The organism is Isoptericola cucumis (assembly GCF_014635665.1).
Classification (GTDB): Bacteria; Actinomycetota; Actinomycetes; order Actinomycetales; family Cellulomonadaceae; genus Isoptericola; species Isoptericola cucumis.
Genome location: NZ_BMDG01000005.1, coordinates 1 through 56061, shown reverse-complemented (window position 1 = coordinate 56061; position 56061 = coordinate 1). Strand labels below are relative to the sequence as shown.

Annotated in this window: 52 protein-coding genes and 4 tRNA genes (1 of these 56 only partly in view); 31 read left to right on the top strand and 25 right to left on the bottom strand. The window is 73.6% G+C overall.

Annotation, left to right across the window (positions count from 1 at the left end):
• Positions 1-508, top strand: the 3' portion of a protein-coding gene (locus IEW03_RS08465) for an AMP-dependent synthetase/ligase (RefSeq protein ID WP_188523236.1). 1286 nt of this gene lie to the left of the window's left edge; only the last 508 of its 1794 coding nucleotides appear in the window; its start codon lies beyond the left edge, outside the window; it ends in the stop codon at positions 506-508.
• Positions 509-563: 55 nt separating this feature from the next.
• Here IEW03_RS08465 and clpX read toward each other — a convergent pair whose 3' ends face one another.
• From clpX to IEW03_RS08445, 4 genes are all read right to left on the bottom strand, one after another.
• Complete coding sequence (gene clpX, locus IEW03_RS08460) at positions 564-1847, bottom strand: ATP-dependent Clp protease ATP-binding subunit ClpX (RefSeq protein WP_188523235.1); 1284 nt, start codon at positions 1845-1847, stop codon at positions 564-566.
• Between the two features lie 165 nt (positions 1848-2012).
• The gene (locus IEW03_RS08455; protein ID WP_229737882.1) at positions 2013-2699 is read right to left on the bottom strand and encodes an ATP-dependent Clp protease proteolytic subunit; all 687 of its coding nucleotides are present in this window, start codon (positions 2697-2699) and stop codon (positions 2013-2015) included.
• Positions 2700-2786: 87 nt separating this feature from the next.
• Entirely contained in the window at positions 2787-3407 is a 621-nt protein-coding gene (locus tag IEW03_RS08450) for an ATP-dependent Clp protease proteolytic subunit (protein WP_188523468.1), read from the bottom strand.
• A gap of 133 nt (positions 3408-3540) precedes the next feature.
• Positions 3541-4134: a TetR/AcrR family transcriptional regulator gene (locus IEW03_RS08445; protein ID WP_188523234.1), complete on the bottom strand. Its 594-nt coding sequence runs from the start codon at positions 4132-4134 to the stop codon at positions 3541-3543.
• 32 nt (positions 4135-4166) lie between these two features.
• On the opposite strand from IEW03_RS08445, the gene IEW03_RS08440 reads away from it, so the two are divergent.
• The gene (locus IEW03_RS08440) at positions 4167-5144 is read left to right on the top strand and encodes a DMT family transporter (protein WP_188523233.1); all 978 of its coding nucleotides are present in this window, start codon (positions 4167-4169) and stop codon (positions 5142-5144) included.
• A 97-nt stretch (positions 5145-5241) separates the two neighbouring features.
• On the opposite strand, the gene tig is transcribed toward IEW03_RS08440, so the two are convergent.
• The gene (tig, locus tag IEW03_RS08435) at positions 5242-6618 is read right to left on the bottom strand and encodes a trigger factor (protein ID WP_188523232.1); all 1377 of its coding nucleotides are present in this window, start codon (positions 6616-6618) and stop codon (positions 5242-5244) included.
• A gap of 931 nt (positions 6619-7549) precedes the next feature.
• Here tig and IEW03_RS08430 point away from each other — a divergent pair.
• From IEW03_RS08430 to IEW03_RS08420, 3 genes are all read left to right on the top strand, one after another.
• Positions 7550-8359 carry a hypothetical protein gene (locus tag IEW03_RS08430; RefSeq protein WP_188523231.1) on the top strand — a complete coding sequence of 270 codons (810 nt, stop codon included), beginning with the start codon at positions 7550-7552 and terminating at the stop codon, positions 8357-8359.
• Positions 8360-8673: 314 nt separating this feature from the next.
• Positions 8674-9108 carry a hypothetical protein gene (locus IEW03_RS08425; protein ID WP_188523230.1) on the top strand — a complete coding sequence of 145 codons (435 nt, stop codon included), beginning with the start codon at positions 8674-8676 and terminating at the stop codon, positions 9106-9108.
• Between the two features lie 440 nt (positions 9109-9548).
• Complete coding sequence (locus IEW03_RS08420; protein ID WP_229737844.1) at positions 9549-10022, top strand: NUDIX hydrolase; 474 nt, start codon at positions 9549-9551, stop codon at positions 10020-10022.
• On the opposite strand, the gene IEW03_RS08415 is transcribed toward IEW03_RS08420, so the two are convergent.
• Positions 9990-11132, bottom strand: coding sequence for an NsdA family TPR-like regulatory protein (locus IEW03_RS08415; protein ID WP_188523229.1), 1143 nt, complete (start codon positions 11130-11132; stop codon positions 9990-9992). The two genes, IEW03_RS08420 and IEW03_RS08415, sit on opposite strands and share 33 nt — an antisense overlap.
• A gap of 122 nt (positions 11133-11254) precedes the next feature.
• Between IEW03_RS08415 and IEW03_RS08410 the strand changes: the two genes are divergently transcribed.
• The 6 genes from IEW03_RS08410 to IEW03_RS08385 are packed head-to-tail and all read left to right on the top strand — an operon-like array spanning position 11255 to position 16527.
• Positions 11255-11701, top strand: a complete 447-nt coding sequence (locus tag IEW03_RS08410; RefSeq protein WP_188523228.1) for a plasmid replication, integration and excision activator — start codon at positions 11255-11257, stop codon at positions 11699-11701.
• A complete protein-coding gene (locus IEW03_RS08405) occupies positions 11701-12069 on the top strand; it encodes a hypothetical protein (protein ID WP_188523227.1) in 369 nt (122 codons plus the stop codon). The genes IEW03_RS08410 and IEW03_RS08405 overlap by 1 nt, the downstream gene beginning before the upstream one ends.
• Entirely contained in the window at positions 12069-13571 is a 1503-nt protein-coding gene (locus tag IEW03_RS08400; RefSeq protein WP_188523226.1) for an FtsK/SpoIIIE domain-containing protein, read from the top strand. The genes IEW03_RS08405 and IEW03_RS08400 overlap by 1 nt, the downstream gene beginning before the upstream one ends.
• Complete coding sequence (locus tag IEW03_RS08395; protein WP_188523225.1) at positions 13571-15106, top strand: replication initiator; 1536 nt, start codon at positions 13571-13573, stop codon at positions 15104-15106. Before IEW03_RS08400 ends, IEW03_RS08395 begins: the two co-directional genes overlap by 1 nt.
• A 30-nt stretch (positions 15107-15136) precedes the next feature.
• Positions 15137-15346, top strand: a complete 210-nt coding sequence (locus tag IEW03_RS08390) for a helix-turn-helix domain-containing protein (RefSeq protein ID WP_188523224.1) — start codon at positions 15137-15139, stop codon at positions 15344-15346.
• Positions 15343-16527, top strand: coding sequence for a site-specific integrase (locus IEW03_RS08385; RefSeq protein ID WP_188523223.1), 1185 nt, complete (start codon positions 15343-15345; stop codon positions 16525-16527). Before IEW03_RS08390 ends, IEW03_RS08385 begins: the two co-directional genes overlap by 4 nt.
• Before the next feature lie 77 nt (positions 16528-16604).
• Here the strand turns inward: IEW03_RS08385 and IEW03_RS08380 are convergent.
• Positions 16605-16681 (bottom strand) — tRNA-Pro (locus tag IEW03_RS08380).
• 180 nt (positions 16682-16861) lie between these two features.
• On the opposite strand from IEW03_RS08380, the gene IEW03_RS08375 reads away from it, so the two are divergent.
• From IEW03_RS08375 to IEW03_RS08360, 4 genes are all read left to right on the top strand, one after another.
• Positions 16862-16932 (top strand) — tRNA-Gly (locus tag IEW03_RS08375).
• Between the two features lie 420 nt (positions 16933-17352).
• Positions 17353-18288, top strand: coding sequence for a cysteine synthase A (gene cysK, locus IEW03_RS08370; protein ID WP_188523466.1), 936 nt, complete (start codon positions 17353-17355; stop codon positions 18286-18288).
• A gap of 64 nt (positions 18289-18352) precedes the next feature.
• A complete protein-coding gene (gene epsC / locus IEW03_RS08365) occupies positions 18353-18961 on the top strand; it encodes a serine O-acetyltransferase EpsC (protein WP_188523465.1) in 609 nt (202 codons plus the stop codon).
• Between the two features lie 400 nt (positions 18962-19361).
• Complete coding sequence (locus tag IEW03_RS08360; protein ID WP_229737843.1) at positions 19362-20171, top strand: DUF1648 domain-containing protein; 810 nt, start codon at positions 19362-19364, stop codon at positions 20169-20171.
• Positions 20172-20196: 25 nt separating this feature from the next.
• Here IEW03_RS08360 and IEW03_RS08355 read toward each other — a convergent pair whose 3' ends face one another.
• The gene (locus IEW03_RS08355) at positions 20197-20601 is read right to left on the bottom strand and encodes an MmcQ/YjbR family DNA-binding protein (RefSeq protein WP_188523222.1); all 405 of its coding nucleotides are present in this window, start codon (positions 20599-20601) and stop codon (positions 20197-20199) included.
• Between the two features lie 121 nt (positions 20602-20722).
• On the opposite strand from IEW03_RS08355, the gene IEW03_RS08350 reads away from it, so the two are divergent.
• Positions 20723-21859 carry an LLM class F420-dependent oxidoreductase gene (locus tag IEW03_RS08350; protein WP_188523464.1) on the top strand — a complete coding sequence of 379 codons (1137 nt, stop codon included), beginning with the start codon at positions 20723-20725 and terminating at the stop codon, positions 21857-21859.
• 16 nt (positions 21860-21875) lie between these two features.
• Here IEW03_RS08350 and IEW03_RS08345 read toward each other — a convergent pair whose 3' ends face one another.
• Complete coding sequence (locus tag IEW03_RS08345) at positions 21876-22256, bottom strand: MGMT family protein (RefSeq protein ID WP_188523221.1); 381 nt, start codon at positions 22254-22256, stop codon at positions 21876-21878.
• Between the two features lie 62 nt (positions 22257-22318).
• Here IEW03_RS08345 and IEW03_RS08340 point away from each other — a divergent pair, with 62 nt between their 5' ends.
• Positions 22319-23626, top strand: coding sequence for a GNAT family N-acetyltransferase (locus IEW03_RS08340; protein ID WP_229737842.1), 1308 nt, complete (start codon positions 22319-22321; stop codon positions 23624-23626).
• Between the two features lie 31 nt (positions 23627-23657).
• Here the strand turns inward: IEW03_RS08340 and IEW03_RS08335 are convergent, their stop codons facing one another.
• Positions 23658-24674, bottom strand: a complete 1017-nt coding sequence (locus IEW03_RS08335) for an Fpg/Nei family DNA glycosylase (RefSeq protein WP_188523220.1) — start codon at positions 24672-24674, stop codon at positions 23658-23660.
• A gap of 14 nt (positions 24675-24688) precedes the next feature.
• Positions 24689-25156: a ribose-5-phosphate isomerase gene (locus IEW03_RS08330; RefSeq protein ID WP_188523219.1), complete on the bottom strand. Its 468-nt coding sequence runs from the start codon at positions 25154-25156 to the stop codon at positions 24689-24691.
• 76 nt (positions 25157-25232) lie between these two features.
• On the opposite strand from IEW03_RS08330, the gene IEW03_RS08325 reads away from it, so the two are divergent.
• On the top strand, positions 25233-27245 hold the full coding sequence (locus tag IEW03_RS08325; RefSeq protein WP_188523218.1) for a M13 family metallopeptidase: 2013 nt from the start codon (positions 25233-25235) through the stop codon (positions 27243-27245).
• Between the two features lie 55 nt (positions 27246-27300).
• Here the strand turns inward: IEW03_RS08325 and IEW03_RS08320 are convergent, their stop codons facing one another.
• Entirely contained in the window at positions 27301-28419 is a 1119-nt protein-coding gene (locus IEW03_RS08320; RefSeq protein ID WP_188523217.1) for a hypothetical protein, read from the bottom strand.
• Positions 28420-28744: 325 nt separating this feature from the next.
• Between IEW03_RS08320 and pepN the strand changes: the two genes are divergently transcribed.
• Positions 28745-31324: an aminopeptidase N gene (gene pepN, locus IEW03_RS08315; RefSeq protein WP_188523216.1), complete on the top strand. Its 2580-nt coding sequence runs from the start codon at positions 28745-28747 to the stop codon at positions 31322-31324.
• A gap of 93 nt (positions 31325-31417) precedes the next feature.
• On the opposite strand, the gene malQ is transcribed toward pepN, so the two are convergent.
• Entirely contained in the window at positions 31418-33637 is a 2220-nt protein-coding gene (gene malQ / locus IEW03_RS08310; protein ID WP_229737841.1) for a 4-alpha-glucanotransferase, read from the bottom strand.
• Between the two features lie 160 nt (positions 33638-33797).
• Here malQ and IEW03_RS08305 point away from each other — a divergent pair, with 160 nt between their 5' ends.
• On the top strand, positions 33798-34811 hold the full coding sequence (locus tag IEW03_RS08305; RefSeq protein ID WP_188523215.1) for a mechanosensitive ion channel family protein: 1014 nt from the start codon (positions 33798-33800) through the stop codon (positions 34809-34811).
• 40 nt (positions 34812-34851) lie between these two features.
• Here the strand turns inward: IEW03_RS08305 and IEW03_RS08300 are convergent, their stop codons facing one another.
• Positions 34852-35103, bottom strand: a complete 252-nt coding sequence (locus IEW03_RS08300) for a PTS sugar transporter subunit IIB (protein WP_188523214.1) — start codon at positions 35101-35103, stop codon at positions 34852-34854.
• Positions 35104-35208: 105 nt separating this feature from the next.
• Here IEW03_RS08300 and IEW03_RS08295 point away from each other — a divergent pair, with 105 nt between their 5' ends.
• Together IEW03_RS08295 and IEW03_RS08290 are read left to right on the top strand one after the other, a co-directional pair.
• Positions 35209-35634 (top strand): globin, encoded by a 426-nt coding sequence (locus tag IEW03_RS08295; protein WP_229737840.1) that lies wholly within the window; start codon positions 35209-35211, stop codon positions 35632-35634.
• Positions 35634-36599, top strand: a complete 966-nt coding sequence (locus IEW03_RS08290; RefSeq protein ID WP_188523213.1) for an acyl-CoA thioesterase — start codon at positions 35634-35636, stop codon at positions 36597-36599. Before IEW03_RS08295 ends, IEW03_RS08290 begins: the two co-directional genes overlap by 1 nt.
• A gap of 26 nt (positions 36600-36625) precedes the next feature.
• Here the strand turns inward: IEW03_RS08290 and IEW03_RS08285 are convergent, their stop codons facing one another.
• From IEW03_RS08285 to IEW03_RS08275, 3 genes are read right to left on the bottom strand one after another with little or no spacing between them, the layout of a single operon-like run.
• Positions 36626-37129, bottom strand: coding sequence for an acyl-CoA thioesterase (locus tag IEW03_RS08285; protein ID WP_188523212.1), 504 nt, complete (start codon positions 37127-37129; stop codon positions 36626-36628).
• A 55-nt stretch (positions 37130-37184) separates the two neighbouring features.
• Positions 37185-38936 carry a GTPase gene (locus tag IEW03_RS08280; RefSeq protein ID WP_229737839.1) on the bottom strand — a complete coding sequence of 584 codons (1752 nt, stop codon included), beginning with the start codon at positions 38934-38936 and terminating at the stop codon, positions 37185-37187.
• Complete coding sequence (locus IEW03_RS08275) at positions 38933-40999, bottom strand: dynamin family protein (RefSeq protein WP_188523211.1); 2067 nt, start codon at positions 40997-40999, stop codon at positions 38933-38935. The genes IEW03_RS08280 and IEW03_RS08275 overlap by 4 nt, the downstream gene beginning before the upstream one ends.
• A gap of 164 nt (positions 41000-41163) precedes the next feature.
• Here IEW03_RS08275 and IEW03_RS08270 point away from each other — a divergent pair, with 164 nt between their 5' ends.
• Positions 41164-41733, top strand: a complete 570-nt coding sequence (locus IEW03_RS08270) for a carboxymuconolactone decarboxylase family protein (RefSeq protein WP_188523210.1) — start codon at positions 41164-41166, stop codon at positions 41731-41733.
• A 7-nt stretch (positions 41734-41740) separates the two neighbouring features.
• Here the strand turns inward: IEW03_RS08270 and IEW03_RS08265 are convergent, their stop codons facing one another.
• From IEW03_RS08265 to IEW03_RS08235, 7 genes are all read right to left on the bottom strand, one after another.
• Positions 41741-42724, bottom strand: a complete 984-nt coding sequence (locus IEW03_RS08265) for a protein kinase family protein (RefSeq protein WP_229737838.1) — start codon at positions 42722-42724, stop codon at positions 41741-41743.
• Positions 42725-42834: 110 nt separating this feature from the next.
• Positions 42835-44517: an energy-dependent translational throttle protein EttA gene (gene ettA / locus IEW03_RS08260; RefSeq protein WP_188523209.1), complete on the bottom strand. Its 1683-nt coding sequence runs from the start codon at positions 44515-44517 to the stop codon at positions 42835-42837.
• Positions 44518-44722: 205 nt separating this feature from the next.
• Complete coding sequence (locus tag IEW03_RS08255) at positions 44723-45277, bottom strand: single-stranded DNA-binding protein (RefSeq protein ID WP_188523208.1); 555 nt, start codon at positions 45275-45277, stop codon at positions 44723-44725.
• Positions 45278-45327: 50 nt separating this feature from the next.
• On the bottom strand, positions 45328-46923 hold the full coding sequence (locus IEW03_RS20560; RefSeq protein WP_188523207.1) for a GTPase: 1596 nt from the start codon (positions 46921-46923) through the stop codon (positions 45328-45330).
• Positions 46920-48683 (bottom strand): GTPase, encoded by a 1764-nt coding sequence (locus IEW03_RS08245; protein WP_188523206.1) that lies wholly within the window; start codon positions 48681-48683, stop codon positions 46920-46922. Before IEW03_RS08245 ends, IEW03_RS20560 begins: the two co-directional genes overlap by 4 nt.
• 92 nt (positions 48684-48775) lie before the next feature.
• Entirely contained in the window at positions 48776-49615 is an 840-nt protein-coding gene (locus IEW03_RS08240; RefSeq protein ID WP_229737880.1) for an NAD(P)-dependent oxidoreductase, read from the bottom strand.
• A 50-nt stretch (positions 49616-49665) separates the two neighbouring features.
• A complete protein-coding gene (locus IEW03_RS08235) occupies positions 49666-50571 on the bottom strand; it encodes an NAD(P)-dependent oxidoreductase (protein ID WP_188523458.1) in 906 nt (301 codons plus the stop codon).
• Positions 50572-50703: 132 nt separating this feature from the next.
• On the opposite strand from IEW03_RS08235, the gene IEW03_RS08230 reads away from it, so the two are divergent.
• Positions 50704-51084 (top strand): winged helix-turn-helix transcriptional regulator, encoded by a 381-nt coding sequence (locus tag IEW03_RS08230; protein WP_188523204.1) that lies wholly within the window; start codon positions 50704-50706, stop codon positions 51082-51084.
• Positions 51085-51094: 10 nt separating this feature from the next.
• On the opposite strand, the gene IEW03_RS08225 is transcribed toward IEW03_RS08230, so the two are convergent.
• Positions 51095-51167 (bottom strand) — tRNA-Arg (locus IEW03_RS08225).
• Positions 51168-51402: 235 nt separating this feature from the next.
• Here IEW03_RS08225 and IEW03_RS08220 point away from each other — a divergent pair.
• The 7 genes from IEW03_RS08220 to IEW03_RS08190 all read left to right on the top strand — a co-directional run bounded on the left by IEW03_RS08220 (position 51403) and on the right by IEW03_RS08190 (position 55923).
• Positions 51403-51582, top strand: coding sequence for a hypothetical protein (locus IEW03_RS08220; RefSeq protein ID WP_188523203.1), 180 nt, complete (start codon positions 51403-51405; stop codon positions 51580-51582).
• A gap of 144 nt (positions 51583-51726) precedes the next feature.
• Positions 51727-52365: an oligoribonuclease gene (gene orn, locus IEW03_RS08215; RefSeq protein WP_268236086.1), complete on the top strand. Its 639-nt coding sequence runs from the start codon at positions 51727-51729 to the stop codon at positions 52363-52365.
• An 82-nt stretch (positions 52366-52447) separates the two neighbouring features.
• A tRNA-His gene (locus tag IEW03_RS08210) sits at positions 52448-52523 on the top strand.
• Between the two features lie 182 nt (positions 52524-52705).
• On the top strand, positions 52706-53527 hold the full coding sequence (locus tag IEW03_RS08205; protein WP_188523202.1) for an ABC transporter ATP-binding protein: 822 nt from the start codon (positions 52706-52708) through the stop codon (positions 53525-53527).
• Positions 53528-53561: 34 nt separating this feature from the next.
• Complete coding sequence (locus IEW03_RS08200) at positions 53562-54206, top strand: ABC transporter permease (RefSeq protein ID WP_188523201.1); 645 nt, start codon at positions 53562-53564, stop codon at positions 54204-54206.
• The gene (locus IEW03_RS08195; RefSeq protein WP_188523200.1) at positions 54203-54937 is read left to right on the top strand and encodes an ABC transporter permease; all 735 of its coding nucleotides are present in this window, start codon (positions 54203-54205) and stop codon (positions 54935-54937) included. Before IEW03_RS08200 ends, IEW03_RS08195 begins: the two co-directional genes overlap by 4 nt.
• 71 nt (positions 54938-55008) lie before the next feature.
• Entirely contained in the window at positions 55009-55923 is a 915-nt protein-coding gene (locus IEW03_RS08190) for an ABC transporter substrate-binding protein (protein ID WP_188523199.1), read from the top strand.
• Positions 55924-56061 lie beyond the last annotated feature (138 nt).

The window sequence follows — 56061 nt, the reverse complement described above, 5'->3', positions numbered from 1 at the left end:
GGACCTCACCGCCGAGGCGCTGACCGACGGCTGGTTCCGCACGGGCGACGTCGGCGTGCTGACCGGCGGGCACCTGCGGATCACGGGCCGCACCAAGGAGATCATCGTGACGGCCGGGGGCAAGAACGTCGCCCCGGCACCGCTGGAGGACCGGCTGCGGGCGCACCCGATCCTGTCGCAGGTGGTGGTGGTGGGCGAGGGCCGCCCGTTCGTCGGGGCCCTCGTGACGCTGGACGCCGAGATGCTCCCCGGCTGGCTCGCGACGCAGGGGCTGCCCCCGATGTCGGCGGCCGCCGCCCGCACCGACGGGCGCGTCCTCGCGGCGCTCGACGCCGCCGTCGAGGAGGCGAACGGCTCGGTGTCCCGGGCCGAGTCGATCCGCAGGATCCGGGTGCTCGAGGGCGACTTCTCCGAGGCGAACGGCTACCTCACGCCGTCGCTCAAGGTCCGGCGCGACGCGGTCGTGACCGACTTCGCGGACGACATCGACGCCCTGTACGAGCGGTAGCCGGTCCGGAGACCGGCCGACGTCCGGGGCCCGCGCGGGGCCGGACGTCGGACGGTCAGGCGCTCTTCTCGCGCGGGGCGCGGCGGCGCACCGGGGACGTGCGCGGCACGATCGTCGGGTTGACGTTCTCCAGCACGACCTCCCGGGTGACGACCACCCGCTCCACGTCGTCGCGGCTGGGCACGTCGAACATCACCTGCTGGAGGACCTCTTCCATGATGGCGCGCAGCCCGCGCGCCCCCGTGCCCCGCAGCAGCGCCTGCTCCGCGATCGCGTCGACCGCGTCGGGCTCGAACTCCAGCTCGACCCCGTCGATCTCGAACATCCGCTGGAACTGCTTGACCAGCGCGTTGCGCGGCTCGGTGAGGATGCGCACGAGCGCCTCCCGGTCGAGCGGCGAGACCGCCGCCAGGACCGGCAGCCGGCCGATGAACTCGGGGATCAGCCCGTACTTCTGCAGGTCCTCGGGCCGCGTCTCGGCGAAGAGGTCGTCGTCGGCCACGCTCTCCATGGGGGCGGCGAAGCCGATGCCGCGCTTGCGCGCGCGCGACGCCACGATGTCCTCCAGGCCGGCGAACGCCCCCGCGACGATGAACAGCACGTTCGTGGTGTCGATCTGGATGAACTCCTGGTGCGGGTGCTTGCGCCCGCCCTGCGGGGGCACCGACGCCGTCGTGCCCTCGATGATCTTCAGCAGCGCCTGCTGCACGCCCTCGCCGGACACGTCGCGCGTGATCGACGGGTTCTCCGCCTTGCGGGCCACCTTGTCGACCTCGTCGATGTAGATGATGCCCGTCTCGGCCTTCTTGACGTCGTAGTCGGCCGCCTGGATGAGCTTGAGGAGGATGTTCTCCACGTCCTCGCCCACGTAGCCCGCCTCGGTGAGGGCCGTGGCGTCCGCGATGGCGAACGGGACGTTGAGCATCTTGGCGAGAGTCTGCGCCAGGTAGGTCTTGCCGGTGCCCGTGGGGCCGATGAGGAGGATGTTCGACTTCGCGATCTCGACGGGGTCGTCGCCGTCCTTGCCCTCGCGCGAGGTCTCCCCCGCCTGCACCCGCTTGTAGTGGTTGTAGACCGCCACGGCGAGCGCGCGCTTGGCCGCGTCCTGCCCGATGACGTACTGCTCGAGGAAGTCGAAGATCTCGCGCGGCTTGGGCAGCTCCGTGAGCCCCAGCTCGGCGGCCTCGCCGAGCTCCTCCTCGATGATCTCGTTGCACAGGTCGATGCACTCGTCGCAGATGTACACGCCAGGCCCCGCGATGAGCTTCTTGACCTGCTTCTGGGACTTGCCGCAGAACGAGCACTTCAGCAGGTCTGCGCCGTCGCCGATACGAGCCACCAGGAGCCTCCATGTCCTCAGAGCTGGTCCTGCACTGCTTGCGGGTCAGGTCCTTCGACCATTCCACACCACCGGGGCCTCGTTGTCAGCCGCGTTCCCCGGTGCGTCGCGACGCGGGGCCCGCGGCGCCGGTCCCCCGACGCCTGGGCCCCGCATCGTCCCAGGTCAGCGCGCTGCGATCGCGGCCGGCTTGCGGCTCTCGAGCACCTGGTCCACGAGCCCGTAGTCCTTGGCCTGGGCGGCCGTGAGGATCTTGTCGCGCTCGATGTCGTCGCGGACCTGGTCCGCCGAACGGCCCGAGTGGCGGGCCAGCGTCTCCTCGAGCCACTCCCGCATGCGGATCAGCTCGTTCGCGTGGATCTCGATGTCGGACGCCTGGGCGTAGCCGCCACCCTCCATCGCGGGCTGGTGGATGAGCACCCGCGCGTTCGGCAGCGCCAGGCGCTTGCCCGGCTGCCCCGCCGCGAGCAGCACGGCCGCCGCCGAGGCCGCCTGCCCGAGGCAGACGGTCTGGATCTGCGGCTTGATGTACTGCATCGTGTCGTACAGCGCCGTCATCGCGGTGAACGATCCGCCGGGGCTGTTGATGTACAGGATGATGTCGCGGTCCGGGTCCTGGGACTCCAGGACGAGCAGCTGCGCCATCACGTCGTCCGCCGACGCGTCGTCGACCTGGACGCCCAGGAAGATGATGCGGTCCTCGAACAGCTTGGTGTAGGGGTCCTGGCGCTTGAAGCCGTAGGCGGTGCGCTCCTCGAACTGGGGCAGGACGTAGCGCGACGACGGTGCGCCGTGCGGCAGGGCGATGCCGCCGGGACGGCCCGCGCCGCCGGCCAGGTTCTGCGCCCGCATGGCGAACTGGTACTCGTCGGAGTAGCTCACGGTGTTCTCTCCTCGGTCAGAAGTCTGTGGTGTCCTCGCGGGAACGGTGGTGTGGTGTCAGGACGCCGAGGTGTCGCCGCCACCCGCGACCGCGGCGGCGGTCGAGACGACGTGGTCGACGAACCCGTACTCGAGCGCCTCGTCGGCCGTGAACCACTTGTCGCGGTCGTTGTCCTTGAGGATCTGCTCGAGCGTCTGGCCGGTCTGCTCGGCCGTGAGCTCGGAGAGCACCTTCTTCATGTGCATGATCAGCTCCGCGCCGATCCGCACGTCCGTCGCGGTGCCACCGACGCCGCCGGAGGGCTGGTGCATCAGCACGCGGGCGTGCGGGGTGATGTAGCGCTTGCCCCGGGCGCCCGAGGAGAGCAGGAACTGCCCCATGGAGGCGGCCATGCCCATGGCGATGGTCCGCACGTCGGGCTTGATGTACTGCATGGTGTCGTAGATGGCCATGCCGGCCGTGATGGAGCCGCCGGGGCTGTTGATGTACAGCCAGATGTCCTTGTCCGGGTCCTCCGCGGCCAGCAGCATCATCTGCGCGCAGATCGCATTGGCGTTGTCGTCGCGCACCTCCGAGCCGAGCCAGATGATGCGCTCCTTGAGGAGCCGGTTGTAGATGGAGTCGGTCAGCCCGAGGTTCGCGCCGTCGGCACGCGCCACCGGGGTCGTACCGTCCATCTGCAGCAGGTCGTTCACGTCCGTCTCCTTGTCGTCGCTGTCGATCGACCCTAACGTGCAGCGGTGGCCCGGAACGTCCCGGCGACGGCGCTTTTCGCTGCAGGCGCACAGGGCGGGCACGCCCGCCCGTGGCTCACGCCCCGTGCGCCACGCAGAGGTCCCGGGCGGCCCGCCGGGCGGTGCCGAACGGGTCGGCGCCCGCGCCGACCCCCGACGCCGCGAGCGCGCCGTCGTACAGCAGCGCCAGCGCGTCGGCCAGGTCGCCGGGGCGCGCCAGCCCCGCGGCGGCGCACTCGTCCCGCAGCAGGTCCCGGACCCAGGCCTTCTGCCGTGCGACCTCGACGGCGACCGGGTGCCGCGGGTCGTCGAACTCGGCACGGGCGTTGATCGCGGCGCAGCCGCGCCCGCCGTGGGCGTCCATCCAGTCCGCCACGGCGTCGAAGACGACGAGCACGCGCTCGACGCCGGGTTCGGGGCGGGCCGCCAGGCGGTCCCGCCACAGCGCCTCCCACCGCGCGTCCCGGTCGCGCAGGTAGGCGACCTCGAGCGCCTCCTTGGAGCCGAACCGGTCGTACAGCGTCTTCTTGGTGACCCCCGCCTCCGCCGCGACGGCGTCGACGCCGACCGCGTGCATGCCCCGCGCGTAGAACAGGCGGGACGCGGCCTCCAGGACCCGTCGGGCGGCCGGGGTGAGGTCTCCTCGCTCGGTGCTGGGCTGTGCCGTCATGCGACGACTATACCGCTCTGTATAGTCGAGGGATGGGTACACCGATCGGTATACATCCGCGGCTGGTTCTCGCCGGGGCGTCGGCCGCCTTCGTCCTGGCCTGGAGCTCCGGCTTCCTCGGCGCACGGCTCGGCACCGCGGACGCGTCCCCCGTGACGCTGCTGCTGTGGCGGTTCCTGGTCGTCACGGCGGTCCTCGGGCTCGGGCTGACCGCCGGACGACTCGTCCGGCGGCGCCGCCCCGCCGCGCCCCGCGGGGTGCGCGGCACGGGCGCCGTGCCGCGGGGGCTCCGGCGTCGCAGGCCGCATCCCCGGGCCGTGGCGCACCACGTCCTCGTCGGCCTGCTCTCGCAGGTCGGCTACGTCCTGCCGGTGTACGGCGCGATCGGGTTGGGCGTCAGCGCCGGCACGACCTCCCTGGTCGACGCCCTGCAGCCGGTGCTGGCCGCGACGCTCGTCGGGCCGCTGCTGGGGCTGCGCGTGCGGGCCCTGCAGTGGGTGGGGCTCGCCGTCGCGGCCGCCGGCGTCGTGCTGCTCGTCGTCTCCGACCTGCGGGTCACCGCCGCACCCGGCTGGGCCTACGCGCTCCCCGTCGCGGCGGTCGCCTCGCTCCTCGCGGGCACGTTCCTGGAGCGGCGGCGCCCCACCACCCTGCCTGCCACGACCATGCTCGCGCTGCACGCGACGGTCTCCGCGGCGGCGCTCGGCGTCCTGGCGGCGGCGACCGGGGACCTCGCCCCGCCGTCCGCGCCAAGCTTCTGGTCCGCGATCGCGCTCACCGCGCTCGTCCCGTCGCTCGCCGCGTACGCCCTCTACTGGTGGCTGCTGCGCCGCGTGGACGTCACGGTGCTCAACGCCCTCCTCTTCCTCGTCGTCCCGACGACGACCGTGGCGGGGGCCGTGCTGTTCGGCGAGCCGGCGACCGGGCTCACCGCGGCAGGGGTCGCGCTCAGCGGCCTGGGGGTCGCCGCGGTCGTGCGCGGCGAGCGGCGGCACGCGGCGCCCGCGTGAGCAGACCGCCGGAGGCCTCACCGCACGACGACGGCCCGCCGCCACCCGGAGGTGGCGACGGGCCGTCGTACGACGCGTGCGGGCGTCAGGCGGGGCGTCAGGCCTTGGCGGCCTCGTCCGGGACGTCGGTGGCGTCGTCGGACACGTCGGCGCCCTCGGTCGCGACGGCGTCGGTGGCGTCCACCTCGGCGGCGTCGCCCTCCTCGTCACCGATGAACTCGGTCAGGTCGACGGCGTTGCCGTCGGAGTCCTTGACCTCGATGTCGCGCAGGGCCACGGCGAGCGCCTTGGAGCGGGCGACCTCGCCGACCATCGACGGGATCTGGCCGCCCTGGTCGAGGGACTGGATGAACTGGTTCGGGTCCATCCCGTACTGCTGCGAGGCCTGCACGAGGTACTCCACGAGCTCGCCCTGGCCGACCTGCACCTCGAGCTTCTCGGCGAGGGTGTCGAGGAGGATCTGGTTCTTCAGCGCCTTGGTGGCGTCCTCGGTGACCTCGGCGCGGTGCTCGTCGTCCTCGAGCCGGTCCTCCGACTCGAGGTGGCGGTGCACCTCGGCCTCGACGGCACCGGAGGGCACCGGGACCTCGACGGCCTCGATCAGCTTCTCCAGGAGGAGGTCGCGCGCGGCGACGGCCTGGTTCGACGTCTTGATCGACGCGACCTGCTCACGCAGGTCGGCCTTCAGCTCCTCGAGCGTGTCGAACTCCGACGCGAGCTGGGCGAAGTCGTCGTCCGGCGTCGGCAGGTCGCGCTCCTTGACGGCGGTGGCCGTCACGGTGACCTGCGCCTCCTCGCCCTCGTGCTCGCCGCCGGCGAGCTTCGTGGCGAAGGTCGTGGTCTCGTCCGTGGACAGGCCGGTCAGCGCCTCGTCCAGACCGTCCAGCATGTTGCCGGCGCCGATCTGGTAGGAGACGCCGGAGACGGAGTCGATCTCCTCGTCGCCGATGACGGCCTTGAGGTCGATGACGACGTAGTCGCCCTCGGCGGCCGGGCGGTCCACGCCCACCAGGGTGCCGAAGCGCTCGCGCAGCGAGTCGAGCCGCTCGTCGACGTCGGCGTCGGTGACCTCGGTGGAGTCCACCGTGATCTCGATGTCCGACAGGTCGGGAAGCGTGATCTCGGGGCGGACCTCGACCTCGGCGACGAACGCGAGCTGGCCCTCGCCGGCCTTGGCCGGGATCTCCGTGACCTCGACCTCGGGCTGGCCCAGCGGACGCAGCGACTCGGCGTTCACCGCGTCGCGGTAGAAGCCCGAGAGAGCGTCGTTCACCGCGTGCTCGACGACCGCGCCCCAGCCGACCCGCTGGTCGATGATGCGCGGGGGGACCTTGCCCTTGCGGAAGCCGGGGATGTTCACCTGCTCCGCGATGTGCTTGTAGGCGTGGTCGATGCTCGGCTTGAGCTCGTCGTACTCCACCTCGACGGTCAGCTTGACCTTGGTGGGATCCAGGGTCTCGACGGCGCTCTTCACTTCGATGGTCTCCAACGTTTCGGGTGCGTGCGCGCGCGTCTCTCTCACCGGCGCGAGCCGGCCCGGTTGCTGCGGCGCGGGATGCGGGGCCGTGCGACGGGCGCACGGGCAACCCGTCCATCCTACGACACCGCGCCGCCCCGGCCGACAGCCGCCGACGGCAGCCGACAACCGCCGACAACCCGGTGCCGCTCGTCGGGGTGACAGGATTCGAACCTGCGACCCTCTGCTCCCAAAGGCTGTGCCAGAAGGTGAGCGGTGCGCACATTGGCGGGGATCCGTGCATGGCTGTGCAGCGCTGGTCGCCGTCGGGAACGGCTGTAGAACCTCAGCTGGAGCATCAGCCCACTTGGGCAGGGCGTGGACACAGCGAGGCGCCGGACCGATAGCGGAGCACAAGAGGCTGGCGGAGTCCCGGGTCAGGGGTGGCCGCAGGCCATCGCGGAGCGACGCCGCAGGCGCCCTTGACGCGGGGCGGAGACGGCCGGATGCTCGGCGATCGGTGCGACGCCGGACGGAAGCGGTGCAGCAGCTCGGCGGCGGTGACGGTAGGGCTTGTCGACTACGTCGTAGCGTCGTCGGGCGGACGTGGTGAGGGCGGTCCCAGGAAGGCTCGGGGCTGCCTTCGTCGTGCAGGGCGGCTGGACGGGTGGGGTGCGCGGAGCGAGCTTGCGAGCGGAGCGCGGGGCCCCGCCCGGGAGGCCGCCCACGCGCGGCGGAGCCGCGCGCTTGAGTCAGTAGAGAAGGTCCTCACGAGATGAGCCAGGGCAGGGCCAGGGCAGAGCCGTGCCCTGTATCGCATGGTGTGGCGACCTCGGCGCGCCAAACCCGATAGGCGCCGTGCGGCTGATCACGTCTTCATGCCAACAGTTGGGCCCTCCCCGATTCTGGCGAGTTGATGGCGCTGAGTCTGAGGTCATAGCATGTGTTCATGGTCACCGAGGCTTCCATCGACGTACTCGATTGGTGCCTCGACTTCGACGGCCCATGGTCTGCTGCCGCCGCAACGAGGTTCCGCGATGGTGGCTACTCCGGTCTGAAGCTGTACGGGCGGCAGGATCCTCCTCCCGACCTTGACTTCGTTGCTGAACTGCCCGGACTGAAATCGTTGTATGTGCACGCCCAGGTTCCGCGAGACACGGGTGCCTTTCGAGTAGATGCGCTAGTTGAACTGACCCTGGTAACCGGTTCACGGCAAAGCGTCCCGCGCGAGACCACCCAGCCAGGGTTGCGGAATCTTTGCATGGGTTGGCGGCCAGGCGTCGAGGTGGGGACCCACTGGCCCGGGTTGGAACGCCTTCGGATGCTCCAGTGCGCGGAAGACTGCCGTTGGCTGGGCCGCGCCGAGGCCTTGCGCTACTTAGAGTTTGAAGGGCGGGGAAGGCCGGGCGCACTTGAAGGGCTCGAGGCCTGCCCGCTGCTGCAGATCCTGAAGACGATCCGTTACCCAGTTCTGGACTCCGCCCCGCTCGCCGGCCTCACGCAACTGGAGGAAGTACGGCTGCTATCGCGCCCACCTGCGCCGCCCCACGAGCTGATCAACCTGGAGCACTTGCAGCAAGCACCACTGCGACGACTCTGGCTTTCCGGCCCTAAGGTCCTCCGAGGCCTAGAGACACTCTCGGTGCACAACAGTCTCGGCGACCTCCGCCTTGTCGACTACCAGTTCTCAGAAGACGAGCGCGCGCTGGTTGGAGCACTCCCGAAACGGATCAGGGCGGGCCTGCTCGACGGCGAGTAGTCAGATTCAGGCGTGCTTAACTAGGCACTCCTTGACTGGTCGAGGTGCTTGCTCGCGAGTCGCGAACCTCGTCGGCCACCCCGCTCCTTGCCAACACCGTGAACGTCACCGCGCCCCCTTCGACCGGGCAGTGCTGCTCAGCATCCATGTTCGGTGTACCCAAGATTGCGCGCGGGGGCAGACCATCGGGCACCGGTGGAGGACTCCGGGCCAAGTTCGCCTCGCGGCGACCGGGCTGGCCGACGCCCCATGTCAAACTGACTCCGCGGTCTACCTGGCACGATGGCATGAAGACGGGTACTCAGGAGGCGGACGTGGTGGAGAAGCTCGGTGACGTGTGGTTTTCACGCGACCTACCGGTTCTGATTGAGGTCGCCCGTCGCGTGGAAGCGGGCAGCAACCGGATTCCGCCGGAGGAGGTCGGAGAGGCACTACGACTGCCGCTAGGTGAGGTCATGCGCGCCGGCGTGGTCCTTCGGGACCGAGGGCTCGTCACGGTCCAGGGGGCGTCAGGGCGACCGATCTTGTGGTTCTCCAACATCACGGGCGCGGCCTACCCGCTCACTGGGTTGCACCCAGAACCGGATGCGGCTCTTGACCGTCTCGTTGCTGCACTGGAAGCCGCCGAGAAGACCGCGCCGGAGGCAGAGCGTGGAAAGATCCGCCAGGTGTTGGAGGGCGTGGCCGGAATGGCTCGCGACGTCGCTGTAGAGGTCATGGGCGCGGCCATCTCGGGGCGCTTGCCATAGAGCGGCAACCGTGCTGGACGATTCGGTCGACTATCGGTCAACGTGTGAAGTTCTCGTCGTGCTGAACTCCGTCAGGATCGCGCCCGCCCTCGCCTCGTTGGTCGTGCCGGACAGTCCGTCTCGCGGACGTGGGTGCAAGGATGAGGGCTATGGACGCGGGTGGTACTGAGCTCTGGAACACCACGGAGGTTGCCAAGTTCCTCGGCGTGAAGCCGGGGACAGTGAGTGCATACCGCCATCGTGGTCAGATGCCTGCGCCGACGCGGACTGTTGGGGCACGCACTCACCTGTGGGATGCCGCGACTATCCGAGCGTGGCGCGCGGAGCGCCGAGACGGTGCGGACGCTGAGACCAGAGACCCGCACCGTAGGACGGATCCACACGAGTGGTTGGTCCACGGGGAGCGTGACCTCTACTCGTCGGAGTGGGTGCGGCTCAGCATGGTCGATGTCGAGCCGCCGAGCGGGGCGCGCTTCGAGCACCACGTCGTGACGATGCGGCCGGCAGCGATGACAGCTGTGCTTGATCGAGGCGGTCAGCGCGTCGGGCTGATCTGGCGCCACCGGTTCGCGCCCGACGTGTGGAATTGGGAGCTTCCCGGGGGTCTCGTCGATGACGACGAAGATCCGGCGGATGCTGCTCGCCGCGAGCTGGTCGAGGAAGTCGGATTGCGCGTCGAGGGGCTTCGTCACCTGGTCACGTTCGAGCCGGTGATCGGGATGGTCCGGAGTCCGCACCACGTGTACGCCGCGACGGCCCTTGATGGGGTTTCAACTCCGACCGAGCTCAATGAGGGGAGCGGGCTGCAGTGGATCGCTCTCGACTCAATCCGGCGGCGTATCGACGACGGTGAGGTGCAAAACTCGGGAACGCTCGTCGCGCTACTGCACCTGCTCGCGTTCGGCGCCGAGTAGCGCCAGGATGCGGGAGCGCTGGCGGTTCGATCCGGTCGCGGCAGACAACTTCGCCGCGTCTTGCGCGTGGTGGCGTGCTGCGTCGGGTTGCCTGGCCACCGTGTAGGCCGTTGCCAGGTCGGCGTGGAGTCCGGCGGCGGCCCGGTTGAAATCGGGGTCCAACCGGTTCAGGGCGTCGTTGAGGACCTGTATCGCCTCCGGGTGGCCGAGCCGGGCGAGGCAACTCCCGCGCCACCGGGCCAGATGTGCGGAGTCCAGAACGACGAACGGGACGTCGTCGTCATCAAGGGCTGCTGTGGCCCGGTCGAGAAGGTCGAGCGTCGTCGATGTGTCGCCGGCTGCCGCGTGCGCCTCGGCCTCCGCCGCAAACAGCCAGGATCGAACCACGCCCGGAACCCTCGTGCCGGCCATCTGGCGCGCCGCTTCGAACTGCTTCACCGCCCTCGACGTCCTGCCGGCATCGAGCAACGCGTATGCCTGCTGAGCAGTGACGTGGGCGACGACGGCGGTGTCACCGGCCTCAACGGCCAGTGCCCGGGCCAGGTTGTGCAGGCGCCACGAATCGGAGGCTTTGCCGAGGTCGAGTGCCAGCCACCCTGCAAGTGCGGCGGCCTCGGCTCCGGTTGCAGCCATCCCCTCTCGGACGGCTCCGAACTCTGCCCACTGAACGAGGTCCGCCACGTTCTGTGCGTGCGCCTCCGCCTGTCCGAGAAGCCTCCGGGCGCCCAGGCGACGATCCAGGACGCGGAGACTCTGGGTCTGCGCCTCGAACCGGTCGACGAGCTCCGCGTCCACTGACGATTCTGCCCGGGCGAGCAGGTCCAGGAATCCGTCTGTGGAATCTCCCCCGGTATGGACCTGCACGACGCCGAACGTCCGCGCGAGCAACGCGGCGTACTCGTCGCTTGGCCGACGCTCGCCGTTGATCCACAGGCGGATCATCCGTTTCAGGCTGTCGTCCCCGGGCAACTTGGCGCCGTCGGTAGCTGCGGCCCGGCGCATGGCCGAGATGAGGCGCGAACGGCTCCAGCCGCGCGCTGCGCACATCGCCCCGATGTCGAGCGAGTCCCCTCCGAGTCCCCCGGAGTCCTCTGACGTGGTCGGCTCCACCTTGCCCAGTCTGGATCACGCCGTGATGTTCGGCAGCACTTGCCTCGTACATAGACAGTCTGTACGTTGCAAGAGTGGCAGATACAGAGTGTGTCTGTAGGAAACTCGAAGGAGTGGGCACGATGGCGATGCAGAAGCGATTCCCCGTCGAGCACTCGACGGTCTTCCCCAACGGCGCTTTCCTCCACGGTGAAGTCACACCAGTGGCGGATTTCAACGCCCCCGCGGGGCCGGAGGGCCAGCGACCGCAGCAGCGGGACAAGGACACCGACCTGCCGTTGTGGCAGTGCGTCGTGATCGACGGTGACGAGGAGGCCGGGCGGCGGGACATCGGTGTCACGGTGAAGATCGCGGCGAAGTACCAGCCGGTGCCCCCGGAGAACAAGTCCCCGATTCCGTGGACGCCTGTGGAGTTCGTCGGCCTGACGGCACTGCCCTACGTGGACGACAACGGCAACCGTCCCCGCATCGCTTGGTCCTTCCGTGCCAGCGACCTGGTCGCTCCCGGGCAGGGCCGGACGGACGCGAAGCCGCCGGAGTCCAAGCCCGAGTCCAAGGCGGCGGCCTGATGTCCGCGCCCGTCAGCGGCGGGCTCGCGCCTGCGGAACTGCTACAGATCGCCGGGGACCTGATCGAGTGGGTCGACGGCCGGGTGGCCTACCTCGCACTGGGACGCACGTGCGTGAGCGTGCACGTCGACTGCCAGGCCGACGCCGAGCACCTGGCCCGGCTGCTGTCCCTCGGTGAGGTCACCGACTACCCGCCCGAGGAGCATGCCCGCGGGTTCACGGTGTGGTCCTCGATGCCCGGGGTCGAGCCGCGGTTCGCGGTGCACTACGCGGGCGAGCTGGTCCGCCCGGTGCGGGCGTTCCCGCCGGCCGAGCCGTGGTGGCACGACCTCGACGACTGGCACGACGACGGGGTGGAGGCGGCGTGATGGACACGCTCAGCACGGCGTGGGCCGTCACCCGGACGGTTGCCGGGGCGGTGTGGCAGCTGGTCTGGTGGACGCTGCGGTCCTGGCGGCTGCTGCTGGCCTGCGCCGTGCTGGGCAACGTCCTTCTCATCCTCGACTTCGAGGTGGCCGGCCACGCGGTGATCTGGTGCGTCCCCGCGTTCTCGCTCCTGCGCGCGCTCTGGTCCGCGGTCCACCCGATGACCTACGAGACCGTGCTGGGCGGGCCGATCCGGCGTCGCGGGTGGCGCCGTCATCTGCGCAAGCAGTGGCCGAAGATCGCGGACCGCTGCGGCCTGACCCTCACGACCGACGACGCCCGCGTCATCCCTCGCCTGCGACGGGTCCGCGCGGACGGGAACACGCTCACGTTCCAGGTCCGGGCTCGGGTCGGGCACACCGTCGACGACCTCACGAACGCTGCCGAGGCCATCGCGACCTCGATGGGCGCCGAAGCAGTCGAAACCCGCAGGCTCGGGGCCGGGTGGCTCGAACTGTCGCTGACCATGCGCGAACTGCTGCACGTCCCGACCCTCCCCACCATCCCCGACGCCATCGAGACGCGCGCGGTCACCCTCGGGCGCACCGCTGACGGGTCACCCTGGCGACTGAACCTCGCGGCCCGACACACCCTCGTCGTGGGCCGCTCCGGCTCCGGTAAGGGATCAATCTTCTGGGGCATCGCCGGGAACCTCGCCCCCGCCGCCCACGCCGGCATGGCACGCCTATGGGGCGTCGACCTCAAGGGCGGCGTCGAGGTCGCGGTCGGGTCGCCGATGTTCTCCCACGTCGCCATGAACGAAGCCGACGCCGTCAGACTGCTGCGCGACCTGCACCGCGTCATCGTCGACCGGCAGAGCGTCATGCGTGGCCTGTCGCGCACTTTCACCCCCACGCCGGGCGACCCGGTGCACGTGCTGATGATCGACGAGCTCGCCGTCCTGACCGCGTACGCCTCCAAGGACGTCGTCAACGAGGCCGCCAACCTGTTGAAACTGATCCTGACCCAAGGCCGCGCGTTCGGGGTCATGGTCGTCGCCTTCGTGCAGGACCCCCGCAAGGAGACCGTGGGCATGCGGGACCTGTTCACGCAGACCATCGCCCTGCGCCTCGCCTCCGCCGCCGAGACACGCATGGTCCTCGGCGACGGGATGGCAGCCCTCGCGCCCGCCCACCACATCACGCCCACCATGCCCGGCGCCGGCTATCTCGTCGGCGACGACGGCCACATCGAACGCGTCCGCGCCGACTACTGGGCCGACGACTTCATCCGCATGGTCGCCGCCACCTACCCCGCCCCGCCCGCCCCGCCGGTGCCCACGGAATCCGACACCGGCTCGCCTGCGGGCGACGCCCTCCAAGCTGAGGCTCCGGGCGAGACCGTCGGACGGGCTCCGCGTCCCCGTCCGCGCACGCCGCGAAAGCGCAGCCCTCGTAAGACGACCACCGCCGCGTCCACCGAGCCGGGTGCCGAGGTCGCCTGATGGACACGGCCACGGCGACGACTGAGGGCTTCTGGGGGCACTCCCCCGACGTCCCCCTCGACCTGGTCGACCTCACCGGCACCCAAGCCGCGGGCATCCTCGGACGCCTGGCCGACAGGTCGATGCCCGCCCTGGCCGAGACCCTGGCCCGGGTCGGCAACTGCGCCCACCCCGTGCGACTCGTCGGACGCTCCGACACCGTCGACGCCCGCACCGGGGAAATCGTCGCGACGTTCCGTTCCGCCGACCAGCCCCTCGGGATGCTCTATAAGCCGTGCGGCAACCGGCGCCAGGACGTCTGCCCGGCCTGCTCACGCATCTACGCCCGCGACACGTTCGAGTTGATCGCCACGGGAACCCGCGGCGGCAAGGGTGTCCCCGACACCGTCGCGACGAATCCGCTGCTGTTCGTCACGCTCACCGCGCCCTCGTTCGGGCCCGTGCACTCGGTGCGCGACGGCAAGCAGCCCTGCCGTCCCCGCGCCAAGACGACCGTCTGCGAGCACGGGCGACGCCTGACCTGCTGGGCACACCACGACCCCTCCGACGTCGAGGTCGGTGCGCCGGTGTGCCCGGACTGCTACGACCCCGACTCGGCGGCGGTGTGGCAGTGGTTCGCGCCCGAGCTGTGGCGGCGCTTCACCATCACCCTGCGCCGCCACCTCGCCGCCGCGCTCGACGTCACCGCCTCCGCGCTGCGGGACCACCTGCGCCTCGAGTACGCGAAGGTTGCCGAGTTCCAGGCCCGCGGCCTGGTCCACTTCCACGCCCTGATCCGCCTCGACGGCCCGGACGGCCCCGGGACACCGTCACCGGTCCCGGCCGCCGTGCTGGCCGACGTCGTCCGCGATGCTGCGGCCGCCGTCCACTACACGGCCGAGCCGGTCGATGCCGACGACGTCGCCCGGGTGCTGCGGTTCGGGGCACAGACGGACGTGCGCGTCGTCCGCGACACCAGCGTCACGGACGGCGCGGTGACGGCCGAGCAGGTCGCCGCCTACCTGGCGAAGTACTCCACCAAGGCCGCCGGCTTCGACCCCGCCCGCCCGCGTAGGCACCTGACCGCGCTCACCTCGGCCTGCCGCGATCTGGCCTCCCGGGCGCTGGCCCGCTGCGACTTCGGCTGTGGCGAGCGGGCCGCGGAACGGCATCCGGCGCTGTGCGGGGACTGTCAGGCCAGCCCGTACGCGCTGCTCGGCCACTGGGCCCCGATGCTCGGCTTCCGCGGGCACTTCTCCACCAAGTCTCGCCGCTACTCGGTCACGCTCGGCGCGCTGCGCCGCGCCCGCCGCCGCTTCCAACGCCTCACCGCCGACGCCCGGCGCAACGGGCAGCCGCTCGACACGCGCGACCTCGAAGCGCGGCTCATGGCCGACGACGACGCGGAGACCACCCTCGTCGTCGGCTCCTGGACCTACGAGGGCACCGGCTGGCCCCACGCGGGCGACAAAGCGCTGGCCGATGCCGCCGCATCCCGCGCCCGCGAGTACGCCAAGTGGCGAGCAGACCAGCGAGCCCATCGCCCGGCGCGATAGCCGGCCAAACCACGACCCGAGGGGGAAGGCATGACCAGCAAGGCAACGCTCGCCTTCGTCGGCGAGATCGTCCCGGAGCTGTACCGGGTCGAAGAGGCGGCCGTCGCACTGCGGCTGTCACGTAGGACCGTCTACGAGCTGATCCGTTCTGGTCGGCTCCGCACCGTCAAGGTCGGCGCACGGAGGCTCGTTCCCGTTGCTGCCGTGCGTGAGTACGTCGAAGGGCTGGGGGCAGCATGAGCGAGAAGCAGCGACGCTCCCGCGGAGAGGGCACGGTCTACTGGGACGAGCAGCGGCAGCGGTACATGGCTCGACAGACGGTCGGCTACGACGGTCGCGGGAAGCCGATCCGCAAGACCGGATCTGGCAAGACCGAGTCGGCCGCGCTGAAGGCCCTTCGTGCCCGTGTGCGCGAGTACGAGGCCGGCATCTTGCCGGACGCTCGGCGCGTCACCGTGTCGGCCGTCGTCGAGGACTGGTTGGCGTTCGCTCGGTCCAGCGTCTCCGCTCGGACTCAGCAGGGGAACGAGATTCACTACCTGCTGCACATCAAGCCACATCTCGGCGGACGTCGGGTCCGCGATCTTCGCCCGGACGAGATCGATCGTTGGCTCGTGAGCCTCGCGCCCAAGCTGTCGACGTCGACGCTCAAGCAGGTTCGGTCGGTACTGAAACGGTCGATCGACCGGGCGATGAAGCGGGGCCTGGCGGAGCGAAACGTCGTCGACCTCAGCCCGGCTCCCAAGGGACGCCCGGGTCGCAGGTCGAGGTCGCTGACGTTTCAACAGGCTTCCGATCTGCTCGACAAGACGCGGGACCATCCGGCGCACGCCTACATCGTGGTTTCGCTGCTCGCCGGGGCTCGGCCCGAGGAAGTCCGCGCATTGCGATGGGACGCCGTCGACCTCGACCCGCCCAAGGGCGTGCCGCCGCACATCAACGTCTGGCGCTCGGTGCGTGAGGGGGGCGACACCAAGACGCAGAAGTCGCGCCGCACACTGGCAATCTCGGGCTATGTCGCGGCCGTGCTCATCGAGCACCGGGCGAAGCAGGCCGCGATCAGGGCGAGGGCCGGCGATGCCTGGAAGGAGAACGACCTGGTGTTCCCGTCCCTGGTGGGGACCGAGCAGGACTCGCACAACGTCCGCCGATCCTTCCGGTCAGCGCTGCGGCTGGTGCCCGGGATCGTCCCGGAGGAATGGACGCCGCGTGATCTGCGTCACTCGTTCGTCTCGATCCTGTCGGAGCGTGGTCTGCCCATCGAGGAGATCTCGCGGCTCATGGGGCACTCGGGGACCGCCGTCACCGAGCTGGTCTATCGCCACGAGCTGCGGCCTGTCCTCGAAGCCGGAGCGGCGGTGATGGACCTCGTCTTCCCGGTGCTCAAAGCCGATGGGGCAGACGATGACGACGCCGCGTAGAACCTCAGTTGGAACCACAGCGGCCGTTCCGACGGGTTCGCCCACCTGCACCGAAACGTGTTCGTGCAGGTGGGCGGTGGTCGGGGTGACAGGATTCGAACCTGCGACCCTCTGCTCCCAAAGCAGATGCGCTACCAAGCTGCGCCACACCCCGAGGACCCGCCCCTACCGGTGCAGGCCCAGGTCAGTGTAGTGCGCCACCACGTCGCCGCGGACGCCGCCGTCAACGGTGGCCGGGACCGCGCCCGGCCGGACGACACCTGCGCCTTTGCTAGGGTGAGGCCCGCGTTCGGAAGGACGGCGGGCAGCTGCCGCGTCGTGCTTCGAGCAACGTGCGGGCGTAGCTCAATGGTAGAGCCCCAGTCTTCCAAACTGGCTACGCGGGTTCGATTCCCGTCGCCCGCTCGCTGAGACGATCCAGGCCGGCCGTTGTCGCCGACCGCGGCGGGCGATACGCTCGGCGCCACGTCACGCCCGCGCCGTCGCGGGCCCGGTGACGACGCTCGCGGCCACGGCCGCCCGGACGGAAGGGACACAGCCGATGCGCCACGCGATCGCCACCGTCACCGCCCGTCCCTGCGTCCCCTGCTGCTGCACCTGTCTGTAGAGCGTCCGCGTCACGCCTGACCCGTCGACCACGACGGGCCGCGGCGACCGCGCGACGCTCAGCACCCTCGACGCGCACCAGCCCGGACCGTCTCCCGCACCCGAGCGGCCGGACCCCGGCTGGCGACGTCGCCCTCCCCAGGTCATCGTGACGTGCGTAGGCGCACGTCCACCCCGGCCGACGGCCGGTCCACGCCAGACGAGAAGGACACGATCAACATGGCCCGCATCTACGACGACGCCACCCACCTCATCGGCCGCACGCCGCTCGTGCGGCTCAACCGGCTCACCGAGGGGCTGGGCGCCACCGTCGTCGCGAAGCTCGAGTTCTACAACCCCGCCAACTCCGTGAAGGACCGCATCGGCGTGTCCATCATCGACGCGGCCGAGGCCTCCGGCGAGCTGCGCCCCGGCGGCACCATCGTCGAGGGCACCTCGGGGAACACCGGCATCGCGCTGGCCTGGGTGGGTGCCGCACGCGGCTACCAGGTCGTGCTGACGATGCCCGAGACCATGTCGAAGGAGCGCCGCGCCCTGCTGCGCGCCTACGGGGCCGAGCTCGTCCTCACCCCGGGCTCCGAGGGCATGAAGGGCGCCGTCGCGGCCGCCGAGAAGATCGCGGCCGAGCGCCCGGGCGCCGTCCTCGCCCGCCAGTTCGCCAACGAGGCCAACCCCAAGGTCCACCGCGAGACGACCGCGGAGGAGATCTGGGCGGACACCGACGGTGCCGTCGACATCGTGGTGTCCGGCATCGGCACCGGGGGGACGATCACCGGCGTCGGGCAGGTGCTCAAGGAGCGCAAGCCCGACGTGCAGATCGTCGCCGTCGAGCCGGCCGAGTCGCCCATCCTCACCGGCGGCGACCCCGGGCCGCACAAGATCCAGGGCCTGGGCGCGAACTTCGTCCCGGAGATCCTCGACACGTCCGTCTACGACGAGGTGATCGACGTCGACGCCGCCACGTCGGTCGAGCTGGCCCGGCGCGCGGCGAAGGAGGAGGGCCTCCTGGTCGGCATCTCGTCGGGCGCCGCCATCTCCGGCGCGCTGCAGGTCGCGGCCCGCCCGGAGAACGCGGGCAAGCTGATCGTGGTGGTGGTGCCCGACTTCGGTGAGCGCTACCTCTCGACGATCCTGTACTCGGACCTGCTGGACTGACGTGACCGCCCCCCTCGCCGCGACCGCGTCGCGACGCACCGTGCCCGACGACGCCGACCACCCCATGCCCGCGGGCCACCGGCCAGGATTGGGGCACCTCGTCGAGATCCTCCTGGAGGACCTCGAGGCGGCCCACGCCCACGACCCGGCGGCACGGTCCCGGTTCGAGGTCGCGCTCGGCTACCCGGGCGTGCACGCGGTGTGGGTGCACCGGATCACGCACCGGATGTGGCACCGGCCGGGTCTGCGACTGCCTGCGAGGCTCGTGTCGCAGGTCGCCCGCTGGCTCACCGGGATCGAGATCCACCCGGGCGCGCGCATCGGGCGCCGGCTGTTCATCGACCACGGCATGGGCGTGGTCATCGGGCAGACGGCCGTGGTCGGCGACGACTGCGTGCTGTTCCACGGCTCCACGCTCGGCGGGCGCTCGATGACCCGCGGCAAGCGGCACCCGACGCTCGGCGACCGCGTCATGGTGGGGGCGGGCGCCAAGGTGCTGGGACCGCTGCAGATCGGTGACGACGCGCAGATCGGGGCCAACGCCGTGGTCGTGCGGGAGGTGCCCGCGGGCATGGTCGCGGTCGGCGTGCCGGCCCAGGCCCGCGCGCCGGGGCACCGGCCCGACCACGGCCAGCGCGTCGAGGACGCCGGTCTCCCCGAGTACATGATCTGACCGTTCCACGACCGACGGCCCGCTCGCGGCCCGCGACCCCTCGGGGTCGCGGGCCGTCGTCACGCCGGTCCGTCGTCACGCCGGTCCGCCGTCACGGGGCCCCTCGACGCGCCGGCCGCCGCCGCGCGGGCGGCACAGGTGTCCCCGGAGACCACCACCCTCGTCAAGGAGGCGATGACCCGATGACCACGACTCCCCCGACCGGCCGAACCTCGGGCGGCTCGGGCGCGGGCCCGGCCGCCTGGCGGCCCGGAGCGCGCCGGGCGATGCTCTGGTCGTCGGCCGCGGGGCTCCTGCTCGCGCTGGCCGGGGCGCTCGTCGCTGGTCGTGGCTCGACGAGCTGCCCGGCGAGATCGCCTCGCACTGGAGCGGCGCCGGCGCGCCCGACGGCTTCTCGTCGGTGGGTTCCTTCCTGCTCGTCGGCATCCTCCTCGCCGTGGGGCTGTGCGCCGTCTTCGCCGCCATCGGGTGGGCGTGGGGCGCCGCGGCCTCGACCCGGCGCCTGGCCGCCGGCGGCTGCATGTGGTCCGGCGCGTTCGCCGCGGCGGTCCTGCTCACCTCCCTGGCCCCGCAGCGCGGGCTCGCCGACGCCTCCGAGGCCACCGACGCCGGCTGGGCCCTGGCGCTGTCGTTGCTGCTCCCCCTCGTCCCCGCCTGCCTCGCCGCGGCGCTGGTCCCCGGCGACCGGAGGCTCCCCTCCGACGCGCCGGTCGCCGCGGGCGCCGCGCGGGCGGTGCTGCACGACGGCGAGCGAGCGGCATGGTTCCGGCGGGCGGCCGGCGGTCCGGGCCTGGCCGTCGCGGCCGTCGCGATCCTGATCACCACGGTGCTCGCCGTCGTGCTGGAGACGTGGGCGATGCTCGTCGTGCCCGCGCTGCTGGCCGGGCTCTTCGCGGCGATGTTCGCCTTCACGGTGCGCGTCGACGCGACGGGCCTGACGGTGCGCTCAGTCCTCGGCTGGCCCGGCACGCACGTGCCCGCCGACGAGGTCGTCGTCGCGTCGGTGACCGACGTGAGCCCGCTCGCGGAGTTCGGCGGCTGGGGCTGGCGGGTGGGCCCGGGCGGCCGGGTCGGCGTCGTGCTCCGGCGGGGCGAGTCGCTCCTGGTCGAGCGGACCGGCGGCCGCTCGCTCGTGGTCACCGTGGACGACGCCGCGTCCGCGGCGGGGCTGCTCAACACCCTCGCGGACCGGGCCCGCGCGACCGGCTGACAGCGACGCGACCCCGAAGCGGGCCTCACCCGAGCAGGTCGCGGTGCCGCTCGGCGAGCGCCGGCGGCGCCTTGGCGAACCAGGCGTCCACGACCAGCTCGCGCAGCTCGGCGTCGTCCGCACCGCCCAGCCGGTCGAGGCGCACGAGCACGGCGGGATAGCCGTCGAGGTGCGGGATCGTGAGGCACGCCGAGCCGTGCGCGGCGAGCAGCGCCTCCTTCTCCTCGAGGTCCTCGGTCGCCACCGCGAGGATCGGACCGCCCGGAACCGGCGCGTCGTCGAACCGCCGGACGTCGGCCTTGCTGAACGGCCGTTCCCAGGCGAACACGGCCCTGCCCACCTGCCAGGAGCGCCAGCCCCGGTAGCGGGTGCCCTCCGTCACGTCCGGCAGCCCGAGCGCGACGGACGCCACGTCGTCGTAGGTCGCCATGGTCCGACGCTAAGCCCGGGCTCGTCTCTCGGCTAGGGTGTGACTCGCGTTACCCGAGACGCCGAGTCCCGGGTACCCCGGAACATCCGCCTCGACGAGGAGCACCGCCCCCATGAGCACCCTGCGCATCGGCATCCAGACCGGCTACTGGTCCCGCAAGCCACCGAAGGGCATCGTGCCCGCCCTGGTCGCCGCCGAGGCGCTCGGCCTGGACTCCGTCTGGACGGCGGAGGCGTACGGCTCCGACGCCTTCACGCCGCTCGCCTGGTGGGGCTCGCGCACCCGCCGGCTGCGCCTCGGCACCGGCATCGCACAGATGGCGGCCCGCACCCCCACCGCGACGGCGATGCAGGCGATCACGCTCGACCACCTCTCCGGCGGCCGCTTCGTGCTCGGCCTCGGCGCGTCCGGGCCGCAGGTCGTCGAGGGCTGGTACGGCCAGCCGTACCGGCGGCCGCTGGCCCGCACGCGCGAGTACGTCGACGTCGTGCGCCAGGTCTTCGCCCGCGAGCGCCCGGTCACCGCGGACGGCGACTTCTTCCGGCTCCCCCTGCCCGCCGACGCCCCCGGCGCCACGGGCCTCGGCAAGGCGCTCAAGCCCACCGTGCACCCGCGTCGCGCCGACATCCCGATCGTCCTGGCGGCGCAGGGGCCGAAGAACGTCGCGCTCGCCGCCGAGATCGCCGACGGCTGGATGGCCGGCTTCTACGCCCCCCGCGCCGACGCCGAGCACCGCGAGCTGCTCGCCTCCGGGTTCGCGCAGCGTGCGGACGAGCGCGCACCCGCCTCGGCGTTCGAGGTGCTCGCGACCGTGCCGGTCGTGGTGCGCGACGACCTCGAGGCTGCCGCCGACGTCATCCGTCCCCACATCGCGCTGTACGCGGGCGGGATGGGGTCGAAGGAGGCGAACTTCCACAAGGCCTCCCTGGACCGACTGGGGTACGCGGCGGCGCTGGACGAGGTCCAGGAGCTCTTCCTCGCCGGGCGCAAGGAGGACGCCGCGCGGGCCGTGCCCACCGAGCTGGTGGAGGAGATCGCGCTGGTCGGGCCCGCCGAGAAGGTCGCGCGCGACCTCGCCCGGTGGGACGGCACCGCCCTGACGACGATGCTGCTGCAGGGCGACCCGTCGTCCATGCTCACCGTCCTCGCGGCGGCGCAGGCAGCGCGCCGTGACGCCGGTGGCGGCACCCCGGTCGGCGCGCGCGTGCGGGCGGGCGCCGGGTCGCTGGCAGCCCGGGTGGCGCCGAAGAAGATCTGAGGGCCACCACCGGTCGCTAGTCGTCCTCGGGGAACCAGACGGCGCGGCGCAGGTCCACGCGACGTCCGTCTCGGGTGAGGGGGCAGCCCTCGGCCCGCAAGGCGTCGAGGGCGACGGTGAGATGGCGCGCCGGCGGCGACCCGGCGGCGTTCACCACGCGCCACCAGGGCACGGGGTGGTTGTCCTGTGCCGGCCCCACCACGGCGGCCCCCTCGGGCACGAGGTGGGCGTACCGGTCCCCGGACCCCGCCATCACGTTCCCGACCTGCCGCGGGCCGCCCCGGCCGAGCCGCTCGGCGACGATCTCCGCGATCAGCCCGTAGGTCATGGCCCGCCCGGACGGGATGCGACGGGCGAGGTCGAGCACCGCGGCGGCATACTCCTCGACGGCGTCCACCCGGCGACCCTACTGGCCGAAATGGGCTGGCACGTCGTGGCCGGCCGCGCCACGATCGGGCCGTGACCTCCCACCCTGCCGCCCTGCCCGCCGGCTACCGCTTCCGGCAGCTCACCGCCGACGACCGCCGCGCCCTGCTCGACCTCGACACCTGGGCGTTCCCGGACCCGCACGGCGTCGACGAGTTCGACGACCTGGCCCTGCCCGTCAGCTGGGAGCGCACCGTCGGCGTCGAGACCGCTCCCGGCGGCCCCCTCGCCGCGCTCCGCGCGTCGTACCCGTTCTCGCGCTTCCCCGTCCCGGGCGCCGAGCTGCCGGTCGCCGGGCTGACCTGGGTGGGCGTGCACCCCCAGCACCGCCGGCGCGGCCTGCTCACCGCCATGATCGACGACCACCTGGCGCACTGCCGCGAGCGCGGCGAGCCGGTGTCCGCCCTGTTCGCCGCGGAGGCCGCCATCTACGGCCGGTTCGGGTACGGCAAGGCCGCCGACGACCTGCGACTGAGCATCCCGCGGGGCGCCGCGCTGCGCGACGTGCCCGGCGCCGACGCGCACACCGTGCGCCTCGAGCACGCCGACCGCGAGCGCCACGGCGAGCTCGTCGCGCGGCTGCACCGGGCACCCGGGCAGGTGCGCGAGCGCGCCGACGCACCCGCCTCGGGCGTCAACCGCCCCGGCTGGGCCACCCGGGAGACCGAGGAGCTGTGGGCGAGCTACTGGTCCGACCCCAAGTCCTTCCGCTCGGCCGGGCGGGAGTCGCTGCGGATCGCCGTCGTCGAGCGCGACGGCGAGCCCCGCGGGTACGCGACCTTCCGGCGCACGCTCGGCTGGGAGGTGACCGGCCCGCGCGGCACGGTGCACACCGGCGACGTCGTGGCGCTGGACGCCGCGGCCGCCCGCGCCCTGTGGGGCGTGCTGGTCGACCTCGACCTCATGAGCGCCACCGAGCCGTTCCTGGTGCCGACCGACGACCCCGTCACCGGCCTGCTCGTCGACCCGCGGGCGGCCGGCGCCCGCGTGGCCGACAACGTGTGGGTGCGCCTGGTGGACGTGCCCGCCGCGCTCGCGGGACGGCGCTACCAGGCCGACGTCGACGTCGTGCTCGGCGTCACGGACGCCCGGCTGCCCGACAACGCCGGCACCTGGCGCCTGCGCGCCGACGCGTTCGGCCCGGCGGCCTGCGAGCGCACCGACGCCGCACCCGACCTCGAGCTCGACGTGCGCGAGGTCGGCGCCGCCTACCTGGGCGGCACGTCGCTCGCCGCCCTCGCGGGCGCCGGGCTCGTCGTCGAGCGCACACCGGGCGCGCTCGCCGCGGCGGCCGCCGCGTTCGGCTGGCCCGTCGCGCCGGCCTGCGGCTGGGTGTTCTGAGGTGCTCGCCGGACGGCGGAGCGGCTGGCCGTCAGGCCTGGCAGACCCCGCACCAGAAGAGGTTGCGGCCCGCGAGCTCCTTGGTGAGCACGGGCGCGCCGCACGCCCGGCACGGCAGCCCGTCGCGGTGGTAAACGTAGAACGCGTCGTCGGCCGGGACCGCGCCGGGCGCGCCGTCGGTGTTCTGCCGCGTGACGCGGCCGCCCCCGCCGGGCACCCGGTCTTCCGGCCTCGTCGTGACGATCGCACCCCGGTCGGCGCCGTCGCGCATGAGCACGACGAGGTCGTCCCAGATCGCGGCGAGGGTCGTGGCCGGGACCTCCCGGCCGGGGCGCAGCGGGTCAAGGCCCGCGCGGAACAGCGCCTCGGCGCGGTAGATGTTGCCCACCCCGGCGACGACCGCCTGGTCCATGAGCTGCTGCCCGACCGTCACCCGGGAGCGCCGCACGCGCGCGACGAACGCCTCGCGCGCCGCGCCCAGGGATCCCCGCCCGCCGTCCGGCCGGATCGGGTCGGGGCCGAGCCGCGCCTCGACGGCTGCCTTCTCCGCGCCGGTGAGCACCTCGCAGGCGGTGGGGCCGGTGAGGTCGGCGACGGCGTGCGCGCCCCGCAGGCGCACCCGCACCGCGCCGCGCGGGGCCGGCGGCGCCCAGCCGTCCTCGCCCGCCGGGTCCGCGGCCCCGCCCCCGCTCCCGGCCGGCGCGGCGGGGACCGTCTCCCGCTCGCCGACCCGCTTGCGGGGCGCGCCGATCGCGTGCACGACGTCGGCGCTGCCGTCGCCGGCGAACGTCCACGCCCCGTACAGCCCCAGGTGCACGCGCAGCCAGCGCAGCTCCTCCGGTGCCGGCGCCGCGGCGCTCGTCCGCGTCGGGCCGAAGCCGCAGAACAGCTGCTTACCCCACGCCTCGCTCGCGACCAGGAAGTGGCCGTCGAGCAGTGCAGCGCCGTCGGCGAACCGCCCCTGCGGGCTGCTCACCCGCAGCGGCTGCCCGCCGAACAACGCGTCCAGGGCCCGCGCGAGGCGGTGGACGGTGTGACCTTCTGGCACGTCAGGCGATCACGTCAGGCGATGGCCGAGACGTCGTGCGACGCCTCGTACGCGACGACCTTGTCGATGCGGCGCTGGTGCCGGGCGTCGCCGCTGAACGGCTCCGCGACGAACGCCTCGACGAAGCCCGTCGCCTCGTCCAGGGAGTGCATGCGGCCGCCGACGGCGATCACGTTGGCGTCGTTGTGCTGGCGCCCGAGCCGCGCGGTCTCGAGCGACCAGGCGAGCACGGCGCGCACGCCGGCCACCTTGTTCGCCGCGATCTGCTCGCCGTTGCCGGACCCCCCGATGACGATGCCGAGCGAGCCCGGCTCCGCGACGACGGCCTCCCCGGCCGCGATGCAGACCGCCGGGTAGTCGTCCTGCGGGTCGTAGTCGTGGGCCCCGTGGTCGACGACGTCGTGGCCCGCGGCGCGCAGGTGCGCGACGAGGTGGGTCTTGAGCTCGTATCCGGCGTGATCGGCGGCGATGTGCAGACGCATGGGCACATTCTCCACCACATCCCGGCGGCGGGCCGGTGCGTCCTCGCCCGTCCCGGCGCGCCGTAGTGTGGGCGCCATGACAGCCGACGCGACCGGGCTGCGGTCCGGAATCGACCTCCCCGCCCTCGACCAGGCCGTCCGCCCGCAGGACGACCTGTACCGCCACGTGAACGGCCGCTGGCTCGACCAGCACGAGATCCCCGCCGACCGCGCCATGGACGGCGCGTTCCGCGCCCTGCACGACCTCTCCGAGGAGCGGGTGCGCGCCATCATCACCGACCTGGCCGCCACCGACGCCCTCGACCCCGCGTCGACCCCGGCCAAGATCGGTGCGCTCTACGCGAGCTTCATGGACACCGAGCGGGTCGAGTCCCTCGGCACCGCGCCGCTCGCCGACGAGCTGGCGCAGGTCGTCGGCGCCGCCACGCGGGCGGAGCTCACCGGGGTGCTCGGCCGCCTGCAGCGCACGGGCGGCGGCGGGGCGGTCGCGTTCTACGTCGACAACGACGCCAAGGACCCCGAGACGTACGTGACGCACCTCGTGCAGGGCGGCATCGGCCTGCCCGACGAGGCCTACTACCGCGAGGACCAGTACGCGCCGCTGCGCGAGAAGTACGAGCCGCACGTCGCGCGGATGCTCGGTCTCGCCGGCGTCGCCGCCTCCTCGGCGTGGGGCACCTCGGCGCAGGACGCCGCCGCGCGGGTCGTGGCCCTCGAGACGGCGCTCGCCGCCCACCACTGGGACGTGGTGCGCGACCGCGACGCCGACCTCACCTACAACCCGATGACGCTCGCCGACCTCGTGGAGCAGGCGCCCGGCTTCGACTGGCGCGCGTGGGCCGCCGCGCTCGGCGCCCCCGCGGGCTCCCTGGACGCCCTCGTGGTGCGCGAGCCGTCGTTCGCGACCGGGTTCGCGGCGCTGTGGGAGTCGGCGGACCTGGCGGACTGGAAGCTCTGGGCGGCATACCACCTGATCACCGCCCGCGCCGCCTACCTCGACACCGCGACCGTCGAGGCGAACTTCGACTTCTACGGCCGCACCCTCTCGGGAGCCCAGGAGGTGCGCGACCGGTGGAAGCGCGGCGTCGCCCTCGTGGAGCGGGCGCTCGGCGAGGCCGTGGGCGAGCAGTACGTGGCCCGCCACTTCCCGCCGGAGCACAAGGAGCGGATGGACGCGCTGGTCGCCAACCTCGTGGCCGCCTACCGCGAGTCGATCGAGCAGCTCGACTGGATGACCCCCGAGACCAAGGTCAAGGCGCTCGCCAAGCTCGAGCGCTTCACGCCGAAGGTCGGCTACCCGGTGAAGTGGCGCGACTACGGCGCCCTCGAGGTGGACGCGACCGACCTGGTCGGCAACGTGCGGCGGGCCCACGCGTTCGAGCAGGACTTCGAGCTCGCCAAGATCGGCCGGCCCATCGACCGCGACGAGTGGTTCATGACGCCGCAGACGGTCAACGCGTACTACAACCCCGGCATGAACGAGATCGTGTTCCCCGCCGCGATCCTGCAGCCCCCGTTCTTCGACCCGGACGCCGACGACGCCGTGAACTACGGCGGCATCGGCGGCGTCATCGGGCACGAGATCGGGCACGGCTTCGACGACCAGGGCTCGAAGTACGACGGCGACGGGCGCCTCGAGGACTGGTGGACCGCCGACGACCGCTCCGAGTTCGAGAAGCGGACGACGGCCCTCATCGCCCAGTACGACACGTTCCGGCCGGCCCAGCTCGCCGACGACGGCCCGCACGTCAACGGCGCCCTGACCATCGGCGAGAACATCGGCGACCTCGGCGGGCTGTCCATCGCCATCAAGGCGTACCGGATCGCTCTCGGCAAACCCCTGGACGAGGCGCCCGTCGTGGACGGCCTCACCGGGCTGGAGCGCATCTTCCTCGGCTGGGCCCAGGTCTGGCAGTCGAAGGGCCGCGACGAGGAGATCGCCCGCCGCCTCGCCACCGACCCGCACTCCCCCAACGAGTTCCGCTGCAACGGGGTCGTGCGCAACCTCGACGAGTTCCACGCCACCTACGGCGTCGGGCCGGACGACGCGCTGTGGCTCGACCCGTCGGAGCGCGTGCGCATCTGGTAGTCCCGTTCGGGGCCGTGCCGGGCGAACCTGGCCCGGCACGGCCCCGAGCGATGGCTCAGCGCGTGCCGATTCCCGCGCGCGCGAGGGAGAACCCCTTGCCCGTCGGGTCGTGGGTGCAGCTCATCCCGGTCTGCTCGCTGGTGCAGGTGAAGTCGCCCTCGGTGACGGTCTCGCCGTACTCGACCACGTCGAGGTCCCCGCCGGCGGCCGTGGGCTGCTCGTCCGCGGGGACGCACGGCAGCGCCACCTGCCCCTCGCCGTCCACGGTGACCACGTAGCCCGTGGTGCCCGCGCAGCCCTCGACGGGCGCCGGCTGCTGGTCGAGCTCCGCGATCCCGCACGAGACGCCGTCGGCGTACATGGTGCAGGTGATGTTGGCCGACGGCGACGCGAACCGGGCCAGCTCCTCGCGCTCGGGCGGCGGCTCCTCGGTGGCCTCCTCGGTCGGGGACGCCGCCGCCTCGGGCGGGGCGCTTTCGGCGGGCGCCTGTGGCGAGGACGAGGTGAAGATCTGGACGGCGAACGCCACGGCCATCACCAGCAGCACGACGTCGACCGCGATGAACGCGATCCAGCCCGCGCTCAGCCGCCGCTTGCGCGGCGGCTCCGGGGGCGGCGGGACGGCGGCCGCGGGGTAGCCCGCCGCGGGGGCGTACTGGCCCTGCGGGGGGTAGCCCTGCTGCGGGGCCGGCTGCTGCGCATAGCCCTGCTGGGCGTACCCGGGCTGCGCGTACCCGGGCTGGGCGGCATACCCCTGCGGTGCGGGGTAGCCCTGCTGCTCGGCGTATCCCTGCGGGGCGGTGTACCCCGGCGCGGCCGGGGTCGGCGGGAGCTGCTGCGTCGGCTGGTACACCGGGGGTGCCGGCGCGGCCGCGGGCTGCTGCGGTGCCGGCGGGACCGGGGCGTGCGCCGTCGGCTGGGGCGCCGGCGGGACCGGGGCGTGCGTCGTCGGCTGGGGCGGCGCCGGCGGGACCGGGGCGTAGGACGCCGTGGCGTCTCCGGCGCCGATCGCCGCGGTCGGCTGCGGGTCCTGCCCGCCGTCGGCCGCCGGGTCGATCGACGGCGGGCGGTGGTACGCGGACGTCACTCGTCGCACCCCGGAGCCGTCGGACGCGGCGGTGGGCCGGTCGTCGGGGCCGGGCGGGGGCGGCGGAGGCGGCACGGTGCCGGACATCTGGACTCCCTCCAGTCACGGTCTGACGCCCGGGCGGGGTGCTCGACACGTGCCAGGCACCCACACCCGCGAAGGCGCACGGGGCAGAATGTCACGATCCGGCGTCAGCGGTCGAACCCGTGCGACGACCCGTGGGGCGTCCCGCGCCGTGACCTGCGTCCCGACCCGCGGCACGGCCCGCGGCACGACCTGCGGGTCGCGGGCCCGTCGTCCCCCGTCGCCGGGCAGCCGCCCGGCCGTGGGCCCCGCCCCGCGGAGGTGGCATCATCGTCCGCGAAGCCTGCTCGCCGACGGCGTGCGGGACAGCCGACGACAGGGAGAACCCGTGCCCGCTGAGAACCTGACCCGCGCCGAGGCGATCGAGCGTGCCGACGTCGTGACGGGGGTGGAGTCGTACACCGTCGAGCTCGACGTCACGACCGGACCGACGACCTTCGCGTCCACCACCGTCATCCGGTTCTCCGCGAAGCCCGGCGGCAGCACGTTCGTCGACCTCGTCGCGCCCGCGGTCCGCGAGATCGTGCTCAACGGGCGCCCGCTGGACCCGGCCGCGGTGTACGCCGACTCCCGCATCGCGCTGACCGACCTCGCGGCCGAGAACGAGCTGCGCGTCGTCGCGGACTGCGCCTACATGAACACCGGCGAGGGCCTGCACCGCTTCGTCGACCCCGTCGACGGCGAGGTGTACCTGTACACGCAGTTCGAGGTGCCGGACGCCCGCCGCGTCTTCGCCACGTTCGAGCAGCCCGACCTCAAGGCCCCGTTCCAGGTGACCGTCACCGCGCCCGCCGCGTGGCAGGTCGTGTCGAACCAGCCCACGCCGGAGCCCACCGCCGCCACGCACGCGACGGACGCCGACGTCCTCGCCGCGACGTGGACCTTCGAGCCCACGCCGCGCATCTCCACCTACCTCGTCGCGCTGGTGGCCGGCCCCTACGCCGTCGAGCGCGGCGAGCTCACGTCGTCGGACGGCCGCACGATCCCGCTCGGCGTCTTCTGCCGGGCGTCGCTGTCGGAGCACCTCGACGCGGACTACATCATGGCCACGACCCGCAAGGGCTTCGAGTTCTACGAGAAGACCTTCGACGTGCCGTACCCGTTCGACAAGTACGACCAGCTGTTCGTGCCGGAGTACAACATGGGCGCGATGGAGAACCCGGGCTGCGTGACGTTCACCGAGGCGTACGTCTTCCGCTCCCAGGTGACGGACGCCGTGCGCGAGCGGCGCGTCGTGACGATCCTGCACGAGCTGGCGCACATGTGGTTCGGCGACCTGGTCACCATGAAGTGGTGGAACGACCTGTGGCTCAACGAGTCGTTCGCCGAGTACGCCTCCACGCTCGCCACCGCCGAGGCCACCGAGTGGGAGGCCGCGTGGACCACGTTCTCCGCCATGGAGAAGACGTGGGCCTACCGGCAGGACCAGCTGCCGACGACGCACCCCATCGTCGCGGAGATCCGCGACCTGGAGGACGTGCAGGTCAACTTCGACGGCATCACCTACGCCAAGGGCGCGTCGGTGCTCAAGCAGCTCGCCGCGTGGGTCGGCCGGGACGAGTTCCTGGCCGGCGTGTCCGCGTACTTCAAGAAGCACGCGTGGTCCAACACGGTGCTGCGCGACCTCCTCGTCGAGCTCGAGGCCACCAGCGGCCGCGACCTCGGCGCCTGGTCCGCCGCCTGGCTCGAGACCGCGGGCGTCAACACGCTCCGCCCGGACGTGGAGGTCGACGCCGAGGGCACGATCACCGGCCTCGCCGTCCTGCAGTCCGCGCCGGCCGACCACCCGACCATCCGCCCGCACCGTCTCGGCATCGGCTGCTACGACCTGGTCGAGCAGCCCGACGGCGCGGTGACGCTGGAGCGCACGCACCAGGTGGTCATCGACGTCGACGGCGAGCGGACCGAGGTGCCCGAGCTGGTCGGGCACGAGCGCCCCGCTCTCCTGCTGCTGAACGACGAGGACCTCGCGTACGCGAAGGTCCGCCTCGACGACGAGTCCCTCGCGGCCGCGACCGAGCACCTGTCGCGCCTCACCGACCCGCTGGCCCGCTCCCTGGTGTGGGGCTCGGCCTGGGACGCGGTGCGCGACGGCGAGACGCCGGCGTCGGCGTACGTGGACCTCGTGCTCGGCAACATCGCCGCCGAGACGGAGTCGACGACGGTGCGCACCACGCTGAACCAGCTGGGCCTCGCCGCCCGCACGTACGTCGCGCCCGAGCGCCGGGCCGCCACGCTCGCCCGCATCGGCGACCGGCTCTGGGCGCTGGCGCAGGAGGCCGCTGCCGGCTCCGACCTGCAGCTGCAGCTCGTGAAGTTCACGGCGGCGCTCGCCTCGACGCCCGACCACGTGGCGCCGCTGCGCGGCCTGCTGGACGGCTCGGTCGCCCTCGACGGGCTCGTCGTGGACACCGACCTGCGCTGGGAGGTGCTCCAGGGCCTGGTCCGCCTCGGCGCGGCCGACGACGCCGAGGTCGACGCCGCGCTCGCGCAGGACGACACCGCGACCGGGCGCCAGTCCGCCGCCCGGGCCCGCGCCGCCGCGCCGACCGTCGCGGCGAAGGAGGCCGCGTTCGCGTCCGTCGTCGATCAGGCCGACGTGCCGAACGCGATCATCCGCGCGACCGCCGCCGGGTTCGTCAACGTCGGGGACCCGGCCGTCCTCGAGCCGTTCGTGACCCGGTACGTGGACGCACTGACGGGCATCTGGACCTCGCGCAGCTACCACATCGCCGAGGAGCTCATCGAGGGCCTGTACCCCGCGCCGCTCGCCTCCGCGGGCCTGCGGGACGCCGTGCAGGCGTGGCTGGACGCCCACGCCGACGCCCCCGCGGCCCTGCGGCGCATGGTCGCCGAGCAGCTCGCCGGCACCGAGCGTGCCCTCGTCGCCCAGGCCGCGGACGTCTGACCGGCGGTCGCACCACGACGACGGCGCCCCCTGCCGGTCCGCGGACCGGCAGGGGGCGCCGTCGTCTGTCGCTGTCGCCGCGGGGGCGGCGGGCTACCGCGCCGTGCGGACGGCCTGCAGCAGGGAGCGCAGGCGCGCGTTGTCGTACAGGTCGTCGACGAGGACGACGTTGCCGGCGCCGTCGCCCAGCGGCACCTTCCAGCTGGGGTACTCGGTGGTGGCGCCCGGCTGGTGCTGGGGCCGCCGCTCCCCCACGGCGTCCACCAGCTGCACGCCGACCAGCAGCGACGGGCTGCGGCGCAGGGACCGGTACAGCCCCTCGACGATCTCCCGCTCGGACGGGTGCTCCGACACGAGGCCGTGCTCCGCGAGCGCCAGCACCGCGGCGTCACGGTCCGCCCGCGCCAGCCGTCGCACCTGGGTCGCGTCGTCCTCGGTGAGCAGGCCGAGGCGCTCGCGCAGGTCGACGTGCTCGCCCGCGAGCAGGTTCGCCGTCGGCGGCAGCTCATGGGTGCCGACGGCCGCGAGCGCCAGGCGCCGGTAGTCCTCGACCGGCAGGGGCCGGCCGCCGTCGTCCTTGGAACGCCACAACACCGACGTGCCGAGGACACCGCGCTCCGCCAGGTAGTCGCGCACCCACGGCTCGGCGTCGCCGTCGTCGTCACCGACGACCATCGCGCCGGCACGGTGCGCCTCGAGGCACAGGATGCCGACGAGCGCCTCATGGTCGTAACGGACGTACGCCCCCTCGTCGGGCGACAGCCCGGACGGCACCCACCAGAGCCGGAACAGCCCCAGCACGTCGTCGACGTGCAGCGCGCCCGCGTGCCGCAGCGCCGTGCGCAGCATGTCCCGGAACGGCGCGTACCCGGCACGCTCCAGGGCCCGCGGGACGAACGGCGGCGAGGACCAGCCGCTGCCCTCCGGGGCGTCCGTCCCGGCCGCCGCGCCGGCCCCGACCCGCCCCGCGAGGACGTCGCGGTGCAGCCAGGCGTCGGCGCCGTGCGGGTGTGCGCCGCCCGCGACCTCGTGCACGATGCCGAGGCGCATCCCGGCCTCGCGCGCGACCCGCTGCGCGGTGTGCTTCTGCTCGTCCGCCACCCACTGCAGCCAGGTGTAGAACTCGACCCGCTCGGCGAGCTGCTCGCGCAGCGCGGCGACGGCCGGCGACGCCGGGTCGCCGAGCTCGTCCGGGCGCGGGGAGCGGCCCAGGTGCTCGACGATCGCCGACCACGTCGCGAGGTCCCGCAGGCCGTGGCCCTGCTCGGCGACGAACTCCTCGTAGGCCGCCTGGCGCGCGGCGCGCCGGGGCGCGGTGAAGACCACCTCGAGGGCCGCCTTCTTCGCCTCCCACACCGCGTCGCGGTCGATCGGGCCCGGTTCGGTCACGAGGTCCCGGACCGGCTCGGCGGCCCACTCGACGAGCGACCGGTCGGCGGCCGTGAGGTAGGCGGTCTCCGCGATGTCCTCGACCCGCACGTACAGCGGGCTGAGGAAGCGGCGGCTCGTCGGCAGGTACGGCGACGGCGTGAGCGGGGTGACCGGTTCCGTCGCGGACAGGGGGTTCACCGCCACGAAGTCGGCGCCCGACCGGCGCGCGGTGAGCCACGCGAGGTCCGCCAGGTCCGCGAGGTCGCCGATCCCCCACGACGCGCTGGACCGGACGGCGTACAGCTGCGCGTCGACGCCCCACCACTGGTCCCCGTCGAGGCCGTCGGGGAGCTCCAGCCGCTGCGGCGTCACGACCAGCGTCGCCCGGGTCTCGTGACCCTCGGCCAGGGCGTGCAGCGAGTGCCAGCCGAGCGGCAGGTCGGCCGGGACGACGAACGTCGCGCGCCCCACCTCGCGCCCGTCGACCGTGCGCGGACCGGTGTCGTCGTCACGCTGGTCGAGGTCGCGGCGCGGCCGGGTGGAGTGGGTGCGGGCGCCCGGCTCGGCGCCGTCGACCTCGAGCCACACGTGCACGGACGTGCCGTGGGTCACGTGCACCGGGACCGTCTTCTCGTCGCCCTGGCGCACCACGACGGTGGGCGGCAGGACGGCACGCCACTCGTCGTCCTTGGCACGCTGCAGGCTGTGCGCGACCTGCTGCGGGGTGGCGGCCGGGACGCCGAGCGCCTCCAGGACGGCGACCAGGGTCGCCGCCGGCACCGGGACCGCGCCGCCGTCGGCCGGGCGCTCGACGACCACGCCGTGGGCCGACGCGAGGTCGCGCAGCTCCTGCGACGGCGCCTGCGGCTCGCCGGGGGCGCCGTCGGGCGGGGTGTCGGGCACGGCGGGCGTCTCGTCCGGGTTCGGCAGGTCCTTGCTCACGGGGACGATCCTGCCATCACCCGAGGCCCCGGGCCGATCCCCACGCGGTCGGGGCACCGGATCGGTGCCCGGGCGCACGGCTCGGTCGTGGGGAGGCCGTCCGCGTGCCGCACAGCAGGCGGTTTGCGGCGGCCGCCACCCCGGCGGCTACCGTGGCACGGTGAACGCCCCGACGTCCGCCCCCAGCCCCGAGCCCTCGCACTCCCCCAGCACCGTGCCCGAGACCGTCGAAGCGGCCGGTGCCAGCTTCTGGGAGTGGTTCTCCGGATGGCCGCTGCACATCCTCCTCATCCTGGTCGTGGGGATCGTCGTGCTCGTGCTGCTGCGCCGGGTGATCGGCCACGTCACCGAGCGCATCGCCACCGGCAAGGGCACCACCACCACCGACCGCCCGAGGTCCGAGACCCCGAGCTCGCCGTGGCGCGCCTACTTCCGCCGGGCACCGCTGGTCGAGGACGCGATCGCGATGGCGAACCCCCTCGCCAACCAGCGGCGCGCGCAGCGCTCCCGCACGGTCGGGTCGGTGCTGCGCTCGACGGCGAACGTCGTGGTCGGCACGATCATGATCCTGATGGTCCTGCAGGAGATCGGGGTCAACATCGCCCCCCTGGTGGCGTCCGCCGGGGTCGTCGGCGTCGCGCTCGGCTTCGGCGCGCAGAGCCTGGTGAAGGACTTCATCTCCGGCATCCTGCTGCTGGTCGAGGACCAGTTCGGCGTCGGTGACTACGTCAACCTCGGCATGGGGGCCGAGGGCACGGTCGAGGAGGTGCAGCTGCGGATCACCCAGGTGCGCGGCCTCGACGGGACGCTCTGGTACGTCCGCAACGGGGAGATCCTCAGCGCCGGCAACTTCACGCAGCAGTGGTCGCGCGCGATCGCCGAGGTGCGGGTGCCCGTGGACGCCGACCTCGGCGTGGTGCGCGCCGCGCTCGGGCGGGCGGCCGACTCGGTGCGCGAGGACCCGGAGGTCTCCCACCTGCTGCTCGAGGCCCCGTGGGTGCGCGGGGTGGACGCCGTCACCGACTTCTCGGCCTCCTTCACGCTGCTCGCGCAGGTCCGACCCGGCGAGCAGTGGGAGGTCTCGCGCCGGCTGCGCCAGGCGTCGCAGGCGGAGCTGCGCGAGGCGGGCGTGCTGCTGCGCGAGGACGTCGCCGAGGCCGCGCGGGGCGAGTGACCGGCTGGCCCGGCCGACCTTCCCGGCCGGCTGCCGTCCGTCAGGACGGCGTCAGCAGGCCGTCCATGGTTGCTGCCAGGTCGTCGGCCTCCGGGCCCACGATGACCTGGACGATGCGGCCCGACCGGACGACGCCGAACGCGCCCGACTCCTTGAGGCCCGGCTCGTCGATCAGCGCCGGGTCCGAGACCTCGACCCGCAGCCGGGTGATGCAGGGCTCGAGCTCGACGACGTTGCCGGTGCCGCCGAGCGCCGCGAGGATGTTGTCCGCCTTGTGGCCGAGGCTGGTCATAGAGATCTCCCGTGGAGTGCGTCGTTGCAGGTCCACCTCCACCCTAGCCGTTCGCGCGCCGGACGGGGCGTGGGGCACGGGTGGCTTTTCTGGGAGGATGACCCGGTGACCAACCAGATCCCCGCTCCCCGGGCCGCCGGTCGGGCCGGCCGGTCGGAGTCCTTCTACGAGCAGGTCGGCGGGCACGCGACGTTCCAGCGCCTGGTCGACCGGTTCTACGAGGGTGTCGCGGCCGACGAGGTGCTGCGCCCCATGTACCCCGAGGAGGACCTGGGCCCCGCGGCCGAGCGCCTCACGATGTTCCTGGAGCAGTACTGGGGCGGGCCGACGACGTACAGCGAGCGCCGCGGCCACCCGCGGCTGCGCATGCGGCACGCCCCGTTCAAGGTCAACCCCGACGCACGCGACCGCTGGCTGCGGCACATGCGCGACGCCCTCGACTCGCTCGATCTGGCCCCGATCCACGAGTCGCAGCTGTGGGACTACCTCGAGCGCGCGGCCTTCTCCATGATCAACACGTTCGAGGACTGATGACGACCGAACCGACCGCCACGTCCGGCACCCCGTCCCACCTCCCGTCCGACCTCCCGTCCGACACCGCGCCGACCGGCATCCCGGACGCCCTGGACCGGCTCCTGGCGGCCCTCGAGCTGCGCGAGGTCGACGGCTGGGGACCACGGGGCGAGGACGACCTGTGGCGCGGCGACAGCGTGCCCGGCCCGGGGCGGCGCGTCTACGGTGGGCAGGTGCTGGCCCAGGCGCTGCTGGCGTGCGGGCGCACGGTGACGGACGACCGCCTGCCGCACTCCCTGCACGCGTACTTCCTGCGGGAGGGGGCCCTCGAGTCGCCGATCGACTTCGCGGTCGAGCGGCTGCGCGACGGGCGCTCGTTCAGCGCCCGTCGCACCCACGCGATCCAGGGCGGGCGGCCGATCCTGTCCCTCACGGCGTCGTTCCAGGTCGACCAGCCCGGGTACGAGCACGCCGTGCCGGCGCCGGAGGGCGTGCCCGCCCCCGAGGACGTGCCGTCCGCGATCGAGACGCTGCGCGACCTCGACCACCCGGCCGCGCGGTTCTGGTCGCACGAGTCGGCCTTCGACCTGCGGCACGTCGGCGGGTCCGTCTACCTCGGCCCGGACCCCGACCCGAGCCCCACCCAGCAGGTCTGGGTGCGGGCACGGCACGAGATCGCCTCCGACGACCTGCTGCTGCACCGCGCGCTGCTGGCCTTCGCCTGCGACCAGATGATGCTCGAGCCGGTGCTGCGCCAGGCCGGGCGCTCCTGGCTCGACGTCGGCAGCTCCGTGCCGATGGCGAGCCTCGACCACGCCATGTGGTTCCACCGGGACGCGCGCGCCGACGACTGGCTGCTCTACGTGCAGGAGTCACCCGGCGCCCAGGGCGGGCGCGGGCTCGGCATGTCCCGCGTGTACGACCGCGGCGGCGCCCTGGTCGCCACGATCGCCCAGGAGGGCATGATCCGCCTGCCCGCGTGACGTGCGGGGCCGCCGGTGCCGGGCGGTCAGTGCCGGCGGCGGAAGGTCACGGGCTCCTCGACGTACGGCCCCCAGACGGCCCGCTCGTCGTCCGAGACACGGCGCGGCCTGCCCCCGTCGGCGTCGACGACGACGATCGTCGTGACCGCCTTGACGTACGCCGCGGCGCCCGACGCCGGGCCGGTGCGCGGGAATCCGCCCGGCTCGCCGTCGTGCACCTCGTAGCAGACCTCGAGGGAGGCGCCGCCGATCGAGCCGATCCACATCTCCACGCGCACCGGGGTGCGGGAGAAGCCCAGCGGGCGCAGGTACTCGATCTGCTGCCCGGCCACCAGGGTGTGCGACGTCGCGTGCGGACCCGTGTCGAGGACGGCGGTGGGCCACTCCTCGCCGTCGAGGGCCTCCGGGTGCCGCCAGAACGCCGTGATGCGCGCGTCCTCCAGCAGACGCAGCATCGCGACGTTGTTGACGTGCTGGTACGCGTCGAGATCGGACCAGCGCAGGGAGACGGGGACGTGCAGACGGGTCATGACCGGCATCGTTTCATGCCCGCGACGGTGCCCCGTCCCCTTCCGACGGACGCCCTCAGCCCGCCGCGATGCTCGCGGCGGCACGGCACCGCGCCAGCGCCCCCACCTCGTCGCCCACCGGGCCGCGCACGAGCCGGTCGGCGACGCCGCTCACGGCCTCTCGCAGCCGGCGCCGCACCCGTGACGCCCGGCGCCGGGACCCCCAGGCCGAGGCCGCCCTCGCGAGGAGCGCGAGCACGAGGCCCAGCAGGAGCCCGCCGAGGGCGAGCAGCGTCGGCCACGGCAGCTCCAGCACTCCCCCGCCGGAGCCGGTGAGGTCCACCGTGAGCACGGGCACGACCAGCGGCGGCAGCCGGAAGTACTCGAGCACCGCCCCGAGGGCCAGCCAGCCGAGCCCGACGACCGCCACCGCCAGCAGGAGCCACTGGAGCGCGCCGGCGAACGTCCACCAGCCGGGCCGGCGCGCCGCCTCCAGCCGGGTGCCCACGACCGCCTGGTCGAGCTCGGCCGGCAGGCGGTCGACCGCGTCCTGCGCCCGCCCGCGCACCACGAGCACCCACGACTCGGGGGCGCCCTCGGTGACCTCGTCGACGTAGCGGCGGACCGCGGACGCGGCCGTGGCCCGCACGGCGGGCGTCGCGGTGGGCAGCGAGCTGCGCAGCAGGTCACGGCGGTCGTCGGCGTCCTTCCCCCGGCCGCTGCCCGCGGCCCCGACGGCGTCGCGGCGCAGCCCGAGCCGGCGCAGCGGGTCACGACGCAACCGGGACACCCACCGCGTGACCGGCCAGCCGGTCGCCAGGTGCGCGTCGCGCCGGTGCGTGCGGGCGACGGCGTCCACGACCGTCGGCACGCCCGCGGCATCCTCGAGCGCGTCCACCAGCCCGGCGGCCGCACGCTCGCCGGCCCGGTGCGGCGGGGTGCTCCCGGTCGCGTCCGCGATGACCCGCGCCGCGGCGCGGGCGTCGGCGGTGAGCCGGGCGGTCGCGGCCTCCCGGCGGGCCGCCGCCTCGGCGAGCAGCCCCCGCAGCTGGTCCACGCCCTGCCCGGTGCGCGCCGACAGCGCGAGCACGCGCGCCCCGTCGAGCCCGTCGGCGACCACGAGCCGCCGCAGGTCGGCGAGCATCGCGTCCGTCTCGGCCGCCGACAGCCGGTCGGCCTGGTTGAGCACCACGACCACCACCTCCGCGTGGCCCGCCAGCGGCCGCAGGAACCCCTCGTGCAGCGCGGCGTCGGCGTACTTCTGCGGGTCGACGACCCACACCAGGAGGTCCGCGCGCTCGACGAGCCGCTCCGCCCGCACCCGGTGCTCCGTGACCACGGAGTCGTGGTCGGGCAGGTCGATCAGCACGAGCCCGGTAGTGATGCCGGCCGGGGTTCGGGGTCGCCGCAGGCGCGCGAGGCCCCGGCGCGACGAGCGGCCGGGGTCGGGCGGGTCGGGCTCGTCGTCGGCCGGTCCGGCCGGCATCTCGTGCCGGCGCCGTACCTCCAGCCAGTCGAGCAGCGGGCCGGCGCCGTCCCCCCAGACCACCGCGACCGGGTGGGACGTCGTCGGCCGCCGCACGCCGACCGTCGCGACGTCGGTGCCGGAGACGGCGTTGAGGACGCTCGACTTGCCCGAGCCGGTGGCCCCGGCGAGCGCCACGACGGTGTGCTCCGCGGACAGCCCGCCCCGCTCGCGCGCACGGCTGACGACCGCGCGGGCGTCGTCGAGCATCGCGGTGTCCAGCCGCCCCGTGGCCGCCCGGACGGCGGTGTCGAGGGCGGCGGTCCGGTCGGTCAGGTCGATGCGGGCGTCGGCACGGCTCACGTGGACGGGTCCTTCCTGCCGAAGAGCTTGCGCCAGCGGGAGGCCCGGTCCTTGGCGGGCGCGCCCTCGGCCGCGCCGCCGCGGGTGTCCGGTACCCGGGCCACGCCGTCGGTGGTGGGGGGACGCACCGTCCCCGCGCCCCGCAGCAGCCCGCCGCTCCACGGTCGCGTCGCGCCCTCCGGGTCGGGGCGCGACGCCTGCTCGGCGCGGGCCTCGGCGGCCACGCGGTGCGCGGCGTCCCGCACGCCGGGCCCGCCCGCGTCGGCCGTGCCGAGCGCGTCGAGCTGGGCGGTGTAACGGGCGGACTGCCCGCGCAGCACGGCGTCCACACGCCCCGAGAGCCGTTCCTTGGCCTGGGCGGACAGCCGGCGCACGGCCTCGTCGCCGAACACCGCCTCGAGCAGCTTCTGGCCCACGACCGCGGTGCCGCCGGCGATGCCGACCTCGGCCCCGGTCAGGCCCGCGGTCGAGGCGAAGACGACGACCATGAGGCTCACCCCGAGCGCGTTGACGCCGAAGGACAGCGCGCGCGCGGTGCCGCGGCGGGACGCGCCCTGCTCGCGCACCAGCGCGAGGACGTCGTCCTGCCAGCCGCGGATCTGCGCGCCGACCTCCTCGCGCAGCGTGGCGGGTGCGCGCGACAGGTCGAGCCCGGTCAGCAGCCCGGCCCCGGCGGCGTCCCCGTGCCACGCGGCGTAGGTGCGCTCGGCGGCCTGCTCGGCGGCGTCGAGGATGACCGACTCCAGCCCGCGGGCGATGGCCTGCTCCACCTGCGGCGCCTGCTTGGGCCGCCCCCGGAAGAACCCGGCGACCGCGTCCCGCACCTTCCCGACCCCCGCCTCGATCCCGCGGAAGAACTCCCCCGTGCCGACGAAGTCCTGCCACCGGGCGAGGACCTCGCCGCGCAGCAGCACGCCGTCGGACGTCGCCGCCTCCACCTGCGCCAGCGCGTCCGCGTGGTGGCGGCGCACGACGTCGCGCAGCCGGGCGTCGGCCGACTCCTGCACGTCCGCGGCGTCCGCCAGCTCGACGGCACGGCGCACCAGGTCGCCGACGGCCCCGTCGCGCGTCGCCGCGATGACCTGCGCCCGTGCGTCCGGGTCGCCGCCGAGACCGGACAGCCACGTCGCGACCTCGGCCACGGCGTGCTCCGGCAGCAGCCCGTCGGACAGCGCGTCCGGGCCGGACTCCTCGGCCTCCGCGACGACGAACACCCGGGCGTCACCCAGCCCGTGCTCGGCGACCATGCGCCGCAGGTCCTCCGCGACGACCTCCGCCCCCGGGTCGACCCGGTCGAGCACGATCGCCACCTGCGCGCGCCGGTGCGCGGCCTGGGCCAGCAGGTCCCACGGGACCGCGTCGGCGTACCGCGCCGCGGTGGTGACGAAGAGCCACAGGTCGGCGGCCCCGAGCAGCTGCGCCGCCAGCTCGCGGTTGGCCGTCTCGACGGAGTCGACGTCCGGCGCGTCCAGGAGGGCGAGCCCCTGCGGCAGCGACTCGCTCGCGACCAGGCGGAGGGCGGCCGTCCCGGGGGTCGGGTCCGGCGGGCGCCGGTCGTCGTCCACGTCCGGCGCCGGTGCGGCACCGGGGGCCGCCGCCGCGGTCCCCGAGGACACCCGCGCGAGCCCCGGGAGCACCCGGTCCGTGCTGAACCACCGTGCGTCCAGCGGATGGTGCACCAGGACCGGCGCACGCGTGGTCGGCCGCAGCACGCCCGGCGCGGACACCGGCTCGCCGAGGAGGGAGTTGACCAGGGTGGACTTGCCCGCACCGGTGGACCCGCCGACGACGACGAGCAGCGGCGCCCGCTCGGCGCGCAGCCGCGGGAGCAGGTAGTCGTCGAGCTGGTCGACGGCGCGGTGCAGGTCGCCGCGGGCGGCGTCCGCGCCCGGGGTGTGCAGCGGCAGGCGCAGCGCGCCCAGGCGGCCGCGGAGCACCTCGAGGGCGTCGACGAGGGCCGCGGTGCCGGCCACGGGTTCCGCCGGTCGAGGATCCTCGGCGGCCGCCCGGGCGTCGTCGCCGTCCCGCGGGGTGGGGGAAGGCGTCGCGTCCGGGTCCGTCATGTGCCCAGTGTGCCCATGACGGACGATCGGTGCAGGGCCGCCGCCGCGACGTCACGTTTCCCCGCCTGCCGTCGTCGAGGTGGTCGAATGGACCCAGCACGTCGGTGTGCGCCCGCACACCGCGCGTCAGGCCCCGCCCGCGCCACCCACCGAGGAGTCAGCCGATGCCGAGCACGTTCCGTATCCCTCGCAAGGAGCTCACCGGCCTCTACGGCCGTGCGATCGGCTGGTACGCGCGGCGGACCTTCGGGCAGGTGCCGGACAGCGCCTACGTGCTCGCCCACCACCCGCGCGCGATGCGGGCGATGTTCGGCCTCGAGATGAAGGTCGGCCGGTGGAGGTCGCTCGACCCCACGCTGAAGACGCTCGCGGAGATGGCGACGGCCGCGGCCGTCGGCTGCAGCTGGTGCCTGGACTTCGGGTACTTCCTCTCGCGCGAGGAGGGCCTCGATCCTCGCAAGGTCAGCCAGGTGCCGCGGTGGCGCGACGCCGACGGCGTCTACACCGACCTCGAGCGCGACGTCATGGCCTATGCCGAGGCCATGACCGCCACGCCGCCGACGGTCACCGACGAGATGGTCGCCTCCCTCGTCGGCCGGCTCGGCAGTCCGGCCATGGTGGAGCTGACCCAGATGGTCGCGGTCGAGAACCTGCGGTCGCGGTCGTACTTCGCGGCCGGGGTGCAGAGCCAGGGGTACTCCGACGCGTGCGAGATCCCGCTCGCCACGTCCTGAGCGCCCGTCAGCCGCCGAGGCGGCGACGCAACCAGGCGACGCCGGCCTCGCCCTGCACCCGCTGGAACGCCCGCACGTGCGGGATGCCGGGCGGAGGCGGCTGCAGCGACGAGTGCACGAAGTAGCCCGTCAGAGCCACGAGGTACGCCGTCACCGCATCCTCGTCGGTGCCGTGCGGCAACGGGTGCCGGGCCAGCACGTCCTCCGGGGCCGGCCCGCCCCCGGCCTGCGTCGCCGGCAGCATGCCGACCAGGTCGCAGAATGCGGCGCCCCGCGCGGGGTAGGCCCAGTCGACGGCGAGCGCGGCCGGCCGGGCGCCGGCAGCCCGTCCACCGTCCGGGGCCGGCTCGACGAGCAGCGTGTTGTCGGCGCGCAGGTCGCCGTGCACGAGCCGGGTCCCGGCGACCGCCTCGGGCGCGTGCCGCTCGAGGTCCGCCAGGCGGTCGAGGTGGGTCGTGAACCACGGGTCGAGGGTGGCGAGGCCCTCGGGGCGATCGGCCGCGAGGGCGGCGGTGCAGCTCGTGGGCAGCTCGTCGGCCACCTCGGGCAGGACGCCCGGCGCGACCTCGTGCTCGCCGACACGCAGGGCGAGCTGGGCGACCGCGTCCAGGTCCCGGCCGCGCAGCGGCGAGGTCGGCGCCCGGCCGGCGACGGCGTCCGAGGCGACCGCGACCCACGCGCCGTCATCGGTGGGCACGTCCAGCAGCCAGCGTGCACGCGGGGCGGGCACACCGCGCGGGAGCAGGGCGCTGCGCCGCGCCTCCTGCCGGTACAGCGTGGCCGCGAACTCGTGGGAGACGCCGACCGCCTTGACGAACACCGTCCCGCCGTCGGTGCGCAGGGTGGAGGCGAGGCCCGGCGAGTAGCCGCCGTCGTGGCTGGTCCACCCGGTCACCGGCGCGCCGAGCCGCGTCTCGATCGCCGCCCGCACCGGTGCGGGCAGCTCGGGCCAGGTGGGGCGCCTGCGGGAGGGCGGCGTGCCGGTCGTCATCCGCGCATCCTGCCCGAGCCCGGCCGACGCGTCCCACCTCTTTACCGTCCGCCGGACAGCGGCAGGCCCTCCTCCCCGGTGCGGGGAGGAGGGCCTGGTCGGCGGACCGCTCAGTCGCGCGTGAGCTTGCGGTACGTCACGCGGTGCGGGCGGGCCGCGTCGGCCCCGAGGCGCTCGACCTTGTTCTCCTCGTAGGACGCGAAGTTGCCCTCGAACCAGTACCAGCTCGCCGGGTTCTCCTCCGTGCCCTCGTAGGCGAGGATGTGCGTCGCGACGCGGTCCAGGAACCACCGGTCGTGGGACACCACGACCGCGCAGCCCGGGAACTCGAGCAGCGCGTTCTCGAGCGAGCCGAGGGTCTCGACGTCCAGGTCGTTGGTGGGCTCGTCGAGGAGCAGCAGGTTGCCGCCCTGCTTGAGGGTGAGCGCGAGGTTGAGGCGGTTGCGCTCACCGCCCGACAGCACGCCCGCGGGCTTCTGCTGGTCCGGGCCCTTGAAGCCGAACGACGCCACGTAGGCGCGCGACGGGATCTCGACGTTGCCGACCTTGATGAAGTCCAGCCCGTCGGAGACGACCTCCCACAGCGTCTTCTTCGGGTCGATGCCACCGCGGGACTGGTCGACGTAGGAGATCTTCACCGTGTCGCCGACCTTGAGCTCGCCGCCGTCGAGCGGCTCCAGGCCCACGATCGTCTTGAACAGGGTGGTCTTGCCGACGCCGTTGGGGCCGATGACGCCCACGATGCCGTTCTTCGGCAGCGTGAAGCTGAGGCCGTCGATGAGCTGGCGGCCGTCGAAGCCCTTCTGCAGGTTCTCGGCCTCGAGGACCACGTTGCCCAGGCGCGGGCCCGCGGGGATCTGGATCTCCTCGAAGTCGAGCTTCCTGGTGCGCTCCGCCTCGGCCGCCATCTCCTCGTAGCGGGCCAGGCGCGCCTTGGACTTCGTCTGGCGGCCCTTGGCGTTCGAGCGCACCCAGTCCAGCTCGTCCTTGAGGCGCTTGGCGAGCTTGGCGTCCTTCTTGCCCTGGACCTTGAGGCGCTCGCCCTTCTTCTCCAGGTAGGTGGAGTAGTTGCCCTCGTACGGGTACAGGCGGCCGCGGTCGACCTCGCAGATCCACTCCGCGACGTGGTCGAGGAAGTACCGGTCGTGCGTGACGGCGAGGACGGCGCCCGGGTACGTGGCCAGGTGCTGCTCGAGCCACAGCACGGACTCGGCGTCCAGGTGGTTGGTGGGCTCGTCGAGCAGCAGGAGGTCCGGCTTCTCCAGCAGCAGCTTGCACAGCGCGACGCGGCGCCGCTCACCCCCGGACAGGACCTTGACGTCGGCGTCCGGCGGCGGGCAGCGCAGCGCGTCCATCGCCTGCTCGAGCTGGGAGTCGAGGTCCCACGCGTCGGCGGCGTCGATCTCCTCCTGCAGCGTGCCCATCTCGGCGAGCAGCGTGTCGAAGTCTGCGTCGGGCTCGGCCATGAGGGCCGAGATCTCGTTGAAGCGGTCGATCTTGGCCTTGATCGGGCCGACCGCCTCCTCGACGTTGCCGAGCACCGTCTTGTCCTCGTTGAGCGGCGGCTCCTGCTGGAGGATGCCGACCGTGTAGCCCGGGGAGAGGCGGGCCTCGCCGTTGGACGGCTGCTCGAGGCCGGCCATGATCTTGAGGATCGTCGACTTCCCGGCGCCGTTGGGGCCGACGACGCCGATCTTGGCGCCGGGCAGGAAGTTCAGCGACACGTCGTCGAGGATGACCTTGTCGCCGTGCGCCTTGCGCGCCTTGTACATGGAGTAGATGAACTCAGCCACTGGCTCTGCTTCCACCGTTCGATCGCGCGGAGTCTGGAGCGGCACGATGCGGGCCTCGCGGGCGGGAACGCCCGGAAGAGGTGGTCCCCACCGCATGCTGGAGGACCGGCATCGCAGCCGATCCCCCAGCCTACGCGACCGCGACCCGAACGGGCGGGCCCAGAGGTCACCGGACGGCCCGGGCCGGTTCCCGGGGGCCCCGTCCTCAGGCCCCGACCGTCTCGGGCACCGGTCCCTTCTCGCCCTCCTCCACCACAGCGCCGGAGGCGTCGCCGGGCACGGCGTCCGGCGACAGGTCCCACGGGTCGGTGTCCGTGGCCGGCGCGACGGCGACCGCCTCGCCGCCGGGCTGGTCCGCCCGGTCGCTGACGCGGGCGAAGCGCACCATGCCGCGCGTGGCGTCCACGCCCACGTGCTGAGCCTCGATCACCTGCCGCGAGCGGCGCTCCGTGACGACGGCGGTGCCGCCGTCCGGCAGCGGGTGCTCCCGCGGGGCGTCCCACTCCTCCAGGGTCAGGCGACCCCGGACGACCACCGGGTCGCCCTTGCGCACGGACATGCACACGTGGCGTGCCCGGTCCCGGAAGAGCTTCACGGTGAACCAGAGGGTCTCCCCGTCGGCCCACTCGCCGGTCCTCGGGTCGCGGACCCGGCGCGTGCTCGCCAGGCGGAACGAGGTCCAGTCGGTGCCCTGCGGGGACGTCGCCAGGGTGGGCTCGGTACCGACGTGCCCGACGACCGTGACGTTGACGTCGCTCATGCGTGCTCCTGTGCTCGGGGCCGGCACCGTGCCGGCCGGGACGCCCAGGATCAGCCGCGCGCGCCTGCCTCCCGGGCCCCGGACCCGGTGTTCGTGGACGACGACGCGAGCTCGTGCTCTGTGGGCAGCCTCAGCGTGCCGGTCAGCGGGCGCGCGGCAGGCAGCTCCGTCGCGGCCTGCGCGAGCTCGCGCACCCGGCGGTGCTCGACCAGCAGCTTCCGGGTGGGCTCGCCGAGGCTCTCGGTGAGCACCCGTTCGAGGGCTGCGCGCCCCGCCGTCGCGACCGCATGCTCCCGGCGGGCAGCGAGCCGGCGGCGGGCAGCCACACCCGCGAGCGCCGTCGCCCCGGCGGCCACGGCCAGCAGCCCGGCCACCACCAGCACGACCGTCCCCCACGGGTCGGGCAGGTCCAGCACGCCCGTGACAGCGAGGAGCCCGAGCACCGCCGCGACCACGGCCAGGCCGGCCAGCCCCCACGCCACCCGCCGCATCGTCCGCGCCGCCGACGGGCCGCGCGCGTCGAGCGGGATGCCCCGCAGGGCGCCGGCCACCGCGGTGCGGAGCTGGTCGGCCCCCGAGACCGACTCGGCGAGCGACCGCTGCCAGCCCGGCCGCAGCGACGCACCGGCGCGCGTGAGCCAGCGGGCCCGCGACAGCGCGACGGCGTCCCGGTCCGGCGGCGGGACCTCGGGGTGGCCGTACCCGTTGCGGACGGTGTTGCCGACCTGGCTCGCAACGGAGTCGAGCCCGGTCGCGACCACCAGGGCGTCCAGCTCGCGCTCGACCGCGGGGCCCATCTGCCAGGGCACCTCGGCGGGCGTCTGGGCCAGCAGCAGGCGGGCCGCGGCGTCGAGCTCCGCGGCGGCCCGGCCGGCCGCGACCGAGCGGCGGGCGCACGCCTCCTCGAGCAGGGTGCGCACCTCGTCCACGCCCTCGCCGCTGCGCGCCGACACCGCCTGCACGTACACGCCCGTCAGACCGTCGTCGGCCAGGAGCCGGCGCAGGTCGCCGAGCAGGTTCTCGCGCTGCGCGTCCGGCACGGTGTCGACCTGGTTGAGCAGCACCACCATCGACGCCTCGGACCCGACCGAGTCGCGCAGGTAGCCCGAGTGCAGCGCGTCGTCCGCGTACTTCTGCGGGTCCACGACCCACACGAGGAGGTCCACCATCGGCAGCACCCGGTCGACGACCTCGCGGTGCGCCGGCTCCACGGAGTCGTGGTCGGGCAGGTCGAGCAGCACCAGCCCGTCGAGGTGACGCTCGTCGACGCCGTCCAGCTCGCCGCTCTGGGTGATCCTGCGCTCGCGGTCGACCCCGACCCAGTCCAGCAGCGCCTCGGCGTCCTGCGACCAGGCGCACGCGGTGACGCGGGCGGTCGTGGGGCGCTTGACGCCCACGTCCGCGAAGCTCAGGCGGGAGACCTTGTTGAACAGGCTCGACTTGCCCGATCCGGTGCCGCCGGCGAAGGCGACGATCGTGTGGTCGACGCCGAGGGAGAGGCGTGCCCGGACGCCCTCGACCGCGGTCGTGACGCGCTCGGACGTGGCGTCGTCCAGGCGCGAGCCCGCGATCGCGAGCGCCTCGGCGACGTCCTCGGTCCGCGCCCGCAGGGTGGCGTCGTGCGAGGTGTGGCGGTCGGCCGTCATGTCAGTCTCCTCAGCTCGGCCAGGCGCACGTGCAGTCCGGCGGCCGCGTCGTCGGCGAGGTCCGGGGCCCCCAGGATGTCGAGCACCGCCTCGACCTCGCCGTCGACGACGGCGGCCGCCCGGTCGGCGAGGTCGGCGCGCAGCTCGTCGACCGGGCCGTCGGCGAGGTCGCCGAGCACGCGGGTCAGCACGCGGGCCGCGTCGTCGCTGCCGGCGGCGGAGGCGAGCAGCAGGGTGGCCGTGCCGCGCGGCCCGAAGGCCTTCGCGGCCGCCTGGACGCGGGCGACCGAGGCGTCGTCGGGCGCGGGGGCCTCAGCCGGGGCGTCGTCGCCGCCGGTCGTGTCGCCGCCGGTCGTGTCGCCGCCGGTCGTGTCGCCGCCGGTCGTGCGGAAGCCGGTACGCATCCCCTCCGCGACCAGCGCGTCGGCCTGCGTGGCCCACTCCTCGACCACCGGCCCGGTGGCGGCCTCCCGCGCCGCCGCCCGCGCGGCGCCGTCCGGCACGACGGCCTCGCCACCCGCGGGGGCCCCGGGACCTGCGAGCACCGCGCGCAGCCGTTCCTCGACGCGGGCACCGGCCGCGACGAGCGTGCGCGCAGCCGCCGCGACGACGTCGGACCGCAGCTCGTCGAGCGCGACCTCCCGGGCCCGGCCGGCGCGCCGCGTGCTGCGCGCGCGGTCGCCGCGCACCTTCACGCGGTCGACGCCGACCGCCCCGGACAGGTCCCGCCAGCGCGCCTCCACGGAGGCGCCCGCCACGACGCCGGCGGCCACCGCGTCCCGTGCGAGCTGCTCGGCCGCGGGCAGCTCGCCCTCGGCGGTGCGCCGCAGCACGTGCGACGCCTCCCGCTGGGCCTCGACGGCCTCGGCCAGCGAGTTCACCCAGCCGGGCAGCGCGCCGAGCGCGCCCTTGAGCGTGCGCACGATGACGGCCCGCGAGCGGTCCGGCCCCGCGAGCATCGTCAGCCACCGCCGCACCGGCGCCACGACCGACGGCTCGAGCAGGCCCTCGTGGGGGCCCACGTCCGGGATGACGAAGAGCGGGACGTCGGTCATCCCGTGGTCACGCAGCCGCTGCAGCAGGTCGCCGCGCACGGTCGTGAGGGTCTCCTTCGGCACCCGGTTGAGCACCATCGCCACGGAGGCCCCCCGCTCCGTCGCCCGGCCGAGCGCCTGCCAGGGCAGCGCGTCGCCGTAGCGGGCCGCGGTCGTGACGAAGAGCCACAGGTCGGCACCCTCGAGCAGCTGGTGCGCGGTCGAGCGGTTCTCCTGCACGAACGAGTCGAGGTCGGGGGCGTCCAGCAGGGCCGTACCGCGCGGCACCCCCTCGTGCTGCACGACGCGGGACAGCTCGGTGACCGGCCCCGTCGTGACGAGCTCGGCGTCGGCGGGGTGGTGGGCGAGCACCGGCTCGCGGGTCGTCGGGCGCAGCACGCCCGCCTCCGACACCTCCTCGCCGAGCAGGGAGTTGTAGAGGGTGGACTTGCCGGCGCCGGTGGAGCCCGCGACGACGACGACCGCCGGCGACGAGAGCTCCTTGAGGCGCGGCAGCAGGTGCTCGTCGAGCTGGGCGAGGAGCCGGTCCCGGGACGCCTCCGCGGCGGCCGACCCCTCGATCGGCAGCGGGAGGCGCACGGCCGCGACGTCGCGACGCAGGTCACGGGCCACGTCGTGGACGGTGAGACCGATCTCCTCGGCTGCCTCGGCCTCGGCGTGGCGCGCGGCGCGGCGCGAGGCGCGCGTTTCGAGGGAAGGAGTCACGGGCACATCCTTCCGGTTGGAAGGTCCGCTGCCAAACGCGCGCGCCGCGCGGCCGGGCGATCCCGCCGCCCGGCCGCGCACCGCACCTCGGGTCAGCGTCGCCGGAGGCTCTCGTAGATCCTCGCGAAGTCGTCCTGCCCGTGCCCGGCGTCGACCTGCCGGCGGCGCAGCGCCTCGACCGCCGCGATCGGTCCCGGGTCCACGCCCTGCTCCTCGCTCGCGCGCACGAGATGGCCCAGGTCGGACCACTCCAGGCTCTGGCTGACGGTGGTGTAGTCCCCGCCGTCCACGGTCTCGGCGTCCGCGGCGAAGGCCTGCGTCATCGCCGCGAGGAACGGCGTCGCCCGGGCGGCGAAGTCGCGGGCGCTGACGCCGTCGGCACCCACCATCGCCGCGCCGTGCAGGAAGCCGGCGAACATCGTGTACATCCCCGAGAGCATCGCCAGGTCGAGCAGCGACGCGCGCCCGGGGTCGGTGCCCTCGAACGTGCTCGTGGCCCACACGTCGAGGATCCCCCGGCCGTGGTCGAAGGCGTCGCGGCTCCCGCTGTAGAGGATCGACCCGCCGGGTGTCCCGATCATGTCCGGCGTCGCCATGATCGCGCCGTCGAGGAACTCGGCACCGTGCTGCGACGCCCAGGCCGCCACCTGGCGCGACTCGTTCGGGGTGGTCGTGGTGAGGTTCACCAGCGTGCGGCCGCGCAGGTCGCCCGCGACCGGGTCCAGCGTCTCGTGCACGGACGCGTGGTCGTACAGGCAGGCGACGACCGTCGGCGCCGCCAGGACCGCCTCGCGCACGCCGGCCGCGCGCCGCGCGCCCCGCGCCACCAGCGCCTCGTCCCTCCCGGCGCTCCGGTTCCAGACCGTGACGTCGCGGCCCGCGTCGAGCAGCACCCCGGCGAGCACGCCACCCATCGCACCCAGGCCGAGCATGGCCACGGGGCTCTCCCCGGCATGCGTCCCGGTGGTCGCGCCGACCGCGTTCATCGCGGGTCCCGGATGGCGTCGAGGATGCGGGTCCAGCCGTCGCGGCCGTGCCCCGCGTCCAGGACGTGCCGGTAGTGCGCCTGGACGGCGCGTGGCAGGGCGAGGTCGATCCCCGCCGCCTCGCTCGCGCCGACGACATGGTCGGCGGTGGCGCCCATCATCGTCGCGGTGCTGAGGTCCCCGGGATGCCGGCCCGCGTCGATCTGCGCGCCCGTGCGCACGCCCGCACGGTCGCCCTGCCCGTCGCCCTCCCCCAGCATCGCGGGGATGCCCGTCAGCGTGGGCAGCACCTCCGGCAGGAACTCGCTCGCCGGGATGCCGGCGCTGCCCGCCAGCGCGGTCGCGTGCATCAGCCCCGACAGCGAGGTCAGGAACACGTCGAGGTGCGCCTGGTACATCACCTGGGCGAGACCCGGGTCCTCGCCCAGGTACCGCGCCTCGCCGATCGCGGCGAGCGTCGCGGCGTGCTCGGCGAAGACCTCCTCCGGCCCGCTGTAGTACACGCTCGAGCCGTCGGTGCCGACCATCGGCGGCGGCGCCATCACACCCCCGGCGAGGAACGTCCCGCCGTGGGACTGCACCCACCGGGCGGCGTCGCGCGTCCGGTCCGGGGTGTCCGAGCTGAGGTTGACGACCGTCCGGCCGGCGAGGGCCTCGGTGGCCCCTCCGAGCACGTCGTCCATGGCCCGGTAGTCGGTGAGGCTCAGGACGACGGGCCCGCCGGCCGCGACCGCCTCCGCCGGGCTCGGGGCGAGGACGGCGCCGGCGGCGACCACGCCGTCGGCCCGGCTCGGCGTGCGGTTCCAGACGGTGACCGGGTGCCCGGCGGCGAGCAGCGCGCGGGTCATCGCCTGGCCCATCGGGCCGAGGCCGATGACGGCGGGTCGAGCAGGTTCGTGCATCACGACGGTGCTCCTCTTGTGCGGTGGTCGGTGTACCTCCATGCTCAGCGGGTAGGGAAGGACTGAGAAGTACGCACTATTTTCTGGGGTACGTACCTTGCGGTAAGTGCCCTCGCACCCTGGAGGAGAACGATGGTCACGAGCGCGCGGCGCGGCCCTTACGTGTGCGGCATCGACGCCGCGCTCGACGTGGTGAGCGGCAAGTGGAAGGGCCTGATCCTCTGGGAGCTCGAGGCCCACGGCGTCCGGCGGTTCGCCGAGCTGCGCCGCGGCCTCCCGGGGGTGAGCGAGAAGATGCTCACCCAGCACCTGCGGGAGATGGAGGCCGACCAGCTCGTGGTCCGCACCGTCTACGCGGAGGTGCCGCCCCGCGTCGAGTACACGCTGACCGGGCACGGGAGGGCGCTCAACGCAGCGCTCGACCCGCTCGGGCGCTGGGGCATGGAGCGGATCCGGCGCGAGCAGCCCGAGCTCGTCGACCATGCCGACGCCGCGGCGATGCCCCGGCCCTGACGCCCCTCGGTGCCTCCGACAGGACTCGAACCTGCAACCCACGGATTAGAAGGCCGTTGCTCTATCCATTGAGCTACGGAGGCGCTACGCCCAGTCGAGCGACCAGGGCGCAGCGCCATCGTATCGGGCGTCAGGTGCTCCGATCACGGTCCACGGCGGCTGGGTTCGCCGGTGCGACCTGGGAAAAAGCCGTGCGCTGCCGGGACGGCGCCCGGCAGACTCGTCCATGCACCGCGGTGACGCGCGGCCGGTCCGACGCCGGTCGCACGGGTGGTCCCTGGCCCGGACCGACGACCCCACGTCACGAAGGACAGCACCATGTCGCACCCCTACGACCTGCTCATCGTGCAGGTCATCCAGCGCGAACGCCTCGAGGAGGCCGAGCGCCATCGCACCCTCCTCCGACTGAAGCGCCAGCAGAAGCAGCGCTCCCAGCCGAACGCCCGTCGTCAGCACACCAGCGTCACCCGGTGGCTGCACGACCGGCTCACCGCATGACACCGACCGGGTGTCCCGGCACGCCACACCCCCGGGACACACGACGAAGGCCCCGATGCTCGGACCGGCTCCCAGGAGCCGCCCCGAGCGCCGGGGCCTTCGTCGTGCCCCGGCAGACGGCGTGATGACCGTAGGCTGAGGTCCGTGAGCCCTGCGAAGACCGACGAACGCATCGTGTGGATCGACTGCGAGATGACCGGCCTCGACCTGCGCGCCGACGCGCTCGTGGAGGTGGCGGCCGTCGTCACCGACTCCGAGCTGAACGTGCTGGGGGACGGCGTCGACGTCGTCATCGCCCCGCCCGCCGAGGCGCTGGAGCAGATGAACGACTTCGTCCGCCAGATGCACACCACCTCCGGGCTGCTCACCGAGCTCGCCGGGGGCGTCACCCTCGCCCAGGCGGAGGAGACGGTGCTCGACTACATCCGCGAGTGGGTGCCCGAGCCCGGCAAGGCGCCGCTCGCCGGCAACTCCGTGGGCACGGACAAGATGTTCCTCGACCGGGACATGGCCGCCCTCGTCGGGCATCTCCACTACCGCATCGTCGACGTGTCCTCCATCAAGGAGCTCGCGCGGCGCTGGTACCCGCGCGTGTACTTCGCCTCCCCCAAGAAGGACGGCGGGCACCGCGCCCTCGCGGACATCCTCGAGAGCATCGACGAGCTGCGGTACTACCGCGAGGCGCTCTTCGTGCCGCAGCCCGGCCCGGACTCCAAGTCGGCACGGGCCGTGGCGGCTCGGGTGGCCGAGACGTCCGTCACCCACCGCACCCCGGTGTCCTGACCTCGTCGCGGACCATGTACACTTTTCGACGGCCCGGTGCTTCGGCATCCGCCGTGGCAGCTGCCGCGACGACCGGGCCGTGGTGGCTATAGCTCAGTCGGTAGAGCGCCTGGTTGTGGTCCAGGAGGTCGCCGGTTCAAGCCCGGTTAGCCACCCCACACGAACGAGGCCCGACCTCCCCGAGGTCGGGCCTCGTCCCGTCTCCGGGCTGGCCTTGCCCGAGACGTCCCGCGACGACCGATCTGCGACGCCACCGGCGGATTCCCTCGCGCACAGCCCGCGAATGTGATCGGGTAGGGCGTCGGAGTGCTCCCGCTCCCCCGCCAGCACGGAGGCCCGCATGATCGAGTTCCGGTCGGTCACCAAGACCTACCCCGACGGCACCGTCGCGGTCGCGGACTTCGACCTGGTCGTCCCGCCGCACCGCACGACGGTGCTCGTGGGTTCGTCCGGCAGCGGCAAGACCACGCTGCTGCGCATGATCAACCGGATGGTCGAGCCGACCTCGGGCACGATCGAGATCGACGGCACGTCCGTGCTCGACCGTGACCCGGTGCAGCTGCGGCGCAGCATCGGCTACGTCCTGCAGAACGGCGGCCTGCTCCCCCACCAGCGGGTGATCGACAACGTCACGACGGTGCTGCGGCTCACCGGGACGCCGAAGCGAGCGGCCCGCGAGCGGGCGCTCGAGGTGCTGGACGTCGTCGGGCTGGACCGCTCGCTCGCCGAGCGCTACCCCAGCCAGCTGTCCGGCGGGCAGCAGCAGCGTGTCGGCGTCGCACGCGCCCTGGCCGCCGACCCGAACATCCTGCTCATGGACGAGCCGTTCGGCGCGGTGGACCCCATCGTCCGCGCCGAGCTGCAGACCGAGACGCTGCGCCTGCAGCAGGAGCTGAACAAGACCGTCGTCTTCGTCACCCACGACGTCGACGAGGCGTTCCTCCTCGGCGACCAGGTCGTCATCCTGCAAGAGGGCGCGCACGTGGCGCAGATCGGCTCCCCGAGCGAGATCATCGAGAACCCGGCGAGCGAGTTCGTCGCCAGCTTCATCGGGGTCGAGCGCGGCACCCGTGCCCTGCACACGAAACGGACCGACCGTGGCACCGTCCTGGTGGACACGGCGGGCCGTACGCAGGGCGTGCTCGTCGAGGGCACGGCGTGAGCGCGACACGGGCAGCACGGAGGCGGAGCACCGCATGACCTGGGTCCTGGACAACCTGGACCTCATCGGCAGGCTCACGGTCGAGCACCTGCGCCAGAGCGCGCTGCCGATCCTGCTGGGCCTGCTCGTGTCCGTGCCGGCCGGCTGGCTCGCCTTCCGGTTCCGGCTCACGCGCGGCCTCCTCCTGACGGCCGTCGGCCTGCTGTACACGATCCCGTCGCTCGCGCTCTTCGCCCTGCTGCCCCCGCTGCTCGGGATCAGCTTCCTGTCCGAGGTCAACCTCATCATCGCGCTGACCGTCTACGCCGTCGCGATCATGACGCGCTTCGTCGCGGACGCGCTCGGGTCCGTGGAGCCGTCGGTGCGGCAGTCCGCGGTCGCCGTCGGCTACGGCCCGTGGCGCCGGTTCTGGCAGGTCGACCTGCCCCTGGCAGGCCCCGTCGTCCTCGCCGGGCTGCGCGTGACCGCGGTCTCGACGATCTCCCTGGCCACCGTCGGCATCCTCATCGGGATCGACAACCTCGGCTACCTCTTCACCAACGGCTACCAGCGCCAGATCGTCGCCGAGGTCCTCGCGGGCGTCGTCGCCGTCGTCGCCGTCGCCCTGCTGGTCGACCTGCTGCTGGTGCTCGTCGGGCGCCTGCTCATGCCCTGGACCCGGCGGAGGGCCGCCACATGAACCTCTTCGCCGACGCGATCGCCTGGATCTTCTCCCCCGACCGGGCCACGGGCGCGCTCCCGCTGTCGGAGGCGATCGGGACGCACCTCGCCTTCACCGCCGTCGCCGTGCTGCTCGCGGCGCTGCTCGCCGTCCCGGCCGGCTGGGTCATCGGGCACACGGGCCGCGGGCGGGAGTTCGCCGTCGCCCTGTCGGGCGCCGCGCGCGCGGTGCCGTCGTTCGGCCTCGTGCTGCTGCTCGTCCTCCTCCTCGGCGTCACGCACAAGGTCGCGGCCTCCACGACGGCGTTCGTGCTCCTGGCGGTCCCGCCGATCCTCGCCGGCGCCTACACCGGCGTCGAGGCCGTCGACCGTCGCGTCGTCGACGGCGCGCGGTCCGTCGGCATGACGCCCGGGCAGGTGCTCCGCAAGGTCGAGGTCCCGCTGGGCCTGCCGCTGCTCATCGGCGGGCTGCGGTCGGCGACGCTGCAGGTCGTCGCCACCGTCACCCTGGCGGGCTACGTGGGCAGCTGGGGCCTGGGCTTCTACATCGTCCAGGGCATCCAGCTGCGCGACTTCTCCCAGATCCTCGGCGCCGCCCTCGTGATCGTCGTCCTCGCGGTGGTGCTCGACCTGCTCTTCGCCCTGCTGGAGCGAGCGGTCGTGCCGCGCGGCGTCTCCGCACGGCGCGCGGAGCAGAGCGACCCCGCCCGGCGGCGACGGCGGCGCGAGGTCGCCACGTCCGCCACCTGACCCACCCGGACCGGTTCTCGCCCCGGCGCCCGCTCCCCCCGGCGGCCGCCCTCTGCAGAAAGGCAGAAAAGATGCGCACCAACCGACGCACCCTCACCCTCGTGGCGGGCGCCGCGACCGCGGTCCTCGCCCTCACCGCGTGCGGCGGCGGCTCCGACCCGCTCGAGGAGGACACCGGCGGCGACACCACGGCCGCCTCCGACGCGATCGTCGTCGGCTCGCAGGCCTATTACTCCAACGAGATCATCGCCGAGATCTACGCCCAGGCGCTCGAGGCCGAGGGCCTCACCGTCGAGCGCAACTTCAGCATCGGCCAGCGCGACGCCTACATGCCCGCCCTCGAGGAGGGCGAGGTCCAGGTCTTCCCGGAGTACACCGGCAACCTGCTGCAGTTCTTCGACCCGGAGACGACGGCCACGTCGCCCGACGACGTGTACGCGGCCCTGACGGAGGCGCTGCCGGACGGGCTCACGGTGCTCGAGCAGTCGCCGGCCACCGACCAGGACTCGTACACGGTCACGGCACAGTTCGCGCAGGACCAGGGGCTGACGACCATCGCGGACCTGGCGGACGCCTCCGAGGACCTGGTCCTCGGCGGCCCGGCGGAGCTCGAGCAGCGGCCCTACGGCCCGAAGGGCCTGAAGGAGGTCTACGGCGTGGACGTGTCGTTCGAGGCGACCGGCGACACCACCGTCCAGGACCTCGTGGCCGGCACCGTGAACGTCGCCAACGTGTTCAGCGCCGACCCGCGCATCCAGACCGAGGACCTGGTCACCCTCGAGGACCCCGAGGGTCTGTTCCTCGCCTCGAACGTCGTGCCGCTCGTGAGCGACGACGTCGCCGACCAGGTCGCCGACGTCCTCGACCCGGTGAGCGCCGCCCTCACCCCCGAGGGGCTCGTGGAGCTCAACGTGGCCTCGACGGTCGACCAGCAGTCGCCCGAGGACATCGCGGCGAAGTGGCTGGCCGACAACGACCTGGCCTGATCTGGCCTGAGCTGGCCTGAGCTGGCCTGAGCTGGCCTGAGCTGGCCTGACCGGTCGACCGCCTGGCCCGACCGGACGCTCCTATGGATGTCAAGCGACGATCGGTCCCCGTTCGAGTAGGTGGTAGAGGTCTCGGGC

Excerpts from the sequence above, each read along its gene's own strand:
- IEW03_RS08445 (WP_188523234.1), bottom strand. The coding sequence starts at position 4,134 with ATGACGGCACAGCCCAGCACCGAGCGAGGAGACCTCACCCCGGCCGCC.
- IEW03_RS08355 (WP_188523222.1), bottom strand. The coding sequence starts at position 20,601 with ATGGCGACCTACGACGACGTGGCGTCCGTCGCGCTCGGGCTGCCGGAC.
- IEW03_RS08325 (WP_188523218.1), top strand. The coding sequence starts at position 25,233 with ATGACAGCCGACGCGACCGGGCTGCGGTCCGGAATCGACCTCCCCGCC.
- IEW03_RS08400 (WP_188523226.1), top strand. The coding sequence starts at position 12,069 with ATGGACACGCTCAGCACGGCGTGGGCCGTCACCCGGACGGTTGCCGGG.
- IEW03_RS08200 (WP_188523201.1), top strand. The coding sequence starts at position 53,562 with ATGACCTGGGTCCTGGACAACCTGGACCTCATCGGCAGGCTCACGGTC.
- IEW03_RS08405 (WP_188523227.1), top strand. The coding sequence starts at position 11,701 with ATGTCCGCGCCCGTCAGCGGCGGGCTCGCGCCTGCGGAACTGCTACAG.
- IEW03_RS08195 (WP_188523200.1), top strand. The coding sequence starts at position 54,203 with ATGAACCTCTTCGCCGACGCGATCGCCTGGATCTTCTCCCCCGACCGG.
- IEW03_RS08450 (WP_188523468.1), bottom strand. The coding sequence starts at position 3,407 with ATGGACGGTACGACCCCGGTGGCGCGTGCCGACGGCGCGAACCTCGGG.
- IEW03_RS08320 (WP_188523217.1), bottom strand. The coding sequence starts at position 28,419 with ATGTCCGGCACCGTGCCGCCTCCGCCGCCCCCGCCCGGCCCCGACGAC.
- IEW03_RS08205 (WP_188523202.1), top strand. The coding sequence starts at position 52,706 with ATGATCGAGTTCCGGTCGGTCACCAAGACCTACCCCGACGGCACCGTC.
- IEW03_RS08220 (WP_188523203.1), top strand. The coding sequence starts at position 51,403 with ATGTCGCACCCCTACGACCTGCTCATCGTGCAGGTCATCCAGCGCGAA.
- IEW03_RS08390 (WP_188523224.1), top strand. The coding sequence starts at position 15,137 with ATGACCAGCAAGGCAACGCTCGCCTTCGTCGGCGAGATCGTCCCGGAG.
- IEW03_RS20560 (WP_188523207.1), bottom strand. The coding sequence starts at position 46,923 with ATGACGGCCGACCGCCACACCTCGCACGACGCCACCCTGCGGGCGCGG.
- IEW03_RS08395 (WP_188523225.1), top strand. The coding sequence starts at position 13,571 with ATGGACACGGCCACGGCGACGACTGAGGGCTTCTGGGGGCACTCCCCC.
- IEW03_RS08275 (WP_188523211.1), bottom strand. The coding sequence starts at position 40,999 with ATGACGGACCCGGACGCGACGCCTTCCCCCACCCCGCGGGACGGCGAC.
- IEW03_RS08235 (WP_188523458.1), bottom strand. The coding sequence starts at position 50,571 with ATGCACGAACCTGCTCGACCCGCCGTCATCGGCCTCGGCCCGATGGGC.
- IEW03_RS08285 (WP_188523212.1), bottom strand. The coding sequence starts at position 37,129 with ATGACCCGTCTGCACGTCCCCGTCTCCCTGCGCTGGTCCGATCTCGAC.
- IEW03_RS08255 (WP_188523208.1), bottom strand. The coding sequence starts at position 45,277 with ATGAGCGACGTCAACGTCACGGTCGTCGGGCACGTCGGTACCGAGCCC.
- IEW03_RS08440 (WP_188523233.1), top strand. The coding sequence starts at position 4,167 with ATGGGTACACCGATCGGTATACATCCGCGGCTGGTTCTCGCCGGGGCG.
- IEW03_RS08455 (WP_229737882.1), bottom strand. The coding sequence starts at position 2,699 with ATGCGGGCGCAGAACCTGGCCGGCGGCGCGGGCCGTCCCGGCGGCATC.
- IEW03_RS08230 (WP_188523204.1), top strand. The coding sequence starts at position 50,704 with ATGGTCACGAGCGCGCGGCGCGGCCCTTACGTGTGCGGCATCGACGCC.
- epsC (WP_188523465.1), top strand. The coding sequence starts at position 18,353 with ATGCCCGCGGGCCACCGGCCAGGATTGGGGCACCTCGTCGAGATCCTC.
- IEW03_RS08330 (WP_188523219.1), bottom strand. The coding sequence starts at position 25,156 with ATGCGTCTGCACATCGCCGCCGATCACGCCGGATACGAGCTCAAGACC.
- cysK (WP_188523466.1), top strand. The coding sequence starts at position 17,353 with ATGGCCCGCATCTACGACGACGCCACCCACCTCATCGGCCGCACGCCG.
- IEW03_RS08190 (WP_188523199.1), top strand. The coding sequence starts at position 55,009 with ATGCGCACCAACCGACGCACCCTCACCCTCGTGGCGGGCGCCGCGACC.
- IEW03_RS08385 (WP_188523223.1), top strand. The coding sequence starts at position 15,343 with ATGAGCGAGAAGCAGCGACGCTCCCGCGGAGAGGGCACGGTCTACTGG.
- IEW03_RS08265 (WP_229737838.1), bottom strand. The coding sequence starts at position 42,724 with ATGACGACCGGCACGCCGCCCTCCCGCAGGCGCCCCACCTGGCCCGAG.
- IEW03_RS08270 (WP_188523210.1), top strand. The coding sequence starts at position 41,164 with ATGCCGAGCACGTTCCGTATCCCTCGCAAGGAGCTCACCGGCCTCTAC.
- IEW03_RS08290 (WP_188523213.1), top strand. The coding sequence starts at position 35,634 with ATGACGACCGAACCGACCGCCACGTCCGGCACCCCGTCCCACCTCCCG.
- IEW03_RS08240 (WP_229737880.1), bottom strand. The coding sequence starts at position 49,615 with ATGCTCGGCCTGGGTGCGATGGGTGGCGTGCTCGCCGGGGTGCTGCTC.
- IEW03_RS08300 (WP_188523214.1), bottom strand. The coding sequence starts at position 35,103 with ATGACCAGCCTCGGCCACAAGGCGGACAACATCCTCGCGGCGCTCGGC.
- IEW03_RS08410 (WP_188523228.1), top strand. The coding sequence starts at position 11,255 with ATGGCGATGCAGAAGCGATTCCCCGTCGAGCACTCGACGGTCTTCCCC.
- IEW03_RS08430 (WP_188523231.1), top strand. The coding sequence starts at position 7,550 with ATGGTCACCGAGGCTTCCATCGACGTACTCGATTGGTGCCTCGACTTC.
- IEW03_RS08420 (WP_229737844.1), top strand. The coding sequence starts at position 9,549 with ATGGTCGATGTCGAGCCGCCGAGCGGGGCGCGCTTCGAGCACCACGTC.